Genomic DNA, 57,671 nt, shown 5'->3' with positions numbered 1-57,671 from the left:
CTATCAGTTTTTTGTCATTCCATCCGGTGGCCTGCATTACAAATTGCATGTTTTGCTCTACCGTGCGGTCTGTGAGCAGTTGAAAATCCTGGAAAACAATACCCAATTTACGGCGCAGGAAAGGGATATCTTTGGTATTTAAATTTTTAAGCTCGTAACCGCATACATGGCCGTTGCCATCGGCGGCCATCAGGTCGCCGTATATTACCTTAAGCAAACTGCTTTTACCCGAGCCCGTTGCACCTATCAGCCAAACAAAATCACCCTTATCGATATGCAGGTTCACATTGGTTAACACCAGGTGCTTTTGCTGGTAGATATTTACACCGCTGAGTTTTATAATTGAATTTCCGATCATTTCCTATAGTTCTAATTTCAGGATCTGGCCGAAGGGGAGATCCTTTACAATATTCATAATATATTCTGCCTTGCTGCCCAGGCCAACTTTATCCAGCGATTTTTCGGGCCTGTCCACCCTGAAATAAGCAAGCAAGGTAAACTGGTCGTCGCGCAGCTGCACATAATCCGGTATTTTGGCAACGCCTTTTACTTTGATGATATACATTTTTAAGCCTAAAGGTGAAAGGAAAAAAGGCGAAAAGTAAAACCTTTGACCTTTCTGACTTTCGCCTCCTCCCCAAAGGTATCGTTATTTTAAAGCTTTGTCAAGAAATCCATTGTATCCACCCCGTCGGCATAGTCCCACAGTGCTGGCTGCTGGCTTTGGCCGAAATCAACTACCTGGTTGGCCACGTCTAAACGCGCAGCGCTCACAATACATTGTATATTTTCACTTTGCTGCCGTAATAATTCCTGCGCTTGGTCAAGGCTCCCGTAGTTTTCATAAAACAACACTGCCAGCGGCGACGCCATGCTTTTATCTTCTTTCAGTAATAGAAAACCATTATCAAAATGCTTCTCCTTGTTTACCAGGTAGATGGATTTATTATAATCGTAATTGTTATTGTATTTATGATGATTAATAACCTGGTGGTAAGGTTCTATGGCTTCAAAAAACGGCACCACATCGTACCCCGTCGGCACAAAAAGTTTAGAAACATTGCGGCATCCAAGTCCGAAATAGTCGAAGATATCATGACCAAGATCGAAAAGCTGCTGAGCGGTTTCCTGTCCTGTAAGCACTGCTACGCTATTGCGGTTTTTGCGGATGATATTCGGCACTTTGCTAAAATAGTAGTCGAAATATCGGGAAGTATTATTACTGCCGGTAGCTATAACAGCGTCAAAGTTGGTCAATCTTTCTATAAATGTATACCTGTCGCCGAAAGCCGGCTCAATAAGCGTCAACCTTTTCAATACTTCCTTGATCAGCCTGTTATCCTGCGACGATGATTTGATAAGGGCATGGTTGCCCGATATCAGTACACATAACACGTCGTGGAAACCAACCAGCGGGATGTTCCCCGCAAGCACTAATCCTACCTGTTTATTGGCCGCCAAACGGTCAGTGGGATACCTGTTTAACCACGTTGACAGATCTTTTTTATTTAGCATCCTGCCAATCGCCTTTACGGCTTTCTCCACGCTATCGGCTGTAAACCAGGCGTTATAGTGATGCTCGTCACGAATTATAGCAGATAGTTCGTCGTCGGGGCAACTTAATTGTGTTCCTAACGTAGAAAATATATCTGCTAAGTAGGGTATTTCAAATTTTGACATAGAAATGGTGGGTAATTAAACCCTCAAAGTGTTTTTTTGTTATATTTGCATGCTATTTTAGCAAGGCAAAGGTATATCAGAATATAAGATATTAAGAAAATATGGCGATTAAAATCACCGACGAATGCATAAACTGTGGGGCTTGCGAACCTGAATGCCCAAATAATGCAATTTACGATGCAGGCGCAGCATGGCGTTTTTCGGACGGAACGGGATTAAAGGGCTTGATCGATTTTGGAGATGGTAATACATTGAATGCAGAAGAAACTCAGGCTGCACTGTCGGACGATATTTACTATATCGTACCGGATAAGTGTACAGAATGTGTTGGTTTTCACGATGAGCCACAGTGCGCAGCCGTTTGCCCCGTTGATTGCTGTGTGGATGACGAAGACGTTCGCGAAAGCAAAGAGGAATTGCTAGCCAAGAAAGAATGGCTGCACATGAATGAGTAGTTAAATATTTTAGTTTTATAACGAGGGGATGTATCGAAATATACATCCCCTTATTTTTTTTATGAATTTTTTAACCTATCGTTGCGTAATTTTTTTTACCCTTCGAAACCTGGATAATGGAATACGGTATTTGTAATCTTGCTGTAATACCCTTGCGCGCAGAACCAAGTGACAAAAGCGAACAGGTTTCGCAGATATTGTTTGGCGAGGCATTTGAAATTATTGAATGGCAGGACAGGTGGGTGAAAATAATTACCGCCGATGACAATTACGAAGGTTGGATAGGACGGCTGCAATTTGCGATGCTGGGCCATATCGCCTATAAAAGCTTACAGCAGACCCCCGCGCCACTAACCTACCGGGCGGTAACACAGGCATGGAAAAAACCCGACAACAGTGTACTGTACCTCCCGGTGGGCAGCTCGCTGGTGTTCCTTAAGGGTACTACCTGTCATATTAATAACGAAAAATTTGAGATCATCGGCGAAATAGGTGAGACCGAAGCTGTTGATGTGACAGCAAAATCGTTCCTGAACACCCCGTACCTTTGGGGGGGGCGCACGCACTACGGTATCGATTGTTCGGGCTTTACCCAAGCGGTGTTTAAGCTTCGCGGAATCCACCTGCGCAGGGACGCATACATGCAGGCCGAACAGGGCGAAACGGTAAATTTTATATCAGAAGCTAAACTCGGCGACCTGGCATTCTTCGATAACGAAGAGGGACGCATAACGCACGTGGGCATTATGCTTAATAGCGGGCAGATCATCCATGCATCGGGCCGCGTCAAGATAGACCCGGTAGACAGCCAGGGTATCTTTTCTGAAGAACAGAAAAGATACACCCATAAGCTGCGCATCATTAAACGCTTTAATCCTTAACAAAGCTGGTTATACCAACCAGGCTTTTACTTTTACTGTTCATCACCTGCACCAGGTAGGTGCCCGGTTTCAGGTCGGCTATACCTGCTTTCCAGTTCGATTGCTGCGACGAAGATTGCTTCACTACGGTGCCTGCCGAATTCATGATCCTGATAGTATAGGCTGCCTGCGTGGTGGCCGGCCCCATTGTTAAATTAATTGTGGTTGCGGCGGGGTTTGGATAAATGCTTATTTTACTGATATTATCGCTCTGTAATGAATAGGATAGTTTTACAACATTTGAATAGGTAGCGTCGTTATTGAAGTCGAATTGATTTATCCGGTAACGGTTATCGCCGATAACCGGCTTTTTATCCAGCAACGTGTAATTACCGCTGCCATTTGAAACAATACGGCCTATTTGCTCAAACGAGGTGCCTTTGTCAGTGCTCCTTTCGACATAATAAATAGTATAATCAAATTCATTTTTAGCCTTCCATTTAACAAGCGAACCGTCTTTGGTTTTTACAGCATCCAGGTTCAACAACTGCGCGGTCAAATTCGGGTTCTGCCCAATGATCAACTGAAACCGATCCGTCCCAAAACTTCCGGGATCGCTTAGGTTGATATCAAAGCTATAAGTCAGAGCCTCGCGTAAGTTTACCGAGTCGCGGTTCAAATTATCCTTTAGCCAGATACTGTATATCGCAGGCAGGTCGCGTAACTCCGATAGTTTAAGCTGGTAGGTGCCGCTGGCTGTTGCGCTGACGAACAACGGCATCACCTGCGCCGTTTTTCGGGGAAACGGCACCGTGCTGATGCATAGTTTTACGCTATCGCTTGATAAAACTGACATGCTCTCTTCCGGACTCATGCCACCCATATCTTCAGCATCCTCCAGGCTCGTGTAAGCCGCAGACGCCTTGTCGTTTAGCCTGACAACTATTTCGTCGTTATTTTTTGTGTCCTTTATCAATTGTAAGCGTACCAACGGTTCCGGTGCAGCAGTTGTTATCTTCGGCTTACCCATCAGGTCGTTCATTTTGGTTATCGAAGGCTGTGCCGTTGTTTTGGCGGTTTCCCTGAACGATAAGCTTTGGGTAGTTGAACTTGCCCGCACAAAAAAGCCCTCACCGCTGGCTATCATATTCGTAGCCGAACCAACGGCTGTTCCTGGATCGAGGTTTGTTGTAGTGTCAGCAGCTGATACCGCACCTGCTTTCTGCATATATGCTTCAAATTGCTTGGTAGTAGCGTTCCACATATATATAGTTGAACCAAGCCCGCCGCTTCCGTAAATAGACGAATTTGAAACAGTTGAATTCCTGTTGTACTTCTCCCAGTTGATAGTTGATGCATACGGGTTGCCTACAAAGGTAAACCCGCGTGTTGTCGAATTGGCTAAGGTAGTGGTATAGGAAAGGTTGTTGCCCAGACCATTGGCACTGTTAGCGAACCACAGTTTAACGTTTATGGTACCGGTATTTAATGTGCCGGTTTGTGTTAAAGTAACATCTTCGGGGTAGTTATAGGGAAGAGTGGTTTTAGTTCCGGCGGTACTCCCGTTATTATTCTTATTTCCCCGGAAAAAGAACAATACGCCGTTGCCGACAGGGATATTTACCGTGGTGTCGGCAATATTGGCTGTTGTCAGCCGCTTTTGCGTGCCGATGTCATAAGCGTTAGCGTTGTTGATCTTGGCAATACCCTTCCAAAGGCCGGTGGTGTAATTAGCATCGCTGTGTAACAGATCCTCCCTGAACAAATAGGTGGATGGATTGGTACTTGGAGTGGCGTTAAAGCCCCCTCCGGCCGCACCGGACACCAGTACACTGTTTTGCAGGTAATTGATATCATAAACATTAACGCCGGACACAGTGCCCGTATATACCGCCGAAGAGATAAGGCGATATGCGCGCTTGGAAATATCTGTGGGGTAACTTCCCTTCACAAAGCGTTCGACGTTTACCGTACCGCTGATACTGCATCCCGAAGGTATTGCAGCGAAATTGGCGGTTTGCGCCTGCGTACTTTTTAGCGTAAGCGCAGCCGGTGATGATTCGATGACCAGTTTACCCTTGGTGAGTGTGAGCAGGCTGTAAATATCTACCGGTCCGCCGCTTATATCTATTGTTCCGGCAACCGAATTATTTACCTCCATTGCGCCAAGCTGCGCCGTGCCGGCAGTGTTACTCCCATAATAATATTGCGAAGAAAGTGCGCCGTTCCAGGTTATTTTCGATGAATAATTGTTGTTATAAAGTATTTGTCCGCCGCTGCTGTTGTAAATATTGCAGCCCACGCTTAAAGTTTTCCCGTTAAGGTTGACGTACGCGCCCGCACCGATAGTTAGCGCATAACAGCCCGTGCTGGAGCCCAGAGTTGGGTAATTGGATAACCCGGCAGGAATAACCCAGCTAACATTTGAATTGACCGGCGCTTCATTGGATACACCGGATGTGGTATTGTTCCAGTTATTAGGATCGCTGGCATTGGTATTAATCCCTTTCCAGGTATAGGTAAGATAACCGGCAACAGTTGACGCTCTTGTCGAGTTGGTTTGCATGGAGCCGGCTGTTGTAAACGTAGCAGCATCCCGTTGATTAATATATTCAGCTTTCACCCAATCGGCTGAAAGCGTTGCACCGATGATGTGGGCTTCGTCCATTGTACCGGTATAGCTTTGACCGCCGGGAGTGTGAAGCCCGCTGCCGCCAATGTTGTTGTTAATATAGTCGCCAAAAGATACCATGTCCACTGCCCCGGAGAAAGGCGGATTTCCGCTGTTGGAAGTGGGGCCGGTTACCAATGTGCCGTCTATGTAAAGCCAGCTTTGTTTGGTCGACGCCTTATAAGTGTAGGCATAATGATGCCACGTATTTGTACTTGGCGCGGTGCCATACTGAACCAATGGCGTCTTCCTGTTCGCCCATCGCCAGGTTTGCACGCGCGGCAGTGGCGTTACTGCGGTTTCGACAAGTATACCCAACTGCGTGCCGTTACCTGTTGTAGTCGGGTTGGTGCTATTTTCAAGTACCATGAAATTTGCGGTGTGCGGCGGGGTGGAGGGGTAGCTTGCCCATAATGATAGTGACTGGTCGTCCTGCGAGTTTGGCATGCCCGTTACGCCGGTGGCCATTACCGATGTCGCCGATAACGTAATACCGGCACCAATTTGGGAGGAGGTATTTTGGGTAACGGTACCGGTGCTAACCGTTGATACATCGTTACTGTGTACGGTTCCGTCGGCAAACTGGGGGGCCGCGCCCGATGGATCTTCGTTAAAGTGATAAACGCCCCCGTAAGTAATGCTGGCGGCAGCCGTTACATTGCTCCAGGTTTGTTTTTGCCACGCAGTCGTGTGCGAAACGGATGTAGTGCCTGTCGGGCCGAAATAAACATAAAATTTATTTAATCCATTTGCAGAGCCGCTTTTATAAAGTGTGGGCACTTTTACCCAAAAATAGATAGTACCGGTGGAACTATCCCAGCTTTCGATCTGGTAATTCAGTTCAGTAGAAGTTGAATAGGCGCTGTCGATAATGGCGAAGGGCGGGATTGAAGCAGAACCACCGGTTTGATCCTGGCAGGGCCCGGTAACAAAAGTCGGACTTACTACTTTTAGCAGGGCTACAAAATTGGTTTGGTCAGTGCTGATCCCTAACGAAGTATTGTTAATGGTTAACGGAATGCGGAAAGCATAGTTATCGTAATAAGTTGTTTGTGAATGTGCTGTTTTACCGGACAGTATGATCACGATCGCGATCAGGACTGTTTTTAGTAAAGTAAATGTTCGTTCCATAGTCGGTTAAGGCTAAGTGATTATAGGTGGTGAAGTGGGTTGAATGCATGGATAAACAAATAACAATAAATAGAAGGTAGCTGTAATTATAGGTTAATGACATAGGGGAAATCCAATAACCATATGGTTATTTTACGCCGTGGTTTCAGTAAAAGTTGCGTATAGCGGGAGGGTAACTTTTAGTATACTGTGATACAGCAGAATAATCTGCTCAATTCAAGTTAATAAATTGGTAAACAGTTTGTTACAACGATTTGGGGTGCTGTCTTTAATGTGCTGCTTCAGCTAAATGATAAACGCCATATAATGATGGTTTTATCATCGCTTACCGAAAGAAGTTCATCGCCGTTCCAGGTAAGTTTATTAACTGAAAGTTTATGTGTGTTGTGGCCTTTCTCCCGGCTAATGATCTTGTAAAGTTTAAAATCATCAGCACCCCAAATTTTGATACTTTTATCCATACTTGCCGTGGCGAAATAGGGTTTGTCAGGATGGAAAGCAATATGGTTAACCGCAAACAGGTGCGCGGGTATATTTTTTATTAATTCGAATGATGTACTATTCCATATTTTCAACTGTGCATCGCGCGATCCGCTAACCAGGTAGGTGCCATCCGGCGAGAATTGTACAGCGAAAACAGGCATGGTATGCCCGTGCAGCACTTTTAGTAGGGAATAGTCGGCCAGGTCATAAATTTTCACCGTGTTGTCGCGGCAGCCAAAAGCAACGAGTTTTTCACCCGGCGAGATCGAAATGCTGCGAATGGTATCATGCGACACTTTAACCGTGTAAACCATTTCCAAGGTCTCCAGGCTCCATATCGAAACCGTGCCGTCCTCGGATGCCACCAAAAGCTCTTTCTTACTACCAGCCGATTTAATATCGAACACAGGCGCTTTATGATGTTTCAGCGTTTTGATGATCTTTTGTTCCAGAAAATCAAACACCAGCACATCACCGTTACGCAAACCGGCAAACAGCAGGGGATACCCAACAGGGCAATGAATAGCATAAATAGAAGCAGCAACCGGGAACATCACCTTAATAAAGGAATTATCCATTATACTCCATTCCACCAGTCCTTTGTCATTCCCGCCCGTAAACAATATTCCCGGCTTTTGGGAAAGCTCCAGCGTAAATATCGGGTTACCGTGACCGGTCAGTTCTGCTATTTTTTCTGCGGTGATCATTATCGAGTTTGTAGTAGTCGGTTTGCAGTACACAGTTATGCCAACCGCGAACTAATAACTACCGACTTACTTATGTCTGTCTTCCAAATTCTTCGCTATCGTCTCCAGGCTCAACCCCTTTTCGCGAAGCAAAACGATCAGGTGAAAAATAAGGTCCGAGGTTTCGTCTATCATTTCAGCTTCGGATTGGGCCAGGGCTGCAATAACCGTTTCGACGGCTTCCTCACCAACCTTTTGGGCGATCTTGTTCAGACCCTTGCTGCGCAGTTTATTCACGTATGAGCCTTCCTGCGGATTCTCGTAACGATCGTTAACGATCTGCTCCAGTTGCAGGATGAAGTTTTGATTATAATCGGTTTTGAAGCAGCTGCGCGATCCGGTATGGCAGGTAGGGCCATCGGCTTTTACTTTGATGAGCAGGGTATCGTTATCGCAATCTTCATGAATGCTTTTGACATGCAGGAAGTTATTGCTGGTTTCGCCCTTGGTCCACAGCCGGTTTTTCGAGCGCGAAAAGAAGGTCACTATATTTTCTGCAACGGTTTTGTCGTATGCTTCCTGGTTCATATAACCCAGCATCAGCACTTCCAATGTATGCTCGTCCTGTATTATTACCGGGACTAATCCGTCGCTTTTATTGAAATCGATATTCATTGTTTATTTTCTTACATCATTGCGAGGCGCGGGGCGGCTGGCGTATTGGAGCGACAACTCAATCTCGTCGAATGCGCAGCGACGTGATTGAGTCGTCGTGCCTCCTCGCAATGACAATTGTTTATTGTTCTCTTACCTCAATATTATTCTTTTTTAGCACCCGCTTCAGATCGGGTATCAAAATTTCCCCATAATGAAACACCGAAGCCGCCAAAGCCGCATCCACATTGGTTTGCTCAAATACATCCACAAAATGCTGTACTGAACCAGCGCCACCCGAGGCAATCACGGGGATATGCACTGCATCATTTATCTTTTTCAGAAAGGTGTTGTCAAAGCCGCCTTTGGTGCCATCATGGTCCATCGAGGTAAGCAATATCTCACCCGCACCGCGACTTTCAGCCTCCCGTATCCAGTCAAATGTTTCTTTTTCGGTAGCTATGCGTCCGCCGTTCAGGTGTACCAGGTTTTTATCGCCAACACGCCTTGTATCTACCGCTACGATCACAAACTGCACCCCAAAAGCTTTTGCCAATTCATCTATCAGCGCCGGGTTTCGTACCGCAGCCGAATTGATCGAGATTTTGTCGGCACCTGCTTCGAGCAGCGCATCCGCGTCGGCAATTTCGTTAATGCCCCCACCTATAGTGAAGGGAATATTGACCTGCCTTGCCACAGCCTTTACCAATTCAACCATAGTTTTCCGGCGCTCGTGTGTGGCGGTAATATCCAAAAAAACCAATTCATCGGCACCTTGCTGCGAATAGTTCCAGGCCAGTTCTACAGGGTCGCCTGCATCACGCAGATCGACAAAGTTGACGCCTTTTACAGTGCGCCCGTCTTTTACGTCGAGACAAGGGATGATTCTTTTAGAGAGCATATTAGTAAACTATGTCATTGCGAGCGTAGCGCGGCAATCTCTTCATTATGCATTCAACGAGATTGCTTCGTCGTTTCACTCCTCGCAATGACAATCAGATAGAAATAAGTGATTTTAAATTCCAGTTCTTGATCTCTTCAATGCTGATCTTGCCCTCATAGATGGCTTTGCCAACTACGCAGGATTCCACTTTGATCTTGCTTAGCTGGATAATATCTTTCATCGAGCTTACCCCGCCCGAGGCGATCAGCTTAATAAATGGCGAATGGTCGAGCAGTTTTTGATAAAGATCGACACCTGCGCCGCCCAGTTTACCATCTTTATTGATGTCGGTGCACAGGAACCGGAAGAAGCCCAACTGCAGGCATTTATCAACATAGTCCATCAGTTTAATGGGCGAGCTTTCCATCCAGCCGGAATATTTGATCACCTCGTCCAGCACATCGATAGCGACGATCACCTGGTCCGAGCATTTGTCTTTGCCACATATTTCCTGGGCAAGGCTGGTTAAAAAGTTTGGATTCGTGATGGCCTGGGTACCAACGATCACCCGAAACACCCCGGCATCGATCAGTTCTTTTACTTTATCAATGCTACGGATACCACCGCCGTACTGCACCTTCATATCGGTTTTGCGGATAACGTCAAACAGGTATTGCTGGTTGCTGAAATCGTTGCGGGCACCGTTAAGGTCGATGATGTGGATCATATCCGTACCATACGACTGGTATTGCTCTATCATTTCTTCCAGCGTAACGTCGTACTCAGTTACCTGTTCGTAGTCACCCTCGCGCAGCCTTACTACTTTTTTATTTAAAATATCTATTGCAGGTATTATGTACATGTCTGTTTATATGTTTGAAAAGTTAGTTAGTAATTGTTCGCCATACTTGCCCGATTTTTCGGGGTGGAACTGTACGGCGTAGAAGTTATCCTTCCAAATTGATGCCGAAAACTTTGTACTATAAGTGGTTGAAGCCAAAGTATATGCTTTATTGAACTCAATAAAGTATGAATGTACAAAGTAAAAGTGTGATCCGGTCGGAATATTTTTAAAAAGTGGGTTATCCATTTCCTGTTCAACCTGGTTCCAGCCGGTGTGCGGTACTTTGTATTCGGCACTGTCAGCAAAACGCAAAGTTTTTATCGGGAAGATATTCAGCAGGTTAGCATCGCCTTCTTCGGAATAGGAGGTAAGCAGCTGCATGCCCACACAAATGCCCAGCGTAGGTTTTTGCAGCGCTTTGATCTTTTTCACCATGCCACTATGTTCAAGCTTATTCATGGCAGCGCCTGCGTGTCCTACTCCGGGGATAATATAACGGTCAAACTGTTCAAAATCAGCGTCACTGTTTACCATACCATATTTTATGCCTAACCGCTCCAAAGCAGCAGTTAAGCTGAAAATATTCCCGGCGCCGTATCTTATGATTCCTATCATTAATTAGTTTGCAGTTTTTAGTTTGCAGTGGCAATTTTGGGTTTACAGTGTAAACTGCAAACTGTTAGCTGCCAACTTATAGAACGCCTTTAGTCGATGGTAAAACCATCTTATCAGCATCACGCTTAACCGCCATTTTTATTGCTTTGGCGAAGGCTTTAAATATAGCCTCTATCTTGTGATGCTCGTTTTCGCCTTCGGCTTTAATATTGAGGTTGCATTTCGCCGCGTCGGAAAATGATTTGAAAAAATGGAAAAACATTTCCGTCGGCATTTCCCCTATCTTTTCACGTTTAAATTCAGCATCCCAAACTATCCAGTTCCGCCCGCCGAAATCAATGGCTACCTGTGCCAGGCAGTCGTCCATCGGCAGGCAAAAGCCATATCGTTCTATGCCCCTTTTATCACCCAAAGCCCTGGCGAATAATTCGCCCAAAGCAATGCCTGTGTCCTCAATGGTATGGTGCTCGTCGATGTGCAGGTCGCCTTTGGCATTTATCTCCAGATCGATACTGCCGTGCCTGGCAATCTGGTCTAGCATGTGATCAAAAAAATGCAGCCCTGTGGATACTTTTGCTTCACCGGTGCCGTCCAGGTTTACTTTGATGTATATATCAGTTTCCTTGGTGGCACGGCGATGCTCTGCAACCCGTTCACCAAGCTTTAAAAATTCATACACCTTTTGCCAGTCGGTAGTCTCAAGGGCAATCGTTTCATGTAGCGCATCGTGCTGCTCCTGGCTAAATTCGGCGCCGCCTAAATTTGACCCGTCATTAAGCCAAATGGCCTTTGCACCCAGGTTTTTAGCCAGTAGTATATCGTTCTTCCGGTCGCCAACGGTGTAGGAGTTTTTAAGGTCGTATTTCTCTGTGTCAAAGTATTGCGTGAGCAACGCCGTTCCCGGCTTGCGGGTGGGGGCATTGTCTCTCGGGAAGGTACGGTCGATATGAAAAGCCCCGAATTTAACCCCCTCGTTTGCGAAAGTATCCACCACAAAATTCTGGATAGCATTAAAAGATTCCTCCGGGTAAGACGCTGTGCCTAATCCGTCCTGGTTGGTTATCATGGCTAACTCGTAGTCCAGTTCTTTGGCGATCTTTGGCAGATATGTTAGCGCCCCGGGATAGAATTTTAGCTTGGCGAACGAATCGATCTGTTCGTCGGCAGTCTCCAATATCAGGGTGCCGTCACGGTCGACAAAAAGTACCTTCTTAGGTGCGCTCATTTGTAATCCTGTAAAGTTTGTAATAATATGATATTTTCATCCGGCGTGCCGACCGTAACCCGCAGGCAACCTTCGCATAATTCTACTTTAGATCGGTCGCGAACAATAATGCCTTTGCCCACCAGGAAGTTATAGATCCCCCTCGCATCGGTGGTTTTTACCAGGATAAAATTCGCATCGGAAGGGTAGATGTCCAGTACAAAATCGAAGTTTTTTAATTCAAGTACCAGTTTATCGCGCTGCGTTAAAGTTTCTCGTATCCAATTATTTACCTGGTCTATATTCTGTAGTGCTTTAAGTGCCAATTGTTGCGATGCCTCGTTCACATTATAAGGTGGTTTCACTTTGTTCATCACCTCAATGATCTCCTCGCTGGCGAAAGCCATACCCACCCTCAAGCCCGCCAAACCCCATGCTTTTGACAGCGTTTGCAGCACCACCAGGTTGGCGTATTCGGTCAGCTCCTGAATAAAAGTTTTCTGCCTGCTGAAGTTGATATAAGCTTCATCCACCACAACCAAGCCATTGAAATTGGCCAGCAGTGTTTCCACATCATCCCGGTTCATCGAGTTGCCGGTTGGGTTATTAGGCGAACAAACAAAGATCAGTTTTGTCTTCGTATCGATAGCCTCGGCAATGCCGTCCAGATTCAGTTGGTAATCTTCCGTCAGCGGTACGCGTTTGATGGCAATATCATTGATGTTGGCCGATACCTCGTACATACCATAAGTAGGCGGCACTAGTATCACGTTATCCACACCCGGATTGCAAAAGCTGCGGAACAGGATATCAATAGCCTCGTCGCTGCCATTGCCTAAAAATATGTTGCGGGCTGGTACGCCTTTGATCCCGCTCAGGCGCATCTTCACGTCGTATTGCAGCGGATCGGGATAACGGTTATAGTTTTGCTCCAACGGCGACCCGAAGGCATTCTCGTTAGCATCTAAAAACACACTGGCCTCGCCCTGGTACTCGTCCCGTGCGGATGAGTAGGGCTTGAGGGTTTTTATGTTTTCGCGTAAAAGGTTATTTATGTCAAACATTGTTTTTCTAATCTATTTGTCATGCTGAACGTAGTGAAGCATCTATTGAGGATTATTTTCATGATCCGTTTAAATCATGATCCGTGATAGATTCTTCGCTGTCGCTCAGAATGACAATTTATTTCATTCTCACTGTCACCGCATTCCTATGCGCTTTTAACCCTTCCAGTTCCGCCAAAGTCTCAACTGTTGGCCCTATGTTTTTGATACCTTCAGGAGTAATGTGCTGAAAGGTTATCTTCTTCACAAACGAGTCAACCGATACCCCCGAATAAGCCCGCGCATATGCACTTGTTGGCAAAGTGTGATTGGTGCCAGATGCATAATCCCCTGCACTTTCCGGCGTTAGGTTACCCAGGAACACCGAACCTGCATTAATGATGCCGGGAGTAATTAGTTTCCAGTTGGCAGTGGCCAGTATCAAGTGTTCCGGCGCGTATTGATTGCTGAAATCCATTGCCTCATCAAGGTTATTTACCAGCACGATGTACGAATTATCCATCGCCTTACCGGCAATTTCCGCACGCGGCAAAACCGGCAATTGTTTGGCCAGTTCGGTCTGCACCTTTCCGGCAAGTTCAGCCGAGGTGGTCACCAGAACAGACTGGCTGTCAACGCCATGTTCGGCTTGTGCTAAAAGATCAGCAGCAACATATTGCGGTATGGCGCTTTCATCGGCTATTACCAAAACTTCCGACGGCCCCGCAGGCATATCGATGGCCGTATTGGTGGTGGATTGAACAATGGTTTTTGCCTTGGTTACATATTGATTACCAGGGCCAAATATTTTATCAACTTTAGGGATGCTTTCAGTGCCATAGGCCAAAGCGGCAATGGCCTGTGAACCGCCGATAAGGTATATCTTTTCGATGCCCAGTAAATGCGCCACATAAGCGATATAAGCATTCACCTTGCCATCCTTCTGCGGTGGCGAACATACCACAATCTCGTTGCAGCCAGCTATCCTCGCCGGGATACCCAGCATCAGGAAAGTGCTTGGCAAAACTGCAGTGCCGCCCGGAATATATAAGCCAACCTTTTCAATCGGCCTCAGTTCGCGCCAGCAGGTAACACCGGGCATGGTTTCCACCTTGTCCTCAGTCTTTAATTGCGTTTGGTGAAACTTGTAAATATTGTCATAAGCTGTTTGCAGTGCCTGTTTCTGTTCGGGTTGAAGCCTCGAGGCCAGTTGGTCTATTTCACTCTTTTCAATAAACAGGCTTTTAAGTTCCACTTTATCAAACCGGGCGGCATATTCAAACAAAGCCTTATCGCCGTTGTCGCGAACGTTTTGTATCACATCCTCCACCACAGCGCGAATCTCCTCTGCCGGGTCAACATTACGCTGAACCAGTTTTTGGATATCTGCCTTGCTTAAGTCTGAATAATTAAAAATTTTCATTTCTAACCCCCTCTAAATCTACCCCGGGAGGGGAGACTTGATTCGTCTTAATGGTTCTAACCACACTTTTGGCCTTCCCTTCCGGGGAGGGTTTGGGTGGGGCTTATAATATTATCTTCTCTATCGGCATTACCACAATGCCCTGCGCGCCGGCTTGTTTCAGCTGACTTATCCTGTCCCAAAAATCACGTTCCGGAATGACGGTGTGTACTGCAACCCAGCCTTCTTCTGCCAATGGCACTACAGACGGACTTTTTACACCCGGCAACAGTTTTGTTATTGCAGGCAGATTTTCCCGTTTAGCATTTAATACTACATATTTGGTTTCCTTGGCACGCAGTACCGACTGCACCCGCTGGATCAACTCCTTTATCAGTTCCTCATTCTCACTGCCTTTGCGCCCTATCAATACCGCTTCGGACGACATCACATCGGCGAAAGGCTGTAAGCCGTTGCTTTTTAACGTACCCCCTGTTGACACGAGGTCGCAAATAGCATCACTCAAACCCAAACCCGGCGATATTTCCACCGAACCGGAGATAGTGCGTATATCGGATTCGATACCCTTTTCTTTTAAAAACTTACTTAAAATAACAGGGTAGGTGGTAGCTATGGATTTTCCGTGCAGTTCGGACAGGTTGTTTATTTTGAACGTGTTTGGTACCGCAATTTTTAATGAGCAGCGGCCGAAACCTAACTTTTGCAGGTAGCTAACTTCCACCTCGGTTTCCTGTATCACGTTTTCGCCTACGATGCCCAGGTCGGCAATGCCGTCCTGGACATATTCGGGGATATCGTCATCACGAAGGAAAAGTATTTCGAGCGGGAAATTGGAGACAGGGGATATGAGCGAGCTCTTGTAATTTTCGAAATTAAGGCCGCAATTTTTCAGTAATTCAACTGATTTTTCGTTGAGCCTTCCCGATTTCTGGATGGCTATTTTGAGTGTTTTCACTAATTTTCTATTAAACTATAAATGGAACGGAGGAGGTTATTTCACGTAGAAACAATACATTATCTTATCGCCTGGTGGCGATGGTGCAGATGAAGATGATGTAACCTGTTAGCGTTCATTTTGTATAGTTAAGCTATAGATGAAGTGCTGCAAATATAGGGATTGGTTTGTTAAATCAAAATAAAATTGTCGCCGGGTGAACCCGTCCCGTAGAAAAACTATAAACTATGATCCGCCGGCATATCAATTCCGTTGGCTATTTTCCTGGACGTCCAATCCTCATCAGGTGCGCTCCAGAAAGGCGCAGACGCGGGTAAACCTAACGGAAGCAATATGAATGAAGCTAAGTACAAGCTCCCGGTCGAGATGTAGTTCTCCCCTAAAGATGGCTGATGCCCGTATAAACCTATCCGTAGCCAGCCGTTTTGGTCGAATACGTCATTCGACGAAGTGAATTTATTGATAACTGCTGTTAAGGCACATCGAACCTGGGCTGGGTTAACCTGGACCGGCAACTGCTGGTGCAAGCTCATGTTTGCAAGATGATGAAATGCGCCGGTACGGTAAGTTATCGACCGGCCTATGATGGGGTAGGAGCCATCAGCTGCTATAAGGCGCTCCTGGATCAGGGCATACCTGGCATTATGTTCCAGTACCTGTTCCTTTGCCGGACCGAAGGATGCATCCTTGTCAGCGATAACATTTAAAATATCGGATAAATAAGGATGTATCACAAAGCTGTTGTAATAATCCCAATGGAATTCGGCTCCGTCACCATACAAACCGTCGCCTTTATACCATTCCTGGTGCTGGCTAATGGCATAGCTGATCTTAGCTTTATCAAACGGCTCATTTATTGACAGGAAAAAGGTTTCTATCATCGCCGAAAACAAGAGCCAATTGTTTTCGGGTGGTTTAAAGTCGTGGGTTTTTCGTAAACATTTAATAATCTGCCGCTGTGTTCTGCTGTCCAGCCCCCTCCATAATTTCGGGCAACGTAACAGGGCATACGCAAAGAAGGAAGCGTCTACAAGCGGTTGGCCACCTTCTTCGCCCCAGTTCATATAATCGCGGGCCTTTTCATCAACCGAAACGGCAACAGATCTTAGTGCGAGCTCAAAATACTTTTCCTGGAGGTTCTTTTCGTCAGCATCCAATTGTTCGGCCTGCAGCCAGGGCGCAATGCCGCATAATAACCGGCCAAAAGCTTCGAGGTGGGTATATTTAGCTCTGTCTCTTGCCTGCGCCGGGTCGCGGGTTTCAACCGGCATTTTTTCTTTTAGCTGATCTGCCGCCAGGGCGGTTAATACAGGTGACGCCAATTTTTCGAGGTAATTCAACCATAACTGGCGGGCGTTTATGGAAAGCCCTGCTTCAGGCGATGGTTTTTGCGGCGCAATGGTTGGCATTAAAGGAACGACGCCAAGCATCCCGGCATTCTGCAAAAATTTTCTCCTTTTCATCCGTTTATTGATAAGTGAGGAAGGTGTTTACTTTTTTTCGTCAGACAGGTATACTTCCCCTTCTTTCGCGCCGCCAATTTTTACCAATTTCCGGTGAGCCATAATGTCCTTAAGGGGCACAAGTTCGCTGTTATATAACGAGTCGAACCAAACCAGGTAAAAACGTTTTTGCTTATAAAATTTTTCCACATCTTTTCTAAAGAAACTGTGTGGCACCAGTTGCGATGATAAGCCGGTGAACAGCCATACGGCCTCGTTGGCATCGGAATAAACAGGTACGCCGGGTTGAAAAATATTTTTATGCTTCTTCAGGTACGGGCCAAATTCCGACTTATTCCAACTGTCGTCACTGTAGCCTGGTACACCGTAGTCCAGCTCGTCATCGTAGCGCTGGTAATCTATTTTCACGGTTGCATATTCAAATAATAACATAGCAGCGATAGCTGCCACGGCAAGACTGTATTTTAGGATTGCCGAATGAGCCAGCTTTAGCACATCGGGCACCCAACTGGTGCAGGAAATAAGCAGGGGGATGAACATGGGCGATAATAACCGGCTGTTGATAGGCTCGAACCGCGAAAATGTAGCCAAGATGACCATGAATAAGCCATAAACCACTGCAAAACCGATCACCACATTTTCGTAACTATTGATGCGCTGTTTAAACGTTTTCCAGGCCAGTACGCCTATCAGCGAAAGCATGATCACACAGGCAACCAGTATGGCGAATGAGTCGGCCCTGTTGCTCAGCGCGCCCCAGTCGTTGATGACCGTGCCCACACGGAACAGGTTTTGGCTGAACGGCGTGATCGACGGCTCGCGCGTGCCGGTGCTAAGTCCGGTTACACTGCTATTGTACGCCAGGTTGGCAACCAATAATGATATCGATAACATTCCGTATAAAAGCAGGTGGCCTATTTTCTTTTTAACAGGCAATTCAAAATCCAGCAATATCAGCAGGCATCCCGTGCCAACTATGGTGATACCGGCGTAACGGGTAATGCAGGCAACAGCCGTAATAATGCCTGTTATGATCAGCGCTTTTAAAGTATGCCCATGCGTGTATTTCCAATAGGCTATGATAAAAAGCAGTATCTCCAATATAAACAAGGTCTCCGACCACAGGAACGAATAGATCTCGAGCAATGCCGGACTGATAACGATAGCTATAAGTATCAATATTTTGTAGATACGCGAGTGCGACATAAAGCGCTCCATGATCCAGCCGCTGGTGAATACTACTGCAGCAAACAGGAAGCAATTGATCAAATACCCCGCCTGCACAGCATTAGTGCCCGAAAAAAGCTGAATTATTCCTAAAAAGAACGGATAAAAAACCGGGAAAAAAGTAATAGGCGTGCCGGTAAAAGTCACCATGTTACCGTGCGCACTAAAACTTTCGGCGGCGCTGGCGTACATCAGCGAATCGGGCGATAAGCCTACGCCACTGTACGAAGTGTACAGGTAAATGGCATAAAAACCGATACAGGCGAAAATGAACGAATCAAGGTTGGTTATGTAGCGGTTAAGTTTCATATTTCAAATCACGTCATGGCGAGGAACGAAGCCATCTCTTCACAGGACATTCAAACAGCACAATTTCGTTCGGCAAAGTTCAGAGATGGCCACGCTATCGCTCGCCATGACGTTGGATGTTTATTTATAGTTAAGGTAACAGTATTAATTCTAATATAGTTAATTAGTCTATCAAATCCAGCACATCGCTTATCGGCTGATCACTATTAATCAAAATGCCTTTTACCCCTGCTGCCGTTCCCGCTTCAACATCCCGTTCACGGTCGCCGATAAAATAGGACAGGGCAGGGTCGATGTTGTATTTTTCTATTCCACGTACCAATAAACCCGGTTTGGGTTTGCGGCAATCGCAGTCGCCGGTAAAATCGGGGTGATGCGGGCAGTAAAACACATCTGTAAATTCGACGCCGCCATCTTTATAAATAGCTCGCAGCTTGTTGTGCATTTCGGCTAATTGTTCTTCGCTGTACCATCCTTTGGCCAAACCGCCCTGGTTGGTAGCAACTATTAAAAGGTAACCCCGGTCCTGTAATTCCTTTAATGCCTTAATATTGTATTCCAATACATGGAAATCTTCTATACGGCATACATAGTCGCCCATTTCTTGGTTCAACACCCCATCCCGGTCGAGAAAAACGGCTTTGTTCTTGGCAGAATTATTCATCGGTGCAAAGGTAACAATTCTTAAAATATCAGGCATAGTGTAAATTTTACACGCATTTTGAACTCAAATGCTGTATTGAGGGCTGCATGGATATTATGCACACATAGTAAATGGAAAGCCTTAATTGTGAAAATGATATTTTATTTATTAATTTATTGACAAATCGTTAATTTTAGAGTTTTTGATATGATTTATTTTAACATAATCGGAAAAATTTATGAATATTTTATAAAAAAGGTATAAATTTTGTAATTTCGTGATTACGCACCTTTTATAAATAGACGTAACAGCGAGATTATGATGGATCAGACGGACAGCCCCCAGCAGGGCCTTTACAGGCCTGAATTTGAACACGACTCATGCGGTACCGGTTTTATAGCCAATATTAACGGCCACAAAACCAACCAAATTATAGATGATGCCCTTACCATGCTGGAGAATATGGAACACCGCGGCGCTTGCGGCTGTGATCCGGAAACCGGCGATGGCGCAGGTATTTTAATACAATTGCCCCATGAATTTTTGATGGAAGAATGCTCGAACCTGGAGATCAGCCTGCCTGAGCCGGGAGAGTATGGTGTAGGGATGATATTTTTGCCCAAGGACCCGTCGCTGAAAAAAGCCTGCCGCATAGTGATATCAAATGCGATAGAGAAATTGGGCCTTCAAAAATTAGGCTACCGCAAGCTGACAGTCAATTCATCGGTAATAGGAGAGACCGCACGCCAGGCCGAACCGGATGTGGAGCAGCTTTTTGTTCTGCGGCCGCAGCGTATCACCAATGTTGATGATTTTGAGCGCAAACTGTATGTTTTGCGCCGTTATATAAATAAAACCATCATCGAGACCATACCCGGTGCCGGTGAACATTTTTATTTTACGTCCTTTTCCTGCAAAACCATTGTATATAAAGGACAGCTGACCACATACCAGCTTCGCCAGTATTTTGCCGATCTGTCGGACCCGCGGATGACCTCGGGCCTGGCGATGATACACAGCCGTTTTTCTACCAATACCTTCCCATCATGGAAACTGGCCCAGCCTTTTCGCCTGATGGCGCATAACGGCGAGATCAATACGCTGACAGGTAACCTTAACTGGTTTTACTCGGGCGTTCGTTCATTTGCATCCTCTTACTTCACTTCCGAAGAGATGGAAATGCTGCTCCCGGTTATCGATAATAACCAGTCGGATTCAGCATGTCTTGATAATATTATTGAAGTGCTGCTCCACTCGGGCCGCTCGTTACCGCACGTAATGATGATGCTGGTACCTGAGGCGTGGGATGGCAACGAACAGATGGACCCCATCAAAAAGGCCTTCTATGAATACCACGCTACCTTAATGGAGCCCTGGGATGGCCCGGCAGCATTGACGTTTACTGATGGTAAACTGATAGGCGCCCTGCTCGACCGGAATGGACTGCGGCCGCTGCGTTTTGTTATCACAAAAGACGGCAGGGCGATAGCGGCGTCCGAAGCCGGTGTTTTACAACTCGACCCTGCCAATGTCTTGCGTAAAGGCCGTTTGCAGCCCGGTAAAATGCTATTGATCGATACGCAGAAAGGTAAGATCATAACTGACGACGAGATCAAGCACCAGGTAGCTTCGCGCCAGCCTTACGGCCAATGGCTTGAGAACTATAAGATAAAGCTGGAAGACCTGGCCGAACCGCGTTTAGCTTTCGCCAGCCTTTCGCCCGATGCGGTTTTCCGCTACCAGCAGGTGTTTGGCTACACCCGCGAGGATATAGACACCATCATTAAACCGATGGCAGTCGATGGAAAAGAACCGATAGGTTCAATGGGTACAGACGTGCCGCTGGCAATCCTATCTGATAAGCCACAGCATTTATCCAGCTACTTTAAACAATTTTTTGCCCAGGTAACCAACCCGCCTATCGACCCGATACGCGAGCGCCTGGTAATGAGTTTGGCGACCTTTATCGGCAACAACGGTAACCTGCTGGACGAAGATAAAATGCATTGCCATTGCGTTACGCTGAAACATCCGATATTGGTTGATTACGACCTGGAAAAGCTGCGCAGTATAGATACCGGGATGTTCCACGCCAAAACGCTGCAAACCTATTTTGTAGCCGACGGTATGCCGGGCTCCATGGAAAAGGGCCTCGCAAGGCTTTGCCGCTATGCGGAAGATGCTGTGGGCGAAGGTTTTGAAGTGTTGATCTTATCCGACCGTGCTATCGACTCGGAACATGCGCCGATACCTTCATTACTCGCGGTATCAGCGGTTCACCATCATTTGGTGCGTAAAGGTCTGCGTGGTGCGGTAGGTTTGGTATCCGAAGCAGGTGATGCCTGGGAAGTGCACCATTTTGCTACTTTGCTGGCGTTTGGCGCAACTGCCATCAATCCATATTTGGCGCTATCGACCATCGAAACCATCAAGAATGACGGGACACTTGAAACCAGCCTGGATAATAAAACGCTCAGGAAGAATTACGTAAAAGCCATTAATGACGGCTTATTGAAGATATTTTCAAAAATGGGTATTTCTACCCTGCAGTCTTATCATGGTTCGCAGGTGTTTGAGATATTAGGTTTGAACAAAACCGTTGTTAACCGCTACTTTGATGGCGCGGTTACACGCATAGGTGGTTTGGGTTTGGATGAAATAGCCCGCGAATCGCTTTGTAAGCACAAGATCGGTTTCGGCAGCTCCAAATCAACGGATCGTTTATTGCCCGAGGGCGGCATTTACCAATGGAAACGCAGGGGCGAAGAACATTTATTCAATCCGCAAACGGTTCACCTGTTGCAGCATGCTACCCGCAGCAACGATTATTCGACCTACAAGAATTACGCTAAGCTTATTAATGAGCAGGGCGAAAAACACTATACCATCCGTGGTTTGCTCGATTTTGCGCATCACCGCGAATCGGTAAAGCTGGAAGAGGTTGAACCGGCCGAAGAGATCATGAAGCGCTTTGCAACAGGCGCCATGTCGTTCGGCTCTATCTCCCACGAGGCTCACAGCACTTTGGCTATTGCCATGAACCGCATTGGCGGGAAAAGCAATACCGGCGAAGGCGGCGAAGATGAGCTGCGTTACGAGAAATTACCTAATGGCGATTCGATGCGTTCGGCCATCAAACAAGTGGCTTCAGCACGTTTCGGGGTAACCTCAAATTATTTGACCAATGCCGATGAATTGCAGATAAAAATGGCGCAGGGTGCAAAACCCGGCGAGGGAGGACAATTACCCGGTCATAAGGTGGATGAATGGATCGCCAAGGTTCGCCACTCAACCCCGGGCGTGGGCTTGATATCGCCGCCGCCACACCACGATATTTATTCGATCGAGGATCTGGCACAATTGATATTCGACCTTAAAAATGCTAACCGGGCTGCACGTATCAACGTAAAACTGGTATCAAAGGCAGGTGTGGGAACCATCGCCGCAGGTGTTGCCAAAGCACATGCCGATGTGATCCTGATAGCAGGTTATGATGGCGGTACAGGTGCATCGCCGATAAGCTCTATCAAACATGCAGGTTTGCCGTGGGAACTTGGCTTAGCCGAGGCACATCAGACGCTGGTACGTAATAAGCTGCGCAGCCGTGTAGTATTGCAAACAGACGGTCAGCTAAAGACCGGGCGCGATTTGGCAATAGCCTGTTTAATGGGCGCCGAAGAATGGGGCGTTGCCACTGCCGCACTGGTAGCAGGTGGCTGTATCATGATGCGCAAATGCCATCTGAACACCTGCCCGGTAGGCGTTGCTACGCAGGACCCCGAATTAAGAAAACTATTTACCGGCAAACCGGAACATATCGTTAACCTCTTCCGCTTTATGGCTGAGGAATTGCGCGAGATAATGGCCGAACTTGGGTTCCGCACGATTGATGAAATGGTGGGCAGGGTTCAGTTCCTGAAAGTGAAGGAAGGTCTGCAAAATTGGAAGGTTAAACATATCGATCTTTCTGGCATGCTGCACCCGGTAACCAATGCCAAAGGGTTGACACTATATAACAGCGAAAGCCAGGATCATGGTATCGATGCCATTATCGACTGGCGGTTACTGGAGCAGGCTAAAGTCGCCCTGGAAGATAAAACGCCGGTATTTGCATCGTTCGATGTAAAAAACACCGACCGTACCATCGGCACCATGTTATCCAACGAGATATCAAAAAAATACGGTTCGGCAGGTTTGCCTGATAACACCATCAACTATAAATTCAAAGGTTCAGCCGGGCAAAGCTTTGGCGCTTTCACCACCAAGGGTATTTCGTTTGAGCTGGAAGGCGAAGCCAACGACTATGTAGGCAAAGGATTGTCGGGGGCGCAATTGGCCATTTACCCGTCAACTGAGGCTACTTTTACACCGGAGGATAATATCATTATTGGTAATGTGGCGCTATACGGCGCAACGTCGGGTGAAATGTATATCCGCGGCATGGCCGGCGAACGTTTCGCCGTGCGTAACTCGGGTGCTACTGCTGTGGTAGAAGGCGTAGGTGACCACGGTTGCGAATACATGACGGGAGGGCGCGCCCTCATACTGGGTAACACAGGCAGAAACTTTGCCGCGGGTATGAGCGGTGGTATTGCCTGGGTATATGACAAGGATGGTTCATTTGCGGATAATTGCAATCGGGAAATGGTCGATCTTGACCCACTAACAGACAAGGATTCGGAGCAGATCACTGCCCTGTTAAAGAAACACGCAAGCCTTACCGGCAGTAAAGTGGCTAAGGACCTGCTGAAGAATTGGGACGAAGCATCGACCAAATTCATCAAAGTGTTTCCGCAGGAATATAAAAAGGTTTTATTAAAGGCAGAATATCAGACAGTAAGCTAATGGGAAAGCCAACAGGATTTAAAGAGTATAACAGGGAGCTTCCCGAAAAAGTGGCGCCTGCTGAGCGCGTAAAGAACTATAACGAGTTTGAAGGCTTGTATAGCGAAGAAAAACTGAACGAGCAGTCGGCCCGCTGCATGAACTGCGGCATACCGTTTTGCCATTCGGGCTGCCCGCTGGGTAACATCATACCCGAATTTAACGACGCTGTTTACCGCAAAAATTGGGAAGAAGCCTATAAGATATTGGCATCTACCAATAACTTCCCGGAATTTACCGGAAGGATATGTCCCGCTCCGTGCGAATCGGCATGTGTGTTGGGCATTAACAAGCCGCCGGTGGCTATCGAGGAAATCGAAAAACATATCATAGAAATAGCCTACGAAAAGAATTTGGTAAAGCCTACAGCTCCGCTTATCAAAACCGGTAAAAAGGTAGCCGTAGTAGGCTCTGGCCCTGCGGGATTAGCTGCTGCTGCACAATTGGCTAAAGCCGGCCACGCGGTAACCGTCTTCGAACGCGACGACAAGCCGGGTGGTTTACTGCGTTATGGCATCCCCGATTTCAAACTGGAAAAATGGGTAGTAGAGCGCCGTGTACAGGTAATGGAAGAGGATGGTGTTGTATTTAAATGCAACACAGAAGTAGGCAAAGATATCCAGGCTGACGAACTGACCCGCAATCACGACGCGATAGTGCTGGCAGGAGGGTCGACCATACCGCGTAATTTGCCGATACCTGGCAGGGAATTAAAGGGTATCCATTTTGCGATGGATTTCCTGAAACAACAGAACAAGCGTGTTAGCAATATAGGCTTTGATGCCGAAGATATACTGGCAACGGGTAAAGATGTTGTGGTAATTGGCGGTGGCGATACCGGCTCCGACTGTGTAGGTACATCCAACAGGCAGGGCGCGAAATCTATCAGGCAGTTCGAGGTGATGATGCAGCCACCGGCACAGCGCACGCAGCATATGCCGTGGCCAACCTACCCGATGGTACTGAAAACCACCAGCAGCCACGAGGAAGGATGTGACCGTTACTGGGGCATCAATACCAAAGAGTTTTTGGGTGATGATAAAGGCAACCTGAGGGCGTTAAAAGTAACCGACGTAAGCTGGGAACTGGATGTAATGGGCCGCCCGATAAAGTTTAACGAAGTTGAAGGATCAGAGCGCGAAATAGAATGCCAGCGTGTTTTCCTGGCGATGGGCTTTTTGCATCCGCAGCACGAAGGCATGATCAACAATTTGAATGTACACCTGGACGAGCGCAAGAACGTGAAAGCCAAAGAAGGTAACTACCGCACCAACGTGAGCAAAGTATTTGCCGCAGGCGATATGCGTCGCGGGCAGTCGCTGGTAGTATGGGCCATATCTGAAGGTCGTGAATGTGCACGCAAGGTAGATGAGTTCCTGATGGGGCACTCGATACTGGAAAGTAAGGACGCTGTGAACCAGTTCGAGCAGGTGTTTTAGTGGATGGTGAGTCAATAATTATAACCAAGCATTTTTTAATACAGTTCAGTTAATAAACCTAAGGATGAGCCGGGCTGCGAAAGCAGTCCCGGCTTTGTTATTATTTGATATCATAGCTCGCTTTAAGATCGGGTATCATTGCTTTTGCCTGTTTTATCCAATTCTGTTTTTTTGCTTCATAAACGGTATAGGCATTGTACCTTTTAAAGTTAAGTGCTGCCGATCCAGGTTTAAAAGGCCCGGCTATCCCGATAAAGGTAGTACCGGATTCCCTGTCCGGCGATTTAAATGAATAAGCATAGTACACCGAACCACTATCCAAAATACTGCCCAGCAACGTAACCTTTTCAGGCGCTCCGTAATCATCGTCGCTGCTTTCGATCTCCTTATACAGGCAAAGGCGTCCAAACTCGCTTTGAGCCCTGTATTTTAACGGGACGCTACTCAGTTGATTTTTGTGATAATAAGCTTCCATTATCTCGTACCGGGTGCCCAGGCTGTCAAGCAACCTGCTGATCAAAGTTTGGCTTACCGGAAGCGAATTGCTTATACGGGTAGTCACGGCATCGGCCAGGAAAACCCCTTTTGGCAGGTGTGTAATGTAGTAGTTTGTATAAGTATTTGTTAACGGTTCGCCTTTTACCATCTTCATAATGTTAAGGTAAGAGTAAGTACCTGTGCCATACTCATATTTGTTGCTATCCTTATTGGCAATATAGTGCTTAATTTCGTCCATAGCCTCCGCCGTCAGTACTCCAAAATTGTTCCTCAGGATGGTGGTATAACTTTCCTTATCAAGGATGGCTATATCACTTGCCAGTTGCAAAATATTCTTGCGATAATTGCTGTCGGCCATAACAGGTACTATTTGCTGAAAATGTGCTGCAGCATATTCAAGGGAGTCATATAAGGGCCTGAAAATGGTATAGCCATTTGCCTTAACAGGCCTGTCGCTTGTAAAAAGTTTAAAATAGGCGTCATAACCTTTTATTGAGTCGGTAGCGGGCATAATACTAAGGACAGTTGATTTTAGTTCGTCTTTATCGTGTAAACCGCCATATAAAGTTTCAAGGCGACTAAGCGTTGTGCTATCATGCAGGTCCCTTAATTTTTCGATCAATATCGAACGTGCACTATAGCTGCTTGTATCATCCGGGTAACTGTATTTAATGGCTGAATAAATATCCGGTAGTTCGTCGCGGGTAAACGTATAGTAGCCAAGTGCACCCTTCGCATCTAAAAAAGTTGTCGTATCACCAGATCGTAAACCGGCTGCTATTCCCGCCGATTTTGATGATGCCAGGTCAATTTTTGTCCCAGGCCCGGTGCGTGCAAAAGAGGAATAGAACGTATTGCTTTCGTCGTTAAAAAGTTGCTCCCTTGCATTAAAGCTTTGGAGAACAAAAACATCGCCTTCATCTATTATAATTCTTTTTCGGCGCTGTTCTTTTGTCGCTTTGTTCTCAGTCAAAACCTCCAGGGCTTTTTTCCCGTTCATGTCGATCGTGTCGACCTTGATCAGCGAGTCGGTATATTTAACAGTGAGTTTTGTTAATTCCCTATAAAGGGAATCAGTACCCGTCGTGCGATAATACTTACTGATCTGTGTGTGCTCTATACCATATACGTCACCCGATACAGGGCTGGTAGCAACATAGTAGGATTGGGTGTTAAGGTATGAATTGTGTGTTTTTACGCTGTCGGCTACGTCCGCTGGCCGGGATGGTAATTTAATAGTGTATTTATCACCGGCCGACTCAAAGTTTATATACTCCGGTTTTAGATAAGGATCGAACATGAAAGAATTGAAAAATATATCGTTGGCATCAATTTCTGCACCGTCACGCAGGTTTTGTTCCATCAGCATATACAGGCGGTTCCCTCTAAGATATACACGCACCAGGCCGCGGTAGTTGCCCGAGAATTCCAGCTTTATTTCGCGCCCCATATAACCGTCTTTTAATATTTTTTTTGGTTCACCGATAATTTTGGCCCTGCCGGAAAATTCTGTCGTTATTGAATTGAAAAGCGCATCTTTATCGGCAAGAAATGTGCCGTTCGGGTAGTCGTTGTACCGTAACAGGTAATTCATCATGTGATCGGTATCCGTCGACAGGTACATTTTTATTTTGAAGACTTTGCCCGGCAGTTTGGGGCTTGTTATATCTCTTCCTATAAAACGGGGTTCAAAGGGCAACTTTACACTGAACGCCGCAGTATCATTTTTAAACACAATCCAATCTTTAGCGGGTTTTTCGGCAGTTTTAAAACTGTTGAACGACCCGAAAAAACGATTTGCGTAATCTGTCCTCAAATTTGTTAAACGATTACCCATGTACAGGTAGTAAAGCATATTGTTATTGATAAACAATACCGAACGTTGATAGCCGTGCTTGCCTTTGGTTATAATGTCAGTACCAGTCAACCCGTGTGCCGAAAATATTTTTCTGCTCACCAGCTTACTCATTTTACTTTTTGTTAGATTATGAATGATCTTGCTGACAGCTTTCTGAGCATCAGCGGGATGGTCTGCGGTTCCCTGCCGCGCGACATAGATACCATAAAAAACTTCATTAGCAAGGTCAGGGAACATCCAAGACGAGGTGCCGTAAATATTGGTTTCCAACGGTTCAGCCGGAAATTGTAATGAATATCCCATATCATAATCGGTATGGGTTACCCACTTCATATTTTTATAATCAATATGGAATTTCGACCATACGCCTGTAAATGTTGCCGGTACGGCGGTAACAGTATAGCCCTCTTTGCGCAGCAGGGCTATAACACCGTTATCGCCGGGCAAGTGAGCGGCGCCGACAGCAGCAAATAATGTTTTTTCATGCATGGTCCTGATTATGCTGCCTGCCATCACCTTATTTCTTGCCATTATCTCGGAGTCCACTAAATATTTATCTACATAATTTGAAATGGCATCGAGATTGCCGGAGCTATATATATTTACCATATCTTCCCGGTCTTCACCCGCGCCACTATCAAGCAGGTATAGCAGGCGTGCCTTTACAGCATCAGGACTACCCATCATCTTATTCATCTGCTGCGAAGTGTTTTCGAGGCCGCAAATAGTTTTATTCATCGTTCTTGCGATACCATACAGGTAAGCATCAATAAACGATTCCTTATCATCGGGCTTGCCGTAGTCATCATTGCTAAGCATGGATTCGGCCATAAGCGGACTCATATCGTCCCGCATCTTATAACCATTCCTTTTTTCAAATCTTTTTGCCAGTTCTGCATATTCTTTCTCACTTAATAGTTTATGCAAATCGAGCGTCGTGTCGTTTTTACCCCAAATATTAAAAAGTAGTCTCATGGCACTATCTGGCTGTACCTCAAGCGCGAACGACTGACATTTTTGAATAGCCAGCATTACGGAATCACTGAAATTGAACACACGCTTGTCTTTAACATGCATGGTCCCGAACAGATATGAAGGCTGTTTTAGATCTTTTCCGCTGATGCGCCATAGCAATGTATAGGTGCGCTTCTGTTTTTGCTGCCCCCTGGCAGAAAAAACAGAAGCAATCGCAATAAATAGAACAAAAAAGTACCGGGTAAATCTTTTAATTTGTAAGGCTTTGAACATAGAAAAATTCCAATAAGATTCGGTTGAAGAGTTTGAGGCTCCAGGCTAAAAATAAGAAATTTTTCTAATTTGGAGGAAATTTTATTTATCCGACGGGTTCTTTTTCCCTGTTTCCAGTTTCTCAACCAGTTTCGTCAGGCGTTCAGTCTTTGTTTTTTCCTGTTTGGCGGTTAGTACCCAAAGCACATATTCCTTGCGGTTGGAATAGGAGAGTTTCTCATAATTAGCAAGTGCCTGCTGATTGTTTTGCAAAGCGACCTTGATCTCATCCGGCAACCTTACGATACGGTTTTCTACATCGATCCACTGACTGTATTCGTTTTGTTTGATCTCGTCGTTGCGGGTGTCCGATGCCTTGGTTTGCTCCTTCGGGCGAAAACGTAACGCCGTCCAGGTATGGTTTATCGCAGCGGCGGCTACGCTTGTAAACCCATATTTTCCAGGTTCGTCCCAACTGCTCATCATTTCCAGGTCGCTTTCGATCCCCGAAGTTTTCTTGGGATACATGATCCAAAATACGGATGAAGGTTTAAGCAATGGCATCACTACTTTCAGGCTGTCGGCCAATTCTTGACTGTTTTTTACAAACAGTTGCACACCGTCAAAATCACCGCTCGTACTGTAAGAAACAGCCGCACCTTCGGGAAGCGGTTCAAGCAAACTGAGGTAACCTGCCGGGGCGTTATACAAAAGCCAGTACTGGCCCGATTTCATCTGGAGTTTTTTTGCGATCAAAGACACGATTAAATGATTTAAGAAATGTTATTCGATATAAATATCTGACAAATCTTTTAAAGCCACTTATCGAAAATTGCGATTGAGCTTATGGTTTATAGCTGATGGAATCATGGCTGTTTGCCTAAAGGTTAGCCACAATTACTATGAACTATGATCCATGAACTATCAGCTTTCCAAAGAAATCCCATAATACTATTCCTGCCGACACCACAATATTGAATGAGTGCTTGGTGCCGAACTGTGGTATCTCGATGCAGGCATCGATAACTTTCATCACCTCATCGCTTACGCCGTTTACTTCGTTGCCAAATATGAGCGCGTATTTTTTACTTTCTTCAGCTTCAAATTCATTCAGCATCACGCTGTTTTCGGCCTGTTCAATGGCGACTATCGCATAGCCTTCCTTTCGTAACTCTTCAATAGCCTGGAGCGGGGTGGGGTAGTGGCTCCAATTAACAGATAGTGTAGCACCCAGGGCGGTCTTCTCTATTTCGCGGTGCGGCGGCTGACCGGTGATACCACAGAGGCAGATCTTTTCAACTGCAAACCCATCGCAGGTGCGGAATATGGAACCAACATTGTGCATGCTGCGCACATTATCCAGTATGACCACCACGGGGAGTTTTTCCTGTGCTTTAAATTCGGATACCGAGGCCCGGTTAAGTTCGTCGAGTTTGAGTTTGCGCATTGGGTTAGAGATCGGTTAACCAGTGATCGGTTAACCGATGTGCAAAGCTAACAGATATCGGTGAACAGGGAACAGTATTTTTATGAGTTGGCCAGCTCCTTTAATACCCCCACACCATCACCTATCAGCGAACTATAAACAGATGCTGCATAGCCGATCTTAGATGTGTAATAATCGCTAACCTCTTTACTGAATTTATCAAAACCAGTCTCCTTCACCAGGGCTATAGCACAGCCGCCAAAGCCGGCACCGGTCATGCGTGCCCCTGCAACATCGGGATTTGTTTGGCTATATTCCACCACAGCGTCCAGTTCCTTTCCGCTAACTTCGTACAGGTTTTTTAGCGAATCGTGAGAGGCATACATCAATTGTCCAAACTCTGCAAGGTCGCTGGCGGCAAGTGCTTCAGCAGCTAATTTTACACGATCATTTTCTTCTATCACGTGGGTGGCCCGTTTTAATACAACCGGGTCCGTTATCAGGTGTTTGTATTTTTCAAATGTATCAGTGTTAATATCGCATAGATTGTGAATGTCCAGTTCTTGCTGAAGGGCTTTTAGCGCTGCCTGGCATTCCTGCACCCGTTCGTTATATTTCGATTCGGCCAGCTTACGGGGCTTATTTGTGTTGATGATCGCCAGCACATATTCGCCCAAATTGCTTTCTACTGCTTTATATTCCAGCGAGTCGCAATTAAGCATAAGCGCCTTATCCTTTTCACCAAAGGCTACCGCAAACTGGTCCATAATACCACAATTAACGCCAATAAAAACGTTCTCAACCTTTTTTGATAATTGTACCAGTTCAAGTTTGGAATAACCGCATTCAAACAAGTCGTTGAGCATATAGGCTGTCACTACTTCTATAGAAGCAGAAGACGAAAGGCCCGAACTGATAGGTATATCGCCGTAGTACAACAGATCAAGTCCAGTGACCTTGTTATGTTCAGCCAGGAAATGGTCAATAATTCCCAGCGGGTAATTGAACCATATTTCGCCCGTCTTCCGGTACCCGTCCTTTACAGGAACATCCAATTTGTCGTCAAAATTCAGGCTCCTGAAGCGGAAGACGTTGTCGTTATTTGGCGATACAAGTACATAAGTACCAAAGGTAATAGCGCAGGGCATCACCAATCCTCCATTGTAATCGATATGCTCGCCGATAAGGTTTACCCGGCCTGGTGAGAAATAGGCATTCTCAGCATCTTTATTAAATATCTTTTTATACTCCCCGTAAAGGTCTTTCTTCATTCTCAAATTGTTACGCGAAAACAAATATTGTAATTTTTACAGTTATTCCTGCTTTTTATTTTTAAACGGCTGAAAATCAATAAAAAAGCCTATTAAATAATTTATAAATGCACAAAAAAAGCGGGCAACTATTTTGCCGCCCGCTTAAAATTGCAGATGAAATATTTGTTATTGCTTGGTATAACCCCCTGTTAACAGGTTGATGTTATAAGTAGCGCCGCCGGTTATTACAAGTGTAGCGGTACCATCTCCATTAAATGTTGCTGTGCCGGTGAAATTATAGGTGTACTTTCCTGCAACACCACTCACGGTAACTGTAGCAGTACCACTTTTGATGGCCCTTGAAGGCTTTGCCAGCGTAAGGTTGGTAATCACAATATCGATATTACTATTGCCGGTTGCTTTGTTGCCAACTTTCGACACAAAAGAACCTTGTCTTTTATACTCGCCATTGATCACATAATTCGGAGCAGCCTGGGTCAGGCCGGCAATAGTTGCTGTGGCGGTGCCTTCGGCAGTTGTAGATACGCGCGGACCATCGAACGTACCGTGGTAAGTAAGTGCGTTTACCAGGTTATCAGGCTGATTTTCAACATTGCAATTTAGCGTATGTGCATATTTTACAAAGTAATCATAAGAAACAGAACTGTTTGAACCGGTAAAAGTTGCACTATCGGTTAAGGTTGAACCGCATTCCTGGTGATGCTCATTAACGCCAAGTGAATTGATAGTTTGTGATCCTGTGGAAGCAAGACCCTGTGCGTTTACCGCTATAGCGTCGCTCATGGATGCCACGCCGCCAGAATTTGATGCGAATGCGCTTGCCGCCATGTCGGCAGCCTGGTCACTTGTTAAATTGCCGGAAGTAGAGGTACTGTCTTTCTTACACGAGAACGCGCCGAGCATTAAAAGCGCGATAATGGATAGTCTGAAAGTTTTCATTTTTTTTAAGGGGGTTTAATGTTGTTTGCGTGGATATGACTTTGGCATGACCCGATGGTTTAATCGGTGGATAAATTATAAGTCTTTTTTTTCTTCCGTGTTAATATTTTAATATGTTTTGGCGGGTTAGGGATTTAAAAAAGCCCCTGCCTTAACAGGGGCTCAAACTGAATTTAACCTTACACCTATGAATTACTAATTAAACTTATGTACCATCTTTTACGCGATACATCAATTGAAGGTTATGCCGTCCGATAAAAAGTTATTAACAATTTTGTTGCTATCTTGCTGATAATCTTTAAGATACAATATAGATGCAGGTATATTATATGAAGTTCGCAAAATGCTGATAGTCTTGTTACTGTGGCGAGATGCTGTTCAGTATTTCCATATCGCCACTACTTAATTCTATATTTTGCGATTTCATATTTTCTTCCAGATGCTCAACGCTTGATGTTCCCGGTATAAGTAAAATATTATCTGCATGGTGCAAGAGCCAGCTTAAAGCTACCTGGTGTGCATTAGCGTTATGCTTTTCAGCCACCTGGTTTATTTTTCTTTCAGCGTCAACATTGCCCGCGCTAAGCGGGAACCACGGTATAAACGCAATATTATTTTGTTTGCAATATTCGAGCACGGGTTCCCAACCCCGGTTATCCACGCTGTATTTGTTTTGTACCGACACCACATCAAAATATTTTTGTGCCTTTTTAATGTTGTCAATGCTTACTTCAGATAGCCCTATATGTTTGATCTTCCCCTGACGCTGCGCTTCCGATAAAAACTCAAAAGTTTTTTCAGCAGGTACTTTCGGGTCGATACGATGTAGCTGGTAAAGGTCGATACGGTCGAGCTTTAATCGTTTTAAACTGCCCTCCAGGGCTTCCTTTAAGTAATCGGGGTGTGCATTAACAGGCCATTGATCGGGGCCGGTACGCATTAACCCTCCCTTTGTAGCTATAACAAGCCCAGCCGGATAGGGATAAAGCGCTTCGGCTATCAGTTCTTCGGACACATACGGGCCATAACTGTCTGCCGTATCAATAAAATTGACGCCCAATTCAACCGCACGCTTTAAAACTTTTATCGCTTCGTTTTTATTTTCGGGCGGCCCCCAAATCCCTTTCCCGGTAATTCGCATTGCGCCGTAGCCAAGGCGGTTCACTGGCAGGTCGGCGCCAATGGTAAATGTTTGCTCAAATGTTGTTGCAGTTGCCATATCATGATAGTTTAACTAAAGGTTTAACATAAGCGGTGCTCAAATGTTCTGCAATGGAGTTGTAAAAACACTGCGGCGGCAATACCCGGCCTTTAAAAAAACACTAAATTGGTTTCAAAATCCTGAACATGAAAAAAATACAAAACTATGCCAATCACCGCCGTGTTGTACCCGGCTTCCATTTTGCAGCAAGCTCTTTACTTTTCCTGGGTGCAATTGCCGCTATTGTAAATATATTCAGGCATCCACCCTACACCGGCGGGTTTATAAGCGCCGTACTTTTGTTGGTTATGTTTATATGCGGCATGCTTTTGTTTTGGTTTGCCAGGACATTTCCGCTAAGGGCGCAGGACAGGGCGATCCGCGCTGAAGAGAACCTGAGGCATTATGTGCTTACTGGCAAGCTTTTGGACATTCGTTTAAGTATGGGGCAAGCCATCGCTTTACGCTTTGCATCGGATGAAGAGTTTGTAGAACTGGCAGCCAAGGCAGTTGCCGCAAATATGAGCCCCGAAGAAATTAAAAAGGCGATCGTTCAATGGAAGGCCGACCATCACCGGGCCTGAAATAGAAATTATAAAAGCATCCCCGGGGTTAATGGCGGGGATGCTCTTATATCAGGAGCGAATGTTGGGCCTGCGTTTTGTAGTATCGGGTTTTTGGTTGCCCGGCTGGTTCTTATTGTTTCCTTTATTGTTATGAACGGGCTGTAAGTTAGGGCGCAAAGCAGGGTTTGCCTGTGGGCGAGGAGCTTGCTGGCCAGGTTGCTGAGCCGGACTTGTTGTATTAGGTTGCTGCCCTGTTTGCTGGGGCGAATAGTTTTTATCCGGATTTGGATTTCCCCGGTGCTGCCGCGGCTGGCCGCTATTTGGATTTAGATCAGGCTGGTTTTGTCCCTGACCCTGGTTCGGGTTTCCGTTGGGTTGGTTAGGTTGATTTTGGCCGTTATGCTGCCCGGAATTTTGCCCCTGACCCTGGTTCGGGTTTCCGTTGGGCTGGTTAGGCTGATTTTGGCCGTTATGCTGTCCGGAATTTTGTCCCTGCCCCTGGTTCGGGTTCCCGTTAGGTTGGTTAGGCTGATTTTGGCCATTATGCTGCCCGGAATTTTGTCCCTGACCCTGGTTCGGATTCCCGTTGGGTTGGTTAGGCTGATTTTGGCCGTTATGCTGTCCGGAATCTTGTCCCTGCCCCTGGTTCGGATTCCCGTTAGGTTGGTTAGGCTGATTTTGGCCATTATGCTGTCCGGGATTTTGTCCCTGCCCTTGGTTCGGATTCCCGTTCGGCCGGTTGGGTTGATTTTGGCCACCGTTATTCCTGCCCGGACTTTGGTTGTTATTACCATTGTTTTGTTGCGGCATCTGGACACCCAATCTGAAATGGTCGTACTTTCTTGGCGCCGGTCTGTTATTTGGCTGGTTACCTGGCGCAATTACCGGGTGATAAACCGAGATGCGGTTATTATTTACAACAACAGCGCCTGGCTTGGTTCTGTCGGTAACGGTAACGGCTTGTATCCTATCGTTGGTAACCCGTTCTACATCATACACCTGGGGCCCCCGGTTGTATTCACCGGCGGTGCGAATACCGCCGTAAGTAGCGCCGCGGTGATCCGTATTGACATAGCCGGTATTACTGTTCCTGATCACCCTAATGTTATTAATGATCGTTATGTTATTATAGACAATGTAATTGTGGACGCTTACCTGGTTAAATCGCCTGCCCGGCACCATGTTCCAGGTATTTGGTGCGGGCTTCCACCAACCCAGTTCTGCTTCCCTTATACTAACACGCGGAGGGAGTGGTGCCCAGCAAAAATAATCGCCCGACATGCCCCAGGTAACCCACGCCGGGGCCCAATCATCACCCGGTTGCCAGCACCAGCCGTAATAGCCATCGTAAAACCACCGCCCGTAATGAAAGGTAGCCCAGCCCCAGTCATAATTAGAAGCCCAGGTCCAGCCATAATCGCTGTAAACCCAATTGCCATTGGTGGCATACGGCCTGAAATCGTCGCCCACATTCGGCACCCATACATAACCGTAGTCCGGGTAATCTATCCATCTGCCATAGGGGCTCAGTTCGTCATAAAACACCTGGTCGGTTTGTGGCGAATTATCATAGTCTGGGTAATTGTCGTTAAAGCCCGGCTGGTGATAATCGGGTGGTGGCTGGTTATAGCCCGACTGGGAATCGTTATATACAGGTGCAGGTTCGTAAACGGTGGTCTGCACCCAGGCGCCGCAACCTGCAAGCAGGAAGGTGACGGGTATGATCAAATAAATTCCTTTTTTCATGTCAAAATAAGGTTAGAGATATTATAAATATTATATAAGTATGATTGTGCGGCAGTTAAATAGTTTAATAAGACGCACAATAAATGATACCGTAATGTAACACATGCGTTACAAAAGTAGGGTATTTTGGGTAGAGTATAATATCCCGGCCATATTCTATCAGGCACCGGCAAGGCTAAGCCGGGCTTCGATTTAGTGGAACCGGACAAAAAAATAGTGAGAATATGATTTTGGTGTGCAATGGAGACTACCGCCACAACCCAATAATGGCGCCCATCAGTGTCAACGATACCAAACTGTAACCTCCATTAATAAAAATATGGCGCCAGCTTTTCAATTCGAACAAGCTATGGATGGCAATGGCGCAAAATGTCCAGATACCGGCAAGGAAACCTGCTGTTGCACCCCATTTTAAATCTGTGATATGGCCCGGACTATCGGCGAGGAACATGGCCAGGTTTATAGCCATTAAAAGGGAAAATACAGCGGTAAAGCCAAATATTTTGCCTTTGTTGCCTTGCTTAATATCGTCTTCGGTAAGTTTGCTGTCAGCCATCCAGGCATTGCCAAAAATGCCGCGCGAGTACCAAATGCCGCCTACGGCAAATGCCGAGATTCCGGCTACAACTACGGCCAGCCAGTTAATTGATGAAGGATTCATGTGTTTCAGGTTTGATCTTAGTTAATTAAAACTAAGAAAATATTTTGAAACTATTGAACCTTATAGCGGTAAATATACCAGCCCAGGTTGCCGTCCTTATCTATTCCCTGTATTATCGCTTTATAAGTTCCCGTGCCGTCCGCATTAAAAAAATCAAATGATGCCGCACCTGTTTTATCCGTTATAATAGAAGGGTTCCAGTAGATCGTGCTGCGGAGGTCGGCTCCTGCCCGCGGCGCTGCCGGGTTGTCATATTTAGGAGCGTAAAATACCCGCGTTGCGTCATAGCCGCCTGGCACAAATTCAACCAGGTAGCCTTTTGGCAACAGGTCGGCCAGTTGCTCTTTGCTTATCTTTTCTCCTTTTGGCTGTTTTTTCAGGTTGATCTCGATAACGCCTTTATTATTGGTAGCACGGTTGATGCCCGATAAGCCGTCATTCAAAAATATTTCAACCGATTCAACAGCGTCTGAATTGATATTCTGCAAATAATTATAGTCTGTTGCCATGCCATTCACATATACCGCAACCGGCGTACGGGTACCGGCGTTATAATCGCGGGTAATGTAAAGGTTGTTACCGTCGGAAGTAAGGCCAATGGCTTGCGCTGCCAAACACTGAAAGAACACCGGGCAGCCTTTAAACTGCTCGCCGTTAATGGTATGATCGGCAACAATACTCAAACCCTGCAAGGTGCTGAAATCGGAATGACTAACCTTTTTGGGTGCAGCTTTATCCTTAATAACCACCTCCTCAAGGGTATGGGTTTTGTTTAAAGCATTTTGTTGTTTTAAGCTATTTTCAAGATACGGATGTATCGCACTATCAATGTTTGCAATATAGCCGGTTTGATTATTGAATATACTTGTCGGCGGAGTAACAAAAGGGGTTACTGTCAACACCATATTACTGCCGCCCGGGTTGTCGCGGGCGTTCAGCGTCACTTTTGATGAGTCGGACACAAGAACGTTTGCGAACCTGAAATTGCCGCTCATATCGGTTTGCGTTTGCGTGGAGAAGCTCTTGTCTGGTATTATCAGCCGTACGTTGCCTTTTGATACCGGTATGCCTGTATTAGTTCGTAAAATGCCCGATATTTCAATGCCCTGTTCCGGTAAAAAAGTTATAGGAGGGTTCCTGTCGCTGACGATATTTCTGTACGAAAAGCGCCGGTAGCCCTGTGTCAGCATCAGAACGTCGAGATCGGCTTCGGTTTTACTATTTGGATGATTAAAGTAGTAATTTGGCTTCTCAATAAATCCTCTAAGGTCTGATGTTAGCAATAGGTGGCTCAGTATGGTCGTTTCATCATTTTCGTCGTAAGGCACCAGTGTCTCATCAACTACAGAAACAGAGAAACTGCCTTCAGCCGGTAGTTCTTTGTTTTTGGCGGAAACTGTCATTTTTACTTTTTGCCTGCGTCCGTAATTTTGCCTATCCGAACGTAAGGATAGGTTCATAAGGTCGTTATGTCTTACAAAAGCTATCCTTTCACTAAGCGGCGACCCTTTTACCGAAAATAAAGTTACCTGCACTATCCCGGTAGGGAATTTACTTTTCGGGATACTCGCCGCATATACCGGGCTTTTTAAATTAGTCTGCGCCGCGTAACATATAACGCCGTTACTTTGTGCTATAACATAAAAGGGTTTATTTTGATTTCTTGTAAAAAAGGCTTCGTTTGCGGCAATTTTTATACCCAGCGTATCGGCATCCGAGTTGTTTAACGATAGGTTGATACCTTCGTCGCGCGGCGTGGGCAGGTCGATACTTGTTTTTGTACCATCGGCGAAAGTAAAATTGGCCTTGTAAGTTTTCCCGTTCTCCGGCTGTATGGCAAACACACCCATACCCAGGTGCTGCGAATCGAAACTTGCCATTACCGCACCGGTATTATCCGTTACGTTACCTTTAGCGTCGATGCCGCGTCCATCAGGTTTGAGCGCTTTGAAAGCTACACGCGAACGTATTCCATCTATCAGGTATCCTCCCTCAGGGAAAAGCTGTACGTCCACATCCGGCGGTGTCGTTTCGAGCGCAAAAACTTTGTTAATGAGCTTTTTGTCATCCAGCTCAAGATCGGTTTGAACCGTTGCCGTATTAAGCGCCGAAACTTTATCCGTAAGGAAATTGATGTTCAGCTTCCCGTTCGCGTCGGTTTGATCCCTGCCTTTCTCTATGGTCTGGTCATCGCTCATAACCCGCCAGTTCACCTTTTTATTAGCATAAGGGTTGCCATTTTGGTCTTTATAAACGATGTCGGCAATAATACGGGCCGTTTTTTCCGAGATCGAATTTTTAAATGTTATGCGCGGGATAACCTGGTTACTTTCGGTACTGCCAATACTTAATGTACGATTAAAGAAATATGCCTGGTCGAAATTGCGCATCCAGCGGGTATAGGCGCGTATGCGATAGTCGCCTCGCTTATAGGTATTGAGTGGAAGTGGCAGGAAACTGTTCGCCATACCATTAACCAGTTGCAGCTTAAGTTCATTTAATAAAATGCCTTGCTGGTTTATAAAATCGATATAAAGAATCTTGCTCAGTGGCGAGGGGATATGCAGGCCCGCGGTTACGTAGGCTTTTAGCCAGATGGTATCGCCTGCCGCGTAATAAGGCTTGTCAAATTGTATGAAAACTTTTTCTATCGGGTGACCGGTCGTGTAATTTTGGGTCTTTTCAATTATGGTGGTCAGGGCTACACTATCGCGCTGGGCTGTGGCCGATAAACGGATGATAGTAAGTAAAAAGGATAAAGCGAATAAAAATTTTCTTAGATTCATCAAATTATTTGCATCAAAGGAACGGGCTAAATATAGTTATTTCTGAATACAGCCCGGAAAATGAGTAAGTCTTTAACATTTTTTTACACTTATCCCTGTTCAAAACAAACCATTGATTGTTACAACGGATTACATAGCTGTAAAAGTGTAAAAATCAGTTAAGTAACCATATTTTTATAATCCGATATAATAAATGAAGCGAAAAGCCGGGAAAGCTTATTTTAACGAACTGTGGTACCAGATGAAAAGCGACCTGCGCGATTTTATTAAAACAGGCGACCAGGAAAAGCTGCATCATTTCAGGGTGCAGGTAAAAAAATTGCGGGCGTTCCTGCTACTTGTGGATCATACCTTGCCGCATAGTAAACTTTCCGGGGCTTTTAAACCCATCAGGCGAATATTTAAAGATGGCGGCAGGATACGCGAAGCTTACCTCAACCTGCAATTGAGCTCAAAATACGGTTTACAGAACGATGACTTCATCCTGCAGCAGGTGAATGGGATGGATAAAGATATCAAGGCGTTCATGGATAATTCAAAACAATACCTGAAAACAGTGAGGACGGTACATGCAGGAATTGAAGATGGCCTTAAGGCTGTTGAGGGCGAAAATATAAGCGAATTTTATAAAGGCCAGTTGGAGCAGATAACCGTTACATTGCACAAGCTTGAATTTAATGAAGGCCTGCACGAGTGCCGGAAACGGATAAAAACGCTTTTATATAACCGTAAGATCGCCGCTGAAGCGCTGGAAAGCAGCCTGCAGATCGATAATGATTACCTCGACAAATTACAGGAAGGTATAGGCCAATGGCACGATAGCCTGCTGGCGATCGGACTTTTTTCGTCGCCCGGAATAAATGACAGGACCGTTATCGCCAAAATAAAGCGGCAAAATGCCAGGCAACGGAAGTCGATAAGCAACCTGGCGCACGATTTCTGGAAGAAAGCAACGCTTACGGAAAAGGCCATTAATAACGGACAGGAAGTAAGGGTATGGGTGTAGAAATAGAAAGGAAATTTTTAGTCGACCATGATAAGTGGGAAAAGCTAAGCAAGCCGGCAGGGACACACTACCGGCAAGGTTATATTGTAGCCGACAGCGGCCGCACAGTGCGCATAAGGGTTTCAGACGCCAAAGCCTTTTTGAACATGAAAAGCAGGTCTGGGTTGTCAAATATGTCGCGCAGCGAGTATGAGTATGAGATACCGCTGGCCGAGGGTTTGGAGATACTGGATAAGTTCGTCACGAACGGCGGTACCGAGAAAATAAGGTATAACATTCATTTCGCCGGAAAGCTGTGGGAGGTTGATGTTTTCAACGGGGATAACAAAGGTTTAATAGTAGCGGAAATAGAACTCGAAAGTGAGGATGAACAGTTTGAAAGGCCCGAATGGGTAACTATTGAAGTTACCGACGATGGACGGTACACTAACGCAGCACTATCTAAACATCCTTTTAAAAATTGGTAACATAAGATTTACGAAGTTTTAAAAGGCTTAATAAATCGGAATGTTGCTTTTTTCATAACTTCATTGCATTAACCAATTCACCCGATCATGAAACTATTTTTATTTTTTGCTTCGTTTTTGTTATGCAGCGCTGTTTATGCGCAGGAAGTACCCGCCCGCTGGGACGAACTTACCGCTACCGACTGGCAGGCTGCGCTCGACAAATCGTCTCAAACCTGTATACTCCCGTTTGGAATATTAGAGAAGCATGGCCCGCATTCGCCCATCGGTACCGACCTGATCCACGTGCGCGAATGGGCAGCCCGTGCCACCAAACAGGAATATGCCGTAGTGTTTCCCGATTATTTTTACGGGCAGATCAACGAGGCACGCCAGCAGCCGGGTACTTTCGCACTTCCAGCGCAATTGATCTATAATTTATTAGAGGCCACCTGCGACGAAATTGCCCGCAACGGCTTTAAAAAAATAGTGATACTGAACGGGCATGGCGGCAACCCCGAGTTTATCCGCTTCTTTATGCAGTCGTTCCTGAATAAAAGGCATAACTATGCTATTTATTTTTACGACCCGGAGAACGATGCTGATTTCCAGGCGCAATACCGCAAGATGCACAAATCGGATATGCGTGGCGACGAACATGCCGGCGAAAGTGAAACATCGGTGCTGATGTATTACCGGCCCGACCTGATGCGCATGGGCAGGGCCACTTCACAATCGGGCGCCGACCAGAAACGACTGAACCTGCCCGGAGTTTATACCCCTATTTGGTGGTATGCATCGTTCCCTAATCACTATGCCGGCGAAGGGGCAAAAGCTACGGCTGAATTTGGCAAATTCATCACTGATCACGAAATAGCATCGTTCGTCAAAGTGCTTAAAGAAATAAAAGCAGACACCACAACCATTAAACTACAGGACGAATTTTATGACCGCGTAGATAACCTGGGCACAAGCAAGAAATAAGATCCAGGCGTTTATTTTTGCTTTTTTGTAGGATACACTAAGTGTTCACGCCGCCGCCGCTTGCCCCGCAATGCTTCGGTGCAAGCGGTTTATTTTCAGCTATTTCGGATTTTGATATCGTCAAAAAGTGCCCCATTTTTGCATTTTTCGTGAACACCCTGCCTCATGTGCTGACAAAACAGTGTCACCGCTTTAGTCGCCTCTATAACCGAAATTTGTATATGCCGGTACCCGGTTTGTTTGTGAAAACAAAACCGCACAGTTCATTGACATTATAATTTTTAGCAGGCAACCATCCTTCGTTTTCAGCCGTGATAGGTGTATGAGAACTACATCAAATACATTTATTATGAAAACGAAAATGGTATGTGCAGCCATCCTGCTGATGGCAAGTGTTTTATTTTTAGGGGCCTGCGGCAAGTCGGGCAATTCAAACAACCCTACATCGTCGGGCAACACGCCGGTGGCCGCAGCAAATGTGAGTATCGAAAACTTTGCTTTTTCGCCCGCAACGGTTCATGTTAAGATCGGGGGATCGGTTACCTGGACGAACAAGGACGCAACCCCGCATACGGCAACCGACCTCGGCGGAGCTTTTGACAGTGGCAGCCTGGCTGTTGATCAAACATTCAAAAAGACGTTTGCCACTGCCGGTACGTACACTTATCACTGTACCATCCATTCCATGATGGCAAATGCCACCGTTGTGGTTGGTAATTAAAAAAATGCCTTTGGTTTTTTTGTAAAATTATATCAAAGTTGGCTGAAAAACGTAAGCCCCCGGTTTTGTAACCGTGGGGCTTACTATTTTAAGTACCCGCGTCTGTGTAGCGAGAATAACAGGTGGCGGGTTTTTTAACTCCAGCCTGTACCTTTTTTAGCAGCACCGCTCGAGATATGACCTTCAGCAGTTGCTTTACTCATGATAGCCGACATTTTATTGCCTGCAGCGTCTTTACCGCTGGCAATATATCTGCCTGATTTTACGTCGATCACCGGATCGATCATTGGAACATTTTTAGTTTTTGTTTTTACCGAGTAGGCGGTAATTCCACTTTCGTTTGCCATGATAAGTTTGTTTTTAATTTAAAGGTAACCCACAAAATAGGTTTTTGTTTAGAATATATGTTAGAAAGATAAAAAAAGTCGTCATTCAGGGGTCTTTTATGGTACATACCGCCCATCCGTCATTGTTCGCGGATGTCCAATCGGTAAAATGTACCCCGTCGGGATGATCAGGATCCAGGTCGCGCCGGTATAAAATGTTGTCGCTGTTATTAACCGTAAATGACCGCGATTGTCCTTTTACCAGGTATTGGTCGAAGATGATACCGGCACTCTTCGGTATGGTAGCGGATGTCTTCTTTACCTGTATGTGTACCTTTTGCCAGCGGGAGTTACTAATGGAAACAGTAGAGTTCAATGGCATATAGTTGCGGTAAAGCACAAATACAAGCACCGCAAATATGCCGGTCACAAATATTGTGGTTAAATATTTTCTCACGATAAAGAAAGGGATATTTTGGTAAATTTCAACCATGTGACAAGGTTAATTTATTTTGGTTTAAAGGTAAACGGTAACCGGGCGTAAAATAGCAGTGTTATCACCCAATTTAACTACGGGTTTTTACGCAATCCGGTTTTGTGACTTACGCAGATATTTGAGGCTGCAGGAAATGCAAGTTGTATGAAGATATTGAGACCTATCTGGTTATGAATATTTGTATGGTTGTGGTGTAGGCTTTAATAACCCCAACGCCCATTGACGACCGAATATTAAGATTTTAAGGAATTTTTTATTATTTCAAGTATCCCTTCATGCTTCACTATCCACATTCCTAACCGCTCCTCGGTAATACCCGCTTTAAGTTTATAACTGTTTACAGGGTTTGTATCTTCAAAAATCGTTTCCATATACCGGAAATTTATATTTTCAATAGACGATAATTCATGGGCGACCTCGACAATATGCGTGGAAACTACAAAGAAGGAGGTTTTCACTTCTGCAAAGGCCGCAATTATAGCTAAAGAGGCATCATAAGCATCTTTAACATTCGTCCCCCTGAACAATTCATCAAAAATGACGAAAATATCTTTTGAGGTATTCAATTTTTCGGCCACATGTTTTACCCGCAATACTTCTTTATAAAAGTGGCTATGTCCCTGTTCTACATCGTCCGCTAAGTTTATGGTTGTGATCAGCCCTTTAAATCCGGAGGACCTCATACTTTTCGCAGGTACGGGAAAGCCTAATTGAGATAAATAGACGGCGATACCTATTGATTTTAGCAATGATGATTTTCCGGACATATTGGTGCCGGTAATAAAACAAACATTTTTGCTGGGACTAAATGCAACATCGTTACTCCGCGCACCGGTAATAAACGGGTGAAATAACCCTTCGGCAGCTAAGCATGTTTCATCATCTTCATCAATTACCGGGAATGTGAAACCCAGGGAGCGGCCACTTATAATAACGGATTGATAAACATCTAACTGATAGGCAATATTTAAAAGATCCTTCATCTGTTTGTAGGCAAGCTGCCTGAAAAAATGGTCCGCTTTTGCTATATCGGCAGCGCTGAGGTCCGGTTTTTTTATCAGTTGTTTTAGCCATATCAGCTCTTCCGCCCGGAAAGCATTTAAAATGGTGGTGCGGAAGCCCTCAATTTTTTTAGGCAGATCGCCCTTTAGCGCCCCGGCGTAATTTATTAAGCTTTCGAGTATGGAAAGCATACTCTCTACGCCGGTTTGAATCACATAATAATCATTGTCATTAAACTTAAAAGCATATATGATTTTCTCCAGGAACCGGGTTATAACTGAAAATGGTTTGGCATTGTAATGCTTTTTTAAGTAAAATTCCGCAAAATCATAATCGTTTCTATCCAAACTGATCTTAATACGGTGTTCTTCGATATATAAAAACGCTTCCAGTCTTTCCTTTATCTGTACAGGGTCGGTAAGCGGCTTGTTGAACATATCCTGCAAAACTTCATTGCCGCCAATTGTGTGGGTGTGGTTGAAAAGACTAAATATAGATTGGCGGGAATTATTATTTGGGAAAATTGCCAGATCATTTAGTGTTTGCCTGTCTATGTCGAAATTCATCAAAATGCGTGTAAGGTTGCTTAAAGCTAAATTTTCTGCCGGATCATTTTTAAACAGGCGTCGGTTAGTTAGCAACACTAAACGCCCAAAATGAAATTGTATTTTGCCATGCCCGCATTATTTAGATAATCAAGGTTTTTACGGCCGACGGCTGCACCCCGTTCAGCAATACCGAAAACAATAAGGCTGCGTTCATCCGGAACACAGCTTATTTTATTAATATTGTATAAGCAAAAACATTAGCCATGAGTAATACTAAACGCGATTCGGGAATAGCTTACATGTTACTGGGCATATATGCCCTTATGGTGAGCTGGTATTTTAACCATTCCATCATCCTGCTTATCATCTGCTATATATTCTGGCCTATTTACCTGGTATATGAGATATTAAGCGGGCACCTTTCACATGGTATGTGGAAAGAGATCCCCTTGTCTTATTTCAGGTGATTACACGCATGTAAATACCGTAAAAACACGGGTTGACAGGCGGCTGGATATTGGTTAACTTGTTAAGTTTATCAACCAATTAATAATCGCCTAAGTCTCAACGCCATGCAAACAGCTTATTTTATTATTCTCGCCGTATTAACAATTATTGTGGTATGGATCTCTTTGAAGTCAGATATGCTTCGGAATGCGGTTTTTGACCCTACCGTTATAAATAGCATGGCAGCGCAAACGGGCAAACCTGTCCGGCCCGCTTTTAGCCTGGCGCGTACTCAATTGGCATTCTGGTCGGTTATTGTGATAGGTTCATACATCTATGTTGCCTTCTTTACACCTGGAGCAGACGGTGTAAAATTTGCGGTTGAATTAAGTGGTGTTAATTTGATTTTATTGGGAATATCCGCGGGAACTACGGTAGTAAGCAAAGCAATTGACAGCAATCAGCAAACCAATTCAAGCCCGGCGGGCACGGCTGCTGTTCCTACCCCGAGTGCCGACGTGCAGCAAAATCAACCGGCGTCGGGCTTCTTTTTCATCGATATTATTTCAGACGAAACGGGCGTAAGCATTCACCGTCTTCAAAATGTGATATGGACCATTATTGTGGGGGTTATTTACATATCGTATGTCAGCTTAAAATGTGCCTTGCCAGATAAAGCCGTGATAACCGATACGTTACTGGGTTTAATGGGTATCAGTTCGGCAGCTTACCTGGGTGTAAAAACAAAAGAGAATACTTCAACACAACCCTGACGGTTAAAAAAATTACGCTCAATAAATTAACTTTTCTCCAGGATGGGTGATAACTTTGTGTTGTCACCCATTTTTTTGTATATGGCCAAATTTTCTGACAGTATTCTTCCGCAGCATAGCGATTTTATCGACAAACAAAAGATGTTTTTTGTAGCCAGTGCCCCGCTGAGCGCCGAAGGGCATGTAAACCTCTCTCCGAAAGGAATTGACAGTTTCAGGGTATTATCTGCCAATAAAGTAGCCTATATGGACATTATAGGCAGCGGTAACGAGACATCGGCACACGTAATGGAGAATGGGCGGCTCACGTTGATGTTCTGCGCCTATGAAGGGCCGCCGAATATTTTGCGGTTATACGGCAGGGGGTACACTGTACTGCCGGGCGATGCGGAATGGGAAGAGTTGTCGGCACTTTTTGAGCTGCAACTTGCCACACGGCAGATCATCGTCGGCGAAATTGATAAAGTGCAAACTTCCTGCGGTTTCAGCGTGCCCCTGTATGAATATATGGGCGAACGCGACCATGCCCAAAAATGGGCTGCCGCCAAAGGCCCCGAAGGGCTGGAGACCTATAAAAAAGAAAAGAACCGCGTCAGCCTGGATGGCTTGCCGACCGCTCTTTTTGACAGGCTGGCCTGAGATTTACACTTTGGCGAAAAAACTTTCTATCTTTCAGCTATAAACCATTGCCATGAAGTTTAAAGCTACATTCCCTGCGGCTACCCTGCTGTGCTTTCTTGTTTTTGCGAACATCGCTATCGCCCAAAAAAATACCATCAACCCCAAAAGATGGAACGCGCATTGGATAAATGTGCCGGGCCCCGCACCAGACTACCAGGTTTGCCTTTTTAGAAAAGTTGTGAACCTGGAAAATAAACCCGCCAGCTATAAAGTTTTTGTGTCGGGCGATAACCGCTATAAGCTTTATGTGAACGGACATTTGGTTTCGGTCGGCCCGGCACGCAGCGATTTTTATTTCTGGAATTATGAAACCGTCGACCTGGCGTTTTACATGGTTGCAGGGCAAAATGTAATAAGCGCTGTTGTGGCGAATGAAGGTTCGTGGAAACCCGCTGCGCAGATGTCGTACGGCACGGGCTTCATTTTGCAGGGTGCAACGTCGGCTGAAGAGGAGGTGAACACCGACAAAAGCTGGAAATGCCTGCGCGATACCGCTTACACCCCGCTTCCCGTCGAGTTAATTTACAGCTACTATGTTGCCGGTCCCGGCGAATTAGTGGATATGAAACGTCAGCCAAAGAACTGGCAGTCGGCCGGGTTTGATGACAGCGCCTGGCAGCAGGCTAACCAAATGGCTGTAGGAGGCCCCAAGGGGCAAATGTCGTTTAATGATGGCTGGATGTTGGTGCCCTCGCCCATAGCCGCGAGGGAAATGATACCGCAGCGCTTGAAAGCCATGCGCCGGGCAACGGGCGTCAGTTTACCGGCAACTTTTCCATCGGAGCAAAACCCGGTTACCATCCCGGCTAACACCAAAGCAACCATACTGCTCGATCAAACCTACCTGACAAATGCTTACCCCACCATTGTTTTCAGCAGGGGGAAGGACGCAGGCATATCCATGAGCTATGCCGAAGGCCTGTATATCATTGAACCCGGCAACAAAAACTGGCGCGCCCAGGAACGCAAGGGGAACAGGAATGAGATAGAAGGGAAACGTTTCGTCGGTCGTAAAGATAGCCTCATAAGCGATGGGAGCGACAAACAGGAATTTACGCCGTTTAACTGGCGCACTTATCGTTACCTGCAACTGATAGTAGAAACAAAAGACGAGCCATTACTGATCAACGACATTTACGGAACGGCCACCGGATATCCCTTTCAGTACAAAGCCGAATTTGAATCGGAAAATAAACAGCTGGATACCATCCTCCAGATCGGCTGGCACACGGCTAAACTATGCTCCTGGGAAACCTATATGGATTGCCCATACTACGAACAATTACAATACGTGGGCGATACCCGCATACAGGCCATGGTATCATATTACGACAGTGGCGACGATAAATTGGGAAGAAATGCAATAACCCTGCTCGACCATTCGCGCCTGGCCGAAGGCATCACGCAAAGCCGTTACCCTACGGCCATACCACAGCAGATACCAACCTTTTCCCTGTGGTGGATAGCCATGATACATGACTATTATATGTACCGCAATGATAACAGTTTTGTGACCGATAAACTTCCGGGTGTGGAACAGGTGCTCAATTTTTTTGGAAAATACCAGCAGCCCGACGGCTCCTTAAAAAACGCACCATACTGGGAATTTACCGACTGGGCCAATGGCAAAGGCTGGGATGCCGGCGTGGCGCCGATTGGGGCCAATGGCAACTCGTCCGTATTGGATATGCAGTTGCTTTGGGCCTATCAAACCGCAGCCGAATTGGAAGCCGCGTTAGGGAGCAAAGAGTTTGCCGCAAAATATCAAAAGCTGGCAGAACAGCTGAAACGAACCATCCGCAGCAAATATTGGGTTGAAACCAGGGGCCTTTATGCCGACAGGCCCGAAAAGGATGTTTTTTCGCAACATGCCAATGCCCTGGCTATACTAAGCGGGGCCGCAACGCCGGAACAGGCAAAAGCTATCAGCGGTAAAATGCTGACAGATACTTCGCTGGTGCAAGCCTCCATCTATTTTAAATATTACGTTTACCAGGCGCTGGTGAAAACCGGTATGGGTAACGATTATGTGAACTGGCTGGACATCTGGCGCGAGAACATCAAAATGGGCATGACCACCTGGGCCGAAATGTCGGACATCAGCGCCTCGCGCTCCGATTGCCATGCCTGGGGTTCGAGCCCGAACATCGAACTGTTCAGGACGGTGCTTGGGATAGAGACCGCCGCGCCCGGCTTTAAGAAGGTGAAGATAGAGCCGCATTTAGGCAACTTAACGCATATTAGCGGTTCTATACCACACCCGGCAGGCACGGTAAGCGCACGGTACGATAAGCAGGGCGGCAGCTGGAAGATAGCGGTAAACCTGCCCGCCGGAACTCCGGGTAACCTGGTTTGGAAAGGAAAAACTTACCCGTTAAAACCCGGCGAAAACAATTTGACGCTGTAACCTTTATACAGCTGAAATATGGCTCAACATTTATCCAACTTAACCGAACTGGTCGATTGGGTGCTCATAGGCGCCGTTATCTATATAATTATAGTTGTTGCTGTATGCCTGCGTATTATTTACGATACGCGGTCGAACGATAAAGCTGTTGCTTACCTGCTTGTAACCGTTTTTCTGCCTGTTATCGGGATAGCTATTTATTTCTCTTTCGGCATCAGCTACCGCAAGGAGAAGCTGTATAATAAAAAGATCGTTACGGATAAATCGGCGCGTGAAAGGCTGCGCGAACAGGTAAGGCTGGAATCGGAAAAAGCCTGGGATACGAATGAACCTGCTATTCAAAAACATAAAAAGCTGGCATTGTACCTGCTTAATGATGGCATGAGTCCGCTCACCGGTGGTAACCAGGTAAAGCTTTTGATCAATGGCGAAAATAAATTCCCCGAAGTACTGGAGTGCATTAAAAACGCAAAACATCATATCCATATCCAGTATTACATTTTTGAAGACGGCAACATAGGGGAGGAGATAAAAAATGCGCTGGTCCTGAAGGCCCGGGAAGGCGTTGATGTAAGGTTTATCTATGATGATTTTGGCAGCCGGTCTATCCGCCGCGAACTTGTTGATGAACTGAAGGATGCAGGCGTGCAGGCCTATCCGTTTTACAAGGTTCATTTTATATTACTGGCCAACCGTGTTAACTATCGCAACCACCGTAAGATCATTATTATTGATGGTTGTGTAGGTTTTACAGGAGGTATTAATGTAAGCGACCGGTATGTGAATAAACCCGGCCAGCTTTTTTGGCGCGATACACACGTAAAGATCGCAGGGCCGGGTGTGTATTACCTCCAATATCTTTTCATCTGCGACTGGAACTTTTGTTCGGGCAAGCGTTTGAAGCTTGAAAAAGACTTTTTTTGCACGCAACCGGTTACCGGTGGTAAAGCCACGGTACAAATTGCCGCCAGCGGCCCCGATTCAGACTTTCCCTCATTAATGTTCTCGATGGCTCAAACCATCGGGCTTGCCGAAAAGGAATTGCTTATCACAACGCCGTATTTTATCCCCGGCAGTAACATAATGGATGCCCTGCACGTGGCGGCGATGAGCGGCGTTAAAATAAAAATACTGGTACCTGATAAGTCGGACTCGGGCCTGGTCAACGCCGCTGCCCGTTCATACTACGGTGAACTGCTCGACGCCGGCGTGGAGATCTATATGTATCAGAAAGGCTTCGTTCACGCCAAAACGATGGTATCCGACGGGCAGCTATGCATAGTCGGCACCGCCAATATGGATCATCGCAGTTTTGAGCTTAACTTTGAGGTGAACAGCATGATCTATGATACCGCTACCGCGGAAGAGTTGCGGAACGTTTTTTACGATGACATTAAGGATGCCAAAAAAATAAACCCCGCCACCTGGAAACGCCGTCCGTTTATGCGGCAATTTCCCGAAAAGGTGGCGAGGTTACTGTCTCCTCTTTTTTGACTGTTAAGTGGCAGCGGCAATAAAAAAGTCTGCTGCCGCCACTCAAATTTTAATTTAAGCAGGTTCTACAACAACCGCTGTACCGTAGGCTAAAACTTCGGTAATACCCTGCATTACCTCGTTCGCGTCGTAACGCATATTGATGATGGCATTGGCGCCCATAACGTTGGCGTGCTGCAGCATTAGCTGGTATGCCTCTTCGCGGGCATTCTCGCAAAGCTCGACATAAATAGAAAGCCTGCCGCCAAACAGCGATTGAAAGCCGCCTGCAATATTGCCCAACGCACTGCGGCTGCGTACGGTAATGCCGCGCACAAGGCCCAGTTGTTTGGTTATTTTATATCCTTCCAGGCTGGTGCTGGTGGTAACAAATGTGTGGTCCATTTTCTTTATTGTTTAGGTATTGGATTGATGGAAAGGTTAATTGTTACCAAATATAGCGTAATAATTGACGTTTCCCGGTAGTCAGTTTACAAGGCCGCCAAGCAAATAATCGCGCGGATTTACAGAAGCAGGCAACGTGCTAAAATAAGGTTTTGAAGGTTCCTGTTCCCTATATTTCTTTTCAGGCGGTGTATCTTTTAAGCTTTTCAATGATTCTCCGGTAGTTATCGTTCGCCCCAGCGCCTCTTTTGTCCCTACTATAACATACCCGCTATTGTCCCTTAAAGCCCCGCCTTCAAACCAGCCCAAATGTTTCCCGTTGAAACCATATACATCGGTATTATTGAAATTTTGATGCAGGTAACCTACCGGTTTTCCATCCCATAAATAGATAACCTTATCGGTCAGGTAATCATCAATATACGCGGTTGCGGTTCCCGATGAATCGTAAAGATCGATAGTATGGCCCTGGCGGGATGCTGTGCAAAGCAGGCTTACAGTTAGCAGGTAAACAAGGGCTTTCATATTTAAGGCCAGGTATAATTTGAATTGCCATCGAAATTACGAACTGTAACCTGTAAATCAAACAATACTTTCCAGCATTTTGATATACAACTCAATGCCTTCCTTTATCTCTTCCAGGTAGATGAACTCATCCGCCGTATGCGAGCGCGCCGAATCACCGGGGCCTACCTTCAACGATGGTATATCCAGCAGCGACTGATCCGAGGTAGTAGGGGAGCCATAAGTAGTGCGGCCCAAAGCTATACCCGCCTGCACAATCGGGTGATCTTTATCAATCTTCGAAGGCTTCAGCCGGATAGAACGTGGCGTTACTTCACATTTCACGTGCCGGCGTATGATCTCCAGTACTTCTTCATTGCGGTAAGCATCCGTCACCCTTACATCCACCACAAAATTGCAGCTTGCAGGTACTACATTATGCTGTGAGCCCGCATTGATAACCGTAACCGACATCTTCACCGGTCCAAATACTTCCGATTCTTTCGGGAAACGGTAGGTACGGACCCATTCTATATCCGTCATCGCTTCATAAATGGCGTTTACACCCTCCTCACGCGCTGCATGCCCCGATTTACCATGAGCCACGCAATCAAGCACCATCAATCCTTTTTCAGCTATAGCCAGCTGCATCAGCGTTGGTTCGCCCACGATGCCAAAGTCGAGGTGACCAAGGTCGGGTATGATCAATTCCAAGCCATTTACACCGGATATTTCCTCCTCCGCTGTAGTTGCCAGGCAAAAATTATACTTCAGATCTTCCCGCTCATAAAAATACAGGAAGGTATGTATCAGCGATACCAGGCAGCCGCCGGCGTCGTTACTTCCAAGACCGTAAAGTTTGCCGTCTTCCATTTTTGCGTCGAATGGTTCGCGGGTGTAGCCCGAATTCGGCTTTACCGTGTCGTGGTGCGAGTTAAGCAATATGGTGGGCTTCGATTCATCGAAATGCAGGTTGAAAGCCCAGATGTTATTCATTTTGCGGTGGGTTTCCACACCCTTATCGCTTAAATATTTTTCTATCAGGTCGGCTGTAAGCGCCTCTTCCCGGCTGAACGACGGTATCATGATGAGTTGCTGCAGCAGCACTACTGCCTGGGAATATAGTAAGTTGATGTCTGTCATGGATAAAGGGAGAAATCCCGCCGTAAAAGTAAGCCTTTTTCGCTAAGTAGCCGATACTGCCCCACTGTATATGCTAATTTTACAATCCGCAACCATTTCAAAAATTATATTTGCCACTCACTCTTTTTTATGAAAAACATAATCTTAACGCTTTCAATTCTTGCTATCGCGTTAGCCGCAAAGGCGCAGCAAATGCAGGTGATAGACAAAGGTGGCTACAAGATAACCTTTATTAACCAGGATGCTACGCTTGATAAGGCTTTGCAGCAACGCATGATCAATACGTTTTACAAAGTTTATCCAGAACTGGCAAAGGAGTATAATCCCAATACGCTGAAGGAAGTGACCATAGTGATAGACACGGCTTATAAAGGTGTGGCCGAAACGGATAATGGCAAGGTAACCATCAGTGCGGCATGGATGCATAAGCGCCCGGAAGATATTGACGTGATAACCCACGAGGTAATGCACATTGTGCAGGATTACGGCGAAAGCGTGGGCCCGGGCTGGCTTACCGAAGGCATTGCAGATTTTGCCCGGTACAAATTCGGCATAAACAATCCGGCTGCCAAATGGACCCTGCCCGATTTTAAACCGACCCAAAATTATGATAATGCCTACCGTATTACAGCGCGCTTTTTGGCGTGGATAGAAGCCAAGGTAAAACCCGGCATGGTTAAAACGCTGGACGCGCAATTGCGCCAGCATACCTACACCGACAATAGCTGGAAACAATTGACCGGAAAAACGGTGGACGAATTGTGGAAAGCTTACAGCGCTTCGCCTGCGATATAGTGTCGTTGTTTAATTCTCCAAAAATCCGTTACTTGTAACGGGTTTATTCTACATTATACGATCAATATGCAACGAAGAGATTTTTTAAAAACCGGGTCCATAGCCGGTATCACTACGCTGGTCGCCGCATCCTGTAACACGGTTACAACCGACAAGAAAAGCAGCGGGGGTGAGGACGTTTCCCTTGACGATTTTGAATTGAACGAGGTGACCATCGACACGCTTCAGCAGAAAATGCGCATTAAGGAACACACTTCGAGATCGATAACGGAGAAATACCTTAAACGGATAGATGCTATTGATAAAGCGGGGCCTAAGCTGAATTCGGTGATACAGGTAAATCCTGATGCGTTGAACATGGCCGATGCTATGGATAAAGAGCGCGCAAACGGAAAGGTACGCGGACCGCTGCACGGAATACCGGTGCTGATAAAAGATAACATTGACACCGGTGATAATATGATGACGACTGCGGGTGCGCTGGCGCTGGAGGGCAACTTTGCCAAACAGGATGCCTTTATTGTGCATAAACTACGCGAGGCGGGGGCTGTTATATTGGGAAAAACCAACCTGAGTGAATGGGCCAATTTCCGGTCGACACACTCAACCAGCGCGTGGAGCAGCAGGGGAGGCCAAACCAAATGCCCCTACATCCTCGACCGTAACCCGAGCGGGTCAAGCGCGGGGTCGGGTTCAGCGGCTTCGGCTAACCTGTGCGCTATCGCGATAGGTACCGAAACAGACGGGTCGATAGTTTCGCCTTCATCGGTAAACGGATTAGTGGGAATTAAGCCGACTGTAGGTTTATGGAGCCGTTCAGGTATCATCCCTATCTCCAAAACGCAGGACACAGCCGGACCGATGGCACGTACAGTTAAGGATGCCGCTATATTATTGGGAGCACTTGCAGGCGTTGATACGGCAGATAAATATACCTTGGCCGGTAAGGATAAAGCTCACGCTGACTACACAAAATTTTTGGACGCCGACGGACTAAAAGGAAAACGGCTTGGGGTAGAAAAATCTGCCATGGAAATCAGCCCTTTTATGAAGGGACTGTTTGACGAGGCAATAACCCTGCTGAAAAGCAAAGGCGCGACTATAGTAGAGGTGGAGGTTTATCACAACATCAAACAAGCCGGCAAAGACGAGTTCACCGTACTGCTTTATGAATTTAAGGATGGGGTGAACGCTTATCTCAGCAACGCGAACGGTAAAATGAAGACACTGGCTGATGTGATCGAATTCAACAAAAAGAACGAAGCGAAAGCTATGCCTTATTTTAAACAGGAAACATTGGAACTGGCGCAAAAGAAAGGTGGCCTGAACGAAAAGGAATACCTGGAAGCAGTGAAAAATACGACCACCATTACCCGAAGCGTGATTGATAAAATATTGCAGGATAATAAACTTGATGCCATTATAGCACCTACCAATGGTTTCGCCTGCTGTATCGACCTGGTAAACGGCGATTATGACAATGGCTATTCATTCTCTGGTCCGGCCGCTATGGCAGGTTACCCGCATATCACCGTGCCTATGGGTTATTTTGATGAGCTGCCTATCGGCTTGTCATTTGTAAGCACCGCTTATGACGAGGCAGGCATCATTACCCTGGGTTATGCATACGAGCAGGCATCGAAAAAGAGGGTGCCGCCTAAGTTTACAAAGGTTATTGTGTAAGAATTTCTTATTGTATTAATTTAATGGATGCGCCACCCAAAAGGGAAGATAAATTTTATGTTCCTGGAGTAGTATTAATTGCTTTAGGGTATTTAATTTCTTTGATGCCGTATTTGTGGCTATTTGGTACTCCTTTAATTTATTTGACAGGTGTTGTTTTAATATTTATATCAAAAAGAAGCACACGGACCAAGGTGTTATTTACACTGTTACCAATTATCTTTTGGCTACCGGGCTTTTGGCTTTTTGTCTATTTTGCGTCGGAACACATGACGCCTGAAACTTTTCTTATTCCCCAAAATTTCAGGGGCAAAATTACACTTTATTATGGTGAACCCTGTGGTCAGCAACTTCAAAAGATAGATGGCAGGTACATTTATCATATCCCGCAAAACGGCATCATGATCATAAAAAATCCATTGGAAACAGGAATTATCGATCAGCAATATTACGTTGTTGATTCAAATGGGCGGAAAACATCGAAGTTAGATATGCTTGTTCAGCGGGATTTTAATGAAGAATACACTATTGAGAAAAATCCCCATAAGCCCAAACGAAATAAAATCGCAGTATTTTTGGGCGGCACAGGTGGTTCCGGAGCGGTAAATGGAGTTGATGAAGATCACTACAAGTTCCGCGAAATGTATGTAGATTCATGGGATAGTTTGCGAGTCTTGGACGATAAAAAAAGCGATTCTATTGCTTTTGATATTTTACGGAATTGCAGAAAAGAAAAGCCATAAAATCATGCCTACTAAGATCCCTCAAAAAATATTATCGCGCCAGCACGAGATCACTTCTGATTTTCTGAAGGAAGTTGATAAGCACCTGGCCGATATTATAGAGGGGCGCGCTTTGGATATGTACGAGATAAGGGATATTGCCGATATCATGCATATTCACCCTACGCACCTGAGCAATACCATCAAACTGACCACAGGCAAGTCACCATGCAGCTTTTTCGAAGCAAGAATAATGGATATCGCCAAATTTATGCTGCGCGAAACGAATACCCCTGTAGCACAGATAGCCGCCAAATTAACTTTCGACCCCTCCAATTTTACCAAGTTCTTCAAACGTTTTGAAGATATTACCCCAAAACAATACCGCGAAGAGGTATTTGTTAGTTCAATAGTGGATAGTCAGCAGTGAATCCATATCCTTTCAACAACTGCCTATTCACCATTGACCATTCACTATTCACCATTGACCATTCACTAAAAAACTGAACTGCTCACCATTTTTTCTGAAACAGTCACCATGCCCGGGCGTTGTTTAAAGCGGAACTTTGTATCGTTTTAAACGATAAAAAAAATGGAACAAACAACTAAAATAGCGCTCATAACCGGCGGCAGCCGCGGACTGGGCAAAAACGCTGCCATGCATATTGCAAAAAAAGGTATCGATGTTATTATTACCTACCGCAGCAAAAAGGACGAAGCCGAAGAAGTAGTGGCCGAAATTGAGCGCACCGGCCAAAAGGCGGCGGCCCTTCAGCTTGATACAAGCATGATCAGATCTTTTGAAGCTTTTTCGCAGCAGCTTACTGCTTTATTAAAAGAAAAATGGGGTAGCGAGCATTTCGATTTCCTGGTAAACAATGCCGGTATTAATGCCCCATCGCCGTTTGGCAAAACTACCGAGGAAGATTTTGATCACCTTGTTAACGTGCACTTTAAAGGGGTTTACTTTTTAACCCAAACACTGCTGCCGGTTATTGCCGATGGCGGCCGGATCATCAATTTCTCCAGCGGGTTAGCCCGGTTCTCGACACCCGGGTATGCTGCTTATGCTTCTATGAAAGGGGCGATCGAAGTGTTTACACGCTACCTGGCAAAAGAGCTTGGGCCCAGGAAAATAGCGGCCAATGTTATCGCGCCCGGTATCATCGAAACAGATTTTACCAGCGAAGCTTTTTCCAACCCGGGGATGAAGGAACGGGTATCACAAATAACGGCTTTAGGTCGCCCCGGCATGCCCGATGATATTGGCGGCATTACCGCCTTCCTTTGTACCGAAGATGCCCGCTGGATCAACGCCCAGCGTATCGAGGCATCGGGTGGTATGAATTTGTAGGGTAGTGATTTGTTAATTGGT

At 45.8% G+C, this 57,671-nt stretch carries 50 protein-coding genes (1 of these 50 only partly in view); 19 read left to right on the top strand and 31 right to left on the bottom strand.

Annotation, left to right across the window (positions count from 1 at the left end):
- From VL525_RS01040 to VL525_RS01030, 3 genes are all read right to left on the bottom strand, one after another.
- A protein-coding gene (locus VL525_RS01040) for a cell division ATP-binding protein FtsE (RefSeq protein WP_325382378.1) crosses the window boundary here: on the bottom strand, positions 1-358 show its 5' portion. Its footprint begins 329 nt before the window's first position; only the first 358 of its 687 coding nucleotides appear in the window; it begins with the start codon at positions 356-358; its stop codon lies off the left edge, out of view.
- Positions 359-361: 3 nt separating this feature from the next.
- Complete coding sequence (locus VL525_RS01035) at positions 362-565, bottom strand: fructose-6-phosphate aldolase (protein WP_325382376.1); 204 nt, start codon at positions 563-565, stop codon at positions 362-364.
- Between the two features lie 89 nt (positions 566-654).
- Entirely contained in the window at positions 655-1,680 is a 1,026-nt protein-coding gene (locus tag VL525_RS01030) for an acyl-CoA reductase (protein WP_325382374.1), read from the bottom strand.
- Between the two features lie 101 nt (positions 1,681-1,781).
- On the opposite strand from VL525_RS01030, the gene VL525_RS01025 reads away from it, so the two are divergent.
- Together VL525_RS01025 and VL525_RS01020 are read left to right on the top strand one after the other, a co-directional pair.
- Positions 1,782-2,135, top strand: coding sequence for a 4Fe-4S dicluster domain-containing protein (locus VL525_RS01025; protein ID WP_147032153.1), 354 nt, complete (start codon positions 1,782-1,784; stop codon positions 2,133-2,135).
- 116 nt (positions 2,136-2,251) lie between these two features.
- Positions 2,252-3,016, top strand: a complete 765-nt coding sequence (locus tag VL525_RS01020; protein WP_325382371.1) for a C40 family peptidase — start codon at positions 2,252-2,254, stop codon at positions 3,014-3,016.
- Here the strand turns inward: VL525_RS01020 and VL525_RS01015 are convergent.
- The 13 genes from VL525_RS01015 to VL525_RS00955 all read right to left on the bottom strand — a co-directional run bounded on the left by VL525_RS01015 (position 3,006) and on the right by VL525_RS00955 (position 19,286).
- Positions 3,006-6,797, bottom strand: coding sequence for a DUF2341 domain-containing protein (locus VL525_RS01015; protein WP_325382369.1), 3,792 nt, complete (start codon positions 6,795-6,797; stop codon positions 3,006-3,008). The two genes, VL525_RS01020 and VL525_RS01015, sit on opposite strands and share 11 nt — an antisense overlap.
- 281 nt (positions 6,798-7,078) lie before the next feature.
- On the bottom strand, positions 7,079-7,987 hold the full coding sequence (locus VL525_RS01010; protein WP_325382367.1) for a WD40 repeat domain-containing protein: 909 nt from the start codon (positions 7,985-7,987) through the stop codon (positions 7,079-7,081).
- Positions 7,988-8,053: 66 nt separating this feature from the next.
- Positions 8,054-8,641 carry a bifunctional phosphoribosyl-AMP cyclohydrolase/phosphoribosyl-ATP diphosphatase HisIE gene (gene hisIE, locus VL525_RS01005; protein ID WP_325382365.1) on the bottom strand — a complete coding sequence of 196 codons (588 nt, stop codon included), beginning with the start codon at positions 8,639-8,641 and terminating at the stop codon, positions 8,054-8,056.
- 121 nt (positions 8,642-8,762) lie between these two features.
- Entirely contained in the window at positions 8,763-9,521 is a 759-nt protein-coding gene (gene hisF, locus VL525_RS01000) for an imidazole glycerol phosphate synthase subunit HisF (protein ID WP_325382363.1), read from the bottom strand.
- Positions 9,522-9,615: 94 nt separating this feature from the next.
- Positions 9,616-10,365 (bottom strand): 1-(5-phosphoribosyl)-5-[(5-phosphoribosylamino)methylideneamino] imidazole-4-carboxamide isomerase, encoded by a 750-nt coding sequence (locus tag VL525_RS00995; protein ID WP_325382361.1) that lies wholly within the window; start codon positions 10,363-10,365, stop codon positions 9,616-9,618.
- A gap of 6 nt (positions 10,366-10,371) precedes the next feature.
- The gene (hisH, locus tag VL525_RS00990; protein WP_325382359.1) at positions 10,372-10,962 is read right to left on the bottom strand and encodes an imidazole glycerol phosphate synthase subunit HisH; all 591 of its coding nucleotides are present in this window, start codon (positions 10,960-10,962) and stop codon (positions 10,372-10,374) included.
- A 76-nt stretch (positions 10,963-11,038) separates the two neighbouring features.
- Positions 11,039-12,187: a bifunctional histidinol-phosphatase/imidazoleglycerol-phosphate dehydratase HisB gene (gene hisB, locus VL525_RS00985; protein WP_325382357.1), complete on the bottom strand. Its 1,149-nt coding sequence runs from the start codon at positions 12,185-12,187 to the stop codon at positions 11,039-11,041.
- Positions 12,184-13,230, bottom strand: coding sequence for a histidinol-phosphate transaminase (gene hisC / locus VL525_RS00980; protein ID WP_325382355.1), 1,047 nt, complete (start codon positions 13,228-13,230; stop codon positions 12,184-12,186). Before hisC ends, hisB begins: the two co-directional genes overlap by 4 nt.
- A gap of 118 nt (positions 13,231-13,348) precedes the next feature.
- Positions 13,349-14,632 carry a histidinol dehydrogenase gene (gene hisD, locus VL525_RS00975; RefSeq protein WP_325382353.1) on the bottom strand — a complete coding sequence of 428 codons (1,284 nt, stop codon included), beginning with the start codon at positions 14,630-14,632 and terminating at the stop codon, positions 13,349-13,351.
- A 103-nt stretch (positions 14,633-14,735) separates the two neighbouring features.
- Positions 14,736-15,587 carry an ATP phosphoribosyltransferase gene (gene hisG / locus VL525_RS00970; protein WP_325382351.1) on the bottom strand — a complete coding sequence of 284 codons (852 nt, stop codon included), beginning with the start codon at positions 15,585-15,587 and terminating at the stop codon, positions 14,736-14,738.
- 218 nt (positions 15,588-15,805) lie between these two features.
- Entirely contained in the window at positions 15,806-17,050 is a 1,245-nt protein-coding gene (locus VL525_RS00965) for a DUF2264 domain-containing protein (protein ID WP_325382349.1), read from the bottom strand.
- 27 nt (positions 17,051-17,077) lie between these two features.
- On the bottom strand, positions 17,078-18,586 hold the full coding sequence (locus VL525_RS00960; RefSeq protein ID WP_325382346.1) for a hypothetical protein: 1,509 nt from the start codon (positions 18,584-18,586) through the stop codon (positions 17,078-17,080).
- A 163-nt stretch (positions 18,587-18,749) separates the two neighbouring features.
- The gene (locus VL525_RS00955) at positions 18,750-19,286 is read right to left on the bottom strand and encodes an HAD family hydrolase (protein WP_325382344.1); all 537 of its coding nucleotides are present in this window, start codon (positions 19,284-19,286) and stop codon (positions 18,750-18,752) included.
- A 264-nt stretch (positions 19,287-19,550) separates the two neighbouring features.
- On the opposite strand from VL525_RS00955, the gene gltB reads away from it, so the two are divergent.
- Both gltB and VL525_RS00945 read left to right on the top strand, forming a co-directional pair.
- Positions 19,551-24,074: a glutamate synthase large subunit gene (gene gltB, locus VL525_RS00950; protein ID WP_325382394.1), complete on the top strand. Its 4,524-nt coding sequence runs from the start codon at positions 19,551-19,553 to the stop codon at positions 24,072-24,074.
- Positions 24,074-25,552 (top strand): glutamate synthase subunit beta, encoded by a 1,479-nt coding sequence (locus VL525_RS00945; protein WP_325382342.1) that lies wholly within the window; start codon positions 24,074-24,076, stop codon positions 25,550-25,552. The genes gltB and VL525_RS00945 overlap by 1 nt, the downstream gene beginning before the upstream one ends.
- A gap of 100 nt (positions 25,553-25,652) precedes the next feature.
- On the opposite strand, the gene VL525_RS00940 is transcribed toward VL525_RS00945, so the two are convergent.
- The 6 genes from VL525_RS00940 to VL525_RS00915 form a co-directional block, all read right to left on the bottom strand.
- Positions 25,653-29,156, bottom strand: a complete 3,504-nt coding sequence (locus tag VL525_RS00940) for a TraB/GumN family protein (protein WP_325382340.1) — start codon at positions 29,154-29,156, stop codon at positions 25,653-25,655.
- Between the two features lie 81 nt (positions 29,157-29,237).
- Complete coding sequence (locus VL525_RS00935) at positions 29,238-29,897, bottom strand: YdeI/OmpD-associated family protein (protein WP_325382338.1); 660 nt, start codon at positions 29,895-29,897, stop codon at positions 29,238-29,240.
- A 145-nt stretch (positions 29,898-30,042) separates the two neighbouring features.
- Positions 30,043-30,582: an RNA methyltransferase gene (locus VL525_RS00930; protein WP_325382336.1), complete on the bottom strand. Its 540-nt coding sequence runs from the start codon at positions 30,580-30,582 to the stop codon at positions 30,043-30,045.
- An 80-nt stretch (positions 30,583-30,662) separates the two neighbouring features.
- A complete protein-coding gene (locus tag VL525_RS00925; RefSeq protein ID WP_325382334.1) occupies positions 30,663-31,832 on the bottom strand; it encodes a galactokinase in 1,170 nt (389 codons plus the stop codon).
- 168 nt (positions 31,833-32,000) lie between these two features.
- The gene (locus VL525_RS00920; RefSeq protein ID WP_325382332.1) at positions 32,001-32,774 is read right to left on the bottom strand and encodes a hypothetical protein; all 774 of its coding nucleotides are present in this window, start codon (positions 32,772-32,774) and stop codon (positions 32,001-32,003) included.
- A gap of 358 nt (positions 32,775-33,132) precedes the next feature.
- Positions 33,133-33,993 carry an aldo/keto reductase gene (locus VL525_RS00915; protein ID WP_325382330.1) on the bottom strand — a complete coding sequence of 287 codons (861 nt, stop codon included), beginning with the start codon at positions 33,991-33,993 and terminating at the stop codon, positions 33,133-33,135.
- 128 nt (positions 33,994-34,121) lie between these two features.
- On the opposite strand from VL525_RS00915, the gene VL525_RS00910 reads away from it, so the two are divergent.
- Positions 34,122-34,559 (top strand): DUF6526 family protein, encoded by a 438-nt coding sequence (locus tag VL525_RS00910; protein WP_325382328.1) that lies wholly within the window; start codon positions 34,122-34,124, stop codon positions 34,557-34,559.
- A 51-nt stretch (positions 34,560-34,610) separates the two neighbouring features.
- Here VL525_RS00910 and VL525_RS00905 read toward each other — a convergent pair whose 3' ends face one another.
- From VL525_RS00905 to VL525_RS00895, 3 genes are all read right to left on the bottom strand, one after another.
- Positions 34,611-36,287 (bottom strand): DUF6600 domain-containing protein, encoded by a 1,677-nt coding sequence (locus tag VL525_RS00905; RefSeq protein WP_325382326.1) that lies wholly within the window; start codon positions 36,285-36,287, stop codon positions 34,611-34,613.
- 247 nt (positions 36,288-36,534) lie between these two features.
- The gene (locus VL525_RS00900) at positions 36,535-36,948 is read right to left on the bottom strand and encodes a DUF1761 domain-containing protein (protein ID WP_325382324.1); all 414 of its coding nucleotides are present in this window, start codon (positions 36,946-36,948) and stop codon (positions 36,535-36,537) included.
- A 50-nt stretch (positions 36,949-36,998) separates the two neighbouring features.
- Positions 36,999-39,734, bottom strand: coding sequence for a carboxypeptidase regulatory-like domain-containing protein (locus tag VL525_RS00895; protein WP_325382322.1), 2,736 nt, complete (start codon positions 39,732-39,734; stop codon positions 36,999-37,001).
- A 193-nt stretch (positions 39,735-39,927) separates the two neighbouring features.
- Between VL525_RS00895 and VL525_RS00890 the strand changes: the two genes are divergently transcribed.
- The 4 genes from VL525_RS00890 (at position 39,928) to VL525_RS00875 (ending at position 42,891) form a co-directional block, all read left to right on the top strand.
- On the top strand, positions 39,928-40,740 hold the full coding sequence (locus tag VL525_RS00890; protein ID WP_325382320.1) for a CHAD domain-containing protein: 813 nt from the start codon (positions 39,928-39,930) through the stop codon (positions 40,738-40,740).
- Positions 40,731-41,207, top strand: a complete 477-nt coding sequence (locus VL525_RS00885; RefSeq protein WP_325382318.1) for a CYTH domain-containing protein — start codon at positions 40,731-40,733, stop codon at positions 41,205-41,207. Before VL525_RS00890 ends, VL525_RS00885 begins: the two co-directional genes overlap by 10 nt.
- Before the next feature lie 87 nt (positions 41,208-41,294).
- Complete coding sequence (locus VL525_RS00880; RefSeq protein WP_325382316.1) at positions 41,295-42,170, top strand: creatininase family protein; 876 nt, start codon at positions 41,295-41,297, stop codon at positions 42,168-42,170.
- Positions 42,171-42,519: 349 nt separating this feature from the next.
- On the top strand, positions 42,520-42,891 hold the full coding sequence (locus tag VL525_RS00875; RefSeq protein WP_325382314.1) for a cupredoxin family copper-binding protein: 372 nt from the start codon (positions 42,520-42,522) through the stop codon (positions 42,889-42,891).
- 134 nt (positions 42,892-43,025) lie between these two features.
- Here the strand turns inward: VL525_RS00875 and VL525_RS00870 are convergent, their stop codons facing one another.
- From VL525_RS00870 to VL525_RS00860, 3 genes are all read right to left on the bottom strand, one after another.
- Positions 43,026-43,238: a hypothetical protein gene (locus VL525_RS00870; protein ID WP_147032181.1), complete on the bottom strand. Its 213-nt coding sequence runs from the start codon at positions 43,236-43,238 to the stop codon at positions 43,026-43,028.
- 85 nt (positions 43,239-43,323) lie between these two features.
- The gene (locus VL525_RS00865) at positions 43,324-43,710 is read right to left on the bottom strand and encodes a hypothetical protein (protein WP_325382312.1); all 387 of its coding nucleotides are present in this window, start codon (positions 43,708-43,710) and stop codon (positions 43,324-43,326) included.
- Between the two features lie 236 nt (positions 43,711-43,946).
- Positions 43,947-45,281, bottom strand: a complete 1,335-nt coding sequence (locus VL525_RS00860) for a MutS-related protein (protein ID WP_325382310.1) — start codon at positions 45,279-45,281, stop codon at positions 43,947-43,949.
- A 245-nt stretch (positions 45,282-45,526) separates the two neighbouring features.
- Between VL525_RS00860 and VL525_RS00855 the strand changes: the two genes are divergently transcribed.
- The 5 genes from VL525_RS00855 (at position 45,527) to cls (ending at position 51,065) form a co-directional block, all read left to right on the top strand.
- Entirely contained in the window at positions 45,527-45,730 is a 204-nt protein-coding gene (locus VL525_RS00855; protein WP_325382308.1) for a hypothetical protein, read from the top strand.
- Positions 45,731-45,835: 105 nt separating this feature from the next.
- The gene (locus VL525_RS00850; RefSeq protein ID WP_325382306.1) at positions 45,836-46,483 is read left to right on the top strand and encodes a hypothetical protein; all 648 of its coding nucleotides are present in this window, start codon (positions 45,836-45,838) and stop codon (positions 46,481-46,483) included.
- 81 nt (positions 46,484-46,564) lie between these two features.
- Positions 46,565-47,122 carry a pyridoxamine 5'-phosphate oxidase family protein gene (locus VL525_RS00845; RefSeq protein ID WP_325382304.1) on the top strand — a complete coding sequence of 186 codons (558 nt, stop codon included), beginning with the start codon at positions 46,565-46,567 and terminating at the stop codon, positions 47,120-47,122.
- 52 nt (positions 47,123-47,174) lie between these two features.
- Complete coding sequence (locus VL525_RS00840) at positions 47,175-49,571, top strand: alpha-L-rhamnosidase C-terminal domain-containing protein (protein ID WP_325382302.1); 2,397 nt, start codon at positions 47,175-47,177, stop codon at positions 49,569-49,571.
- A gap of 18 nt (positions 49,572-49,589) precedes the next feature.
- Positions 49,590-51,065, top strand: a complete 1,476-nt coding sequence (cls, locus tag VL525_RS00835; protein ID WP_325382300.1) for a cardiolipin synthase — start codon at positions 49,590-49,592, stop codon at positions 51,063-51,065.
- A gap of 54 nt (positions 51,066-51,119) precedes the next feature.
- On the opposite strand, the gene VL525_RS00830 is transcribed toward cls, so the two are convergent.
- From VL525_RS00830 to VL525_RS00820, 3 genes are all read right to left on the bottom strand, one after another.
- A complete protein-coding gene (locus VL525_RS00830) occupies positions 51,120-51,449 on the bottom strand; it encodes a YbjQ family protein (RefSeq protein WP_325382298.1) in 330 nt (109 codons plus the stop codon).
- Positions 51,450-51,530: 81 nt separating this feature from the next.
- Entirely contained in the window at positions 51,531-51,974 is a 444-nt protein-coding gene (locus VL525_RS00825) for a 4-fold beta flower protein (protein WP_325382296.1), read from the bottom strand.
- A gap of 57 nt (positions 51,975-52,031) precedes the next feature.
- A complete protein-coding gene (locus VL525_RS00820) occupies positions 52,032-53,096 on the bottom strand; it encodes a M20 family metallo-hydrolase (protein ID WP_325382294.1) in 1,065 nt (354 codons plus the stop codon).
- Between the two features lie 129 nt (positions 53,097-53,225).
- On the opposite strand from VL525_RS00820, the gene VL525_RS00815 reads away from it, so the two are divergent.
- The 5 genes from VL525_RS00815 to VL525_RS00795 all read left to right on the top strand — a co-directional run bounded on the left by VL525_RS00815 (position 53,226) and on the right by VL525_RS00795 (position 57,650).
- The gene (locus tag VL525_RS00815) at positions 53,226-53,891 is read left to right on the top strand and encodes a basic secretory protein-like protein (protein ID WP_325382292.1); all 666 of its coding nucleotides are present in this window, start codon (positions 53,226-53,228) and stop codon (positions 53,889-53,891) included.
- 66 nt (positions 53,892-53,957) lie between these two features.
- Positions 53,958-55,574, top strand: a complete 1,617-nt coding sequence (locus VL525_RS00810; protein ID WP_325382290.1) for an amidase — start codon at positions 53,958-53,960, stop codon at positions 55,572-55,574.
- Positions 55,575-55,597: 23 nt separating this feature from the next.
- Positions 55,598-56,317, top strand: a complete 720-nt coding sequence (locus VL525_RS00805) for a DUF6843 domain-containing protein (protein WP_325382288.1) — start codon at positions 55,598-55,600, stop codon at positions 56,315-56,317.
- Between the two features lie 4 nt (positions 56,318-56,321).
- Entirely contained in the window at positions 56,322-56,726 is a 405-nt protein-coding gene (locus VL525_RS00800) for an AraC family transcriptional regulator (RefSeq protein WP_325382286.1), read from the top strand.
- A 162-nt stretch (positions 56,727-56,888) separates the two neighbouring features.
- Entirely contained in the window at positions 56,889-57,650 is a 762-nt protein-coding gene (locus tag VL525_RS00795) for an SDR family NAD(P)-dependent oxidoreductase (RefSeq protein WP_325382284.1), read from the top strand.
- The last annotated feature ends 21 nt before the right edge of the window (positions 57,651-57,671 follow it).

Origin of the sequence: Mucilaginibacter sp. (assembly GCF_035492695.1) — a bacterium.
In the GTDB taxonomy this organism is placed as follows: Bacteria; Bacteroidota; Bacteroidia; order Sphingobacteriales; family Sphingobacteriaceae; genus Mucilaginibacter.
The sequence above is the reverse complement of the archived record's forward strand: the minus strand, read 5'-3'. Positions and strand labels throughout refer to the sequence as shown.

What these genes read in the sequence shown, in the direction of transcription:
- VL525_RS01035 (WP_325382376.1), bottom strand. Translation starts at nt 565, where the DNA reads ATGTATATCATCAAAGTAAAAGGCGTTGCCAAAATACCGGATTATGTG.
- VL525_RS01030 (WP_325382374.1), bottom strand. Translation starts at nt 1,680, where the DNA reads ATGTCAAAATTTGAAATACCCTACTTAGCAGATATATTTTCTACGTTA.
- VL525_RS01025 (WP_147032153.1), top strand. Translation starts at nt 1,782, where the DNA reads ATGGCGATTAAAATCACCGACGAATGCATAAACTGTGGGGCTTGCGAA.
- VL525_RS01020 (WP_325382371.1), top strand. Translation starts at nt 2,252, where the DNA reads ATGGAATACGGTATTTGTAATCTTGCTGTAATACCCTTGCGCGCAGAA.
- VL525_RS01015 (WP_325382369.1), bottom strand. Translation starts at nt 6,797, where the DNA reads ATGGAACGAACATTTACTTTACTAAAAACAGTCCTGATCGCGATCGTG.
- VL525_RS01010 (WP_325382367.1), bottom strand. Translation starts at nt 7,987, where the DNA reads ATGATCACCGCAGAAAAAATAGCAGAACTGACCGGTCACGGTAACCCG.
- hisIE (WP_325382365.1), bottom strand. Translation starts at nt 8,641, where the DNA reads ATGAATATCGATTTCAATAAAAGCGACGGATTAGTCCCGGTAATAATA.
- hisF (WP_325382363.1), bottom strand. Translation starts at nt 9,521, where the DNA reads ATGCTCTCTAAAAGAATCATCCCTTGTCTCGACGTAAAAGACGGGCGC.
- VL525_RS00995 (WP_325382361.1), bottom strand. Translation starts at nt 10,365, where the DNA reads ATGTACATAATACCTGCAATAGATATTTTAAATAAAAAAGTAGTAAGG.
- hisH (WP_325382359.1), bottom strand. Translation starts at nt 10,962, where the DNA reads ATGATAGGAATCATAAGATACGGCGCCGGGAATATTTTCAGCTTAACT.
- hisB (WP_325382357.1), bottom strand. Translation starts at nt 12,187, where the DNA reads ATGAGCGCACCTAAGAAGGTACTTTTTGTCGACCGTGACGGCACCCTG.
- hisC (WP_325382355.1), bottom strand. Translation starts at nt 13,230, where the DNA reads ATGTTTGACATAAATAACCTTTTACGCGAAAACATAAAAACCCTCAAG.
- hisD (WP_325382353.1), bottom strand. Translation starts at nt 14,632, where the DNA reads ATGAAAATTTTTAATTATTCAGACTTAAGCAAGGCAGATATCCAAAAA.
- VL525_RS00965 (WP_325382349.1), bottom strand. Translation starts at nt 17,050, where the DNA reads ATGAAAAGGAGAAAATTTTTGCAGAATGCCGGGATGCTTGGCGTCGTT.
- VL525_RS00960 (WP_325382346.1), bottom strand. Translation starts at nt 18,586, where the DNA reads ATGAAACTTAACCGCTACATAACCAACCTTGATTCGTTCATTTTCGCC.
- VL525_RS00955 (WP_325382344.1), bottom strand. Translation starts at nt 19,286, where the DNA reads ATGCCTGATATTTTAAGAATTGTTACCTTTGCACCGATGAATAATTCT.
- gltB (WP_325382394.1), top strand. Translation starts at nt 19,551, where the DNA reads ATGGATCAGACGGACAGCCCCCAGCAGGGCCTTTACAGGCCTGAATTT.
- VL525_RS00945 (WP_325382342.1), top strand. Translation starts at nt 24,074, where the DNA reads ATGGGAAAGCCAACAGGATTTAAAGAGTATAACAGGGAGCTTCCCGAA.
- VL525_RS00940 (WP_325382340.1), bottom strand. Translation starts at nt 29,156, where the DNA reads ATGTTCAAAGCCTTACAAATTAAAAGATTTACCCGGTACTTTTTTGTT.
- VL525_RS00930 (WP_325382336.1), bottom strand. Translation starts at nt 30,582, where the DNA reads ATGCGCAAACTCAAACTCGACGAACTTAACCGGGCCTCGGTATCCGAA.
- VL525_RS00925 (WP_325382334.1), bottom strand. Translation starts at nt 31,832, where the DNA reads ATGAAGAAAGACCTTTACGGGGAGTATAAAAAGATATTTAATAAAGAT.
- VL525_RS00920 (WP_325382332.1), bottom strand. Translation starts at nt 32,774, where the DNA reads ATGAAAACTTTCAGACTATCCATTATCGCGCTTTTAATGCTCGGCGCG.
- VL525_RS00915 (WP_325382330.1), bottom strand. Translation starts at nt 33,993, where the DNA reads ATGGCAACTGCAACAACATTTGAGCAAACATTTACCATTGGCGCCGAC.
- VL525_RS00910 (WP_325382328.1), top strand. Translation starts at nt 34,122, where the DNA reads ATGAAAAAAATACAAAACTATGCCAATCACCGCCGTGTTGTACCCGGC.
- VL525_RS00905 (WP_325382326.1), bottom strand. Translation starts at nt 36,287, where the DNA reads ATGAAAAAAGGAATTTATTTGATCATACCCGTCACCTTCCTGCTTGCA.
- VL525_RS00900 (WP_325382324.1), bottom strand. Translation starts at nt 36,948, where the DNA reads ATGAATCCTTCATCAATTAACTGGCTGGCCGTAGTTGTAGCCGGAATC.
- VL525_RS00895 (WP_325382322.1), bottom strand. Translation starts at nt 39,734, where the DNA reads ATGAATCTAAGAAAATTTTTATTCGCTTTATCCTTTTTACTTACTATC.
- VL525_RS00890 (WP_325382320.1), top strand. Translation starts at nt 39,928, where the DNA reads ATGAAGCGAAAAGCCGGGAAAGCTTATTTTAACGAACTGTGGTACCAG.
- VL525_RS00885 (WP_325382318.1), top strand. Translation starts at nt 40,731, where the DNA reads ATGGGTGTAGAAATAGAAAGGAAATTTTTAGTCGACCATGATAAGTGG.
- VL525_RS00880 (WP_325382316.1), top strand. Translation starts at nt 41,295, where the DNA reads ATGAAACTATTTTTATTTTTTGCTTCGTTTTTGTTATGCAGCGCTGTT.
- VL525_RS00875 (WP_325382314.1), top strand. Translation starts at nt 42,520, where the DNA reads ATGAAAACGAAAATGGTATGTGCAGCCATCCTGCTGATGGCAAGTGTT.
- VL525_RS00870 (WP_147032181.1), bottom strand. Translation starts at nt 43,238, where the DNA reads ATGGCAAACGAAAGTGGAATTACCGCCTACTCGGTAAAAACAAAAACT.
- VL525_RS00865 (WP_325382312.1), bottom strand. Translation starts at nt 43,710, where the DNA reads ATGGTTGAAATTTACCAAAATATCCCTTTCTTTATCGTGAGAAAATAT.
- VL525_RS00860 (WP_325382310.1), bottom strand. Translation starts at nt 45,281, where the DNA reads ATGAATTTCGACATAGACAGGCAAACACTAAATGATCTGGCAATTTTC.
- VL525_RS00855 (WP_325382308.1), top strand. Translation starts at nt 45,527, where the DNA reads ATGAGTAATACTAAACGCGATTCGGGAATAGCTTACATGTTACTGGGC.
- VL525_RS00850 (WP_325382306.1), top strand. Translation starts at nt 45,836, where the DNA reads ATGCAAACAGCTTATTTTATTATTCTCGCCGTATTAACAATTATTGTG.
- VL525_RS00845 (WP_325382304.1), top strand. Translation starts at nt 46,565, where the DNA reads ATGGCCAAATTTTCTGACAGTATTCTTCCGCAGCATAGCGATTTTATC.
- VL525_RS00840 (WP_325382302.1), top strand. Translation starts at nt 47,175, where the DNA reads ATGAAGTTTAAAGCTACATTCCCTGCGGCTACCCTGCTGTGCTTTCTT.
- cls (WP_325382300.1), top strand. Translation starts at nt 49,590, where the DNA reads ATGGCTCAACATTTATCCAACTTAACCGAACTGGTCGATTGGGTGCTC.
- VL525_RS00830 (WP_325382298.1), bottom strand. Translation starts at nt 51,449, where the DNA reads ATGGACCACACATTTGTTACCACCAGCACCAGCCTGGAAGGATATAAA.
- VL525_RS00825 (WP_325382296.1), bottom strand. Translation starts at nt 51,974, where the DNA reads ATGAAAGCCCTTGTTTACCTGCTAACTGTAAGCCTGCTTTGCACAGCA.
- VL525_RS00820 (WP_325382294.1), bottom strand. Translation starts at nt 53,096, where the DNA reads ATGACAGACATCAACTTACTATATTCCCAGGCAGTAGTGCTGCTGCAG.
- VL525_RS00815 (WP_325382292.1), top strand. Translation starts at nt 53,226, where the DNA reads ATGAAAAACATAATCTTAACGCTTTCAATTCTTGCTATCGCGTTAGCC.
- VL525_RS00810 (WP_325382290.1), top strand. Translation starts at nt 53,958, where the DNA reads ATGCAACGAAGAGATTTTTTAAAAACCGGGTCCATAGCCGGTATCACT.
- VL525_RS00805 (WP_325382288.1), top strand. Translation starts at nt 55,598, where the DNA reads ATGGATGCGCCACCCAAAAGGGAAGATAAATTTTATGTTCCTGGAGTA.
- VL525_RS00800 (WP_325382286.1), top strand. Translation starts at nt 56,322, where the DNA reads ATGCCTACTAAGATCCCTCAAAAAATATTATCGCGCCAGCACGAGATC.
- VL525_RS00795 (WP_325382284.1), top strand. Translation starts at nt 56,889, where the DNA reads ATGGAACAAACAACTAAAATAGCGCTCATAACCGGCGGCAGCCGCGGA.